This is a genomic window from Citrobacter telavivensis, assembly GCF_041807075.1.
Classification (GTDB): Bacteria; Pseudomonadota; Gammaproteobacteria; order Enterobacterales; family Enterobacteriaceae; genus Citrobacter_A; species Citrobacter_A telavivensis.
Window position 1 is genome coordinate 402,600 of record NZ_JBGUBF010000003.1, and the last position, 57,671, is coordinate 460,270.

A 57,671-nucleotide genomic window follows, 5' to 3' on the forward strand; every position below is an offset into this window, starting at 1 on the left:
CCGGCACCGTTGATGCCTCCCCCTATCACAATCAGATCTTTGGTTTCCATGCTGCCCTCGTGCACTTTCGTTATAGCTCATAAATGTTCGTTATCGAGCATAATAGCAAAGAAACGCGCCATTGGTAACATCGAATAAACAATTTACAGTGATACATATAACATTATGGCGTTTCACTCCCGTGGGGACGTAAACTAGGGGGCAACATGCCGAAAACGTCTCACCTGCACTATCACCTGCACTATAAAGAAGAGAATGTATGGAACAGTTTGAATGTATTAATGTTGAAGAAGCGCACCAGAAGCTGCATCGGGGCGCGGCGGTACTGGTGGATATCCGCGATCCGCAAAGTTTTGCAATGGGCCATACTCCCCAGGCATTTCATCTGACGAACGACACGCTGGGCTCGTTTATGCGCGATCATGATTTCGATACGGTGGTCATGGTTATGTGCTACCACGGCAACAGCAGCAAAGGCGCGGCGCAATATTTGCTCCAGCAGGGCTATGACGCGGTCTACAGCATAGATGGCGGATTTGACGCCTGGCATCGTCATTTTCCCGCAGAGGTGGCATACGGCTCGTAAGCCTTTATACTGTCCTCTTTTGTACGGATTAAGCGACAGCAACAATGTTGATGATTACCTCTTTTGCTAACCCCCGCGTGGCGCAGGCCTTTGTTGATTACATGGCGACGCAGGGCGTTATCCTGACCATTCAACAACATCATCAAAGCGATGTCTGGCTGGCGGATGAAACGCAGGCCGAACGTGTGCATGCGGAGCTGGCGCGTTTTCTGGAGAATCCCGGCGATCCGCGTTATCTCGCGGCCAGCTGGCAGTCCGGTCATACCGGCAGTGGACTGCATTACCGCCGTTTCCCGTTTTTAGCCACACTGCGTGAGCGTGCGGGTCCGGTCACCTGGCTGATAATGGCGGCCTGCATTCTGGTGTTTATCGTCATGAATATCGTTGGCGATCAAACCGTGATGATGTGGCTGGCCTGGCCGTTCGACCCGTCATTACAGTTTGATGTCTGGCGCTACTTCACCCACGCCTTCATGCACTTTTCACTGATGCACATTCTCTTCAACCTGCTGTGGTGGTGGTATCTTGGCGGTGCGGTTGAAAAACGTTTAGGCAGCGGCAAACTGATTGTGATTACAGTCATCAGCGCCTTGCTGAGCGGATATGTACAGCACAAGTTTAGCGGCCCGTGGTTCGGCGGGCTTTCCGGTGTCGTCTACGCGCTGATGGGCTACGTCTGGCTGCGCGGTGAGCGCGATCCGCAAAGCGGGATCTATCTGCAACGCGGGTTGATTATTTTCGCGCTGATTTGGATCGTCGCCGGATGGTTTGATTTGTTTGGGATGTCGATGGCCAATGGCGCACATATCGCCGGGCTGGCAGTTGGGTTGGCAATGGCGTTCGCGGATACTTTAAATGCGCGAAAACGAACATAGTTCCAGGGAATAACAATGAAACAAACACAACGACATGATGCAATCATTGAGCTGGTAAAAAAACAGGGATACGTCAGTACGGAAGAGTTGGTGGAGCATTTCTCCGTCAGCCCACAAACTATTCGCCGGGATCTCAACGACCTGGCCGATCAAAACATGATTCTGCGCCACCACGGCGGCGCGGCGCTGCCGTCCAGTTCAGTCAACACGCCGTGGCACGATCGTAAAGCTACGCAGACGGCGGAAAAAGAACGCATTGCGCGCAAAGTCGCTACGCAGATCCCCAACGGTTCAACGCTGTTTATTGATATCGGGACAACGCCGGAGGCCGTGGCGCACGCGCTGCTCAACCACAGCAATTTGCGTATCGTGACCAACAACCTCAACGTCGCGAACACGCTGATGGTAAAAGAGGACTTTCGCATTATTCTCGCGGGCGGCGAGCTTCGCAGCCGTGACGGCGGCATTATTGGCGAAGCGACGCTCGACTTTATTTCCCAGTTCCGCCTGGATTTTGGCATTCTGGGGATAAGCGGCATCGACAGCGACGGCTCGCTGCTGGAGTTCGACTATCATGAGGTGCGCACCAAGCGTGCGATTATCGAGAATTCCCGCCACGTCATGCTGGTGGTGGATCATTCGAAGTTTGGCCGTAATGCGATGGTGAACATGGGCAGCATCAACCTGGTGGATGCAGTGTATACCGACATTCTGCCGCCGGCGGGTGTGCTCCAGGTGATTACCGAGAACCATATTCAACTTGAACTGTGCTAGACGTGCTGGCTGAAACCGTCCCCGGCGTGCCGGGGACGTGCGGATGACGCGCTTACAGACGCTCAACAATCACGGCGATCCCCTGACCCCCGCCGATGCACAGCGTTGCCAGCCCGGTGGATTTATTGCGCTGCTGCAGCGCGTGAACCAGCGTCACCAGAATCCGTGCGCCGCTTGCGCCAATAGGATGTCCCAGCGCGATCGCGCCGCCGTTGACGTTCACTTTCTCTTCCGGGAAGTCGAGTTCGCGGGCAACCGCCAGATACTGTGCGGCAAAGGCTTCGTTGGCTTCGATTAAATCCAGATCGCTGACCGTCATTTTGGCTTTTTCCAGCGCCCGTTTTGTCGCTGGTATTGGGCCGAGTCCCATCATACTGGCGTCAACCCCGGCCGAAGCCCAACTCTTCAGGCGCGCTAACGGTGTAATCCCACGCGCACGCGCAGCGCGTTCGGACATCAGGACCAGCGTCGCCGCCGCGTCATTGATACCGGAGGCATTGCCTGCGGTGACGGTTCCCGTACTTTCAAAGGCCGGACGCAGTTTCGCCAGCGAACCGGCATCGGTTTCCGGGCGTGGAAACTCATCGGTATCAAACAGACAGACCTCTTTTTTACGCTTCAGGGTTACCGGCACGATCTCCTGCCTGAAATAGCCGGCGTTGATCGCGGCTATCGCTTTTTGCTGCGATGCCAGCGCTACCTGGTCCTGCTCTTCGCGGCTTAAGTGATAGCGTTTGGCAATATTTTCCGCCGTGATCCCCATGTGGTAATCATTGAAGGCGCACCAGAGCCCGTCGTGGATCATCACGTCTGTCAGTTCTCCGTTGCCCATACGATACCCCTGGCGCGCGCGGGCCAACAGGTAAGGGGCGGCGCTCATGTTTTCCATCCCGCCGACAATACAGGTCTGATTATCGCCACTCAAAATGGACTGCGCGCCCAGCACGACGGTTTTCAGGCCAGAGCCGCAGACTTTATTGACCGTGAATGACGGCACGCTCTCCGCTAAGCCCGCATGATGCGTCACCTGGTGGGCCGGGTTTTGCCCTAATCCGGCCTGTAACACGTTGCCGAGGATCACCTCGTCAATGTTGATATCTGACGGAAGGTCCAGCAGGTTCGCCCGCATGCTGGTCGCGCCCAGCATCACCGCCGGGACGTCTGCCAGGCTGCCGGCAAATTTACCGATAGGGGTGCGTTTCGCACTCACAATAACAATGGAGTCGTTCATGCCAGAGCCTCCACGGGCTGCAGTGTTTTCAGGTGTGCACAAACACGGAAGTGTGCTTCCGTACGCGCACGAAGTTCATCAAGCGTGAGGGTGTCGCTGATTTCGTCGAGGATCATTTCGCCGTTCACAAAGCTGAATACGGCGAGTTCGGTGATGACTTTGCTGACTTTGCCAACCGCCGTTAAGGGGTAACTGCAGCGGTGTAGCAGCTTTGGCTCGCCATTTTTAGCGCAGTGCTCCATCGCAATGATGACTTTTTTTGCACCAGCCACGAGGTCCATTGCCCCACCCATGCCTGGCACCATTTTTCCGGGCACCATCCAGTTGGCGAGATTTCCGCGTTCATCAACCTGCAAACCGCCGAGCACGCAGACATCAACATGTCCCCCGCGAATAAGAGCGAAAGAGAAGCAACTGTCGAACATTGCCGCGCCTGGGATCATGCCGCACGGCTGACCGCCTGCATTGACGAGACAGGCATTCACTTCGTCCAGAGGGCCGAGGCCAAGAAAACCATTTTCCGACTGCAACGTGACCTGAATATCCTCGGCCAGGTAGTTCGCGACCTGCGTCGGCAGGCCAATGCCCAGATTAACGACGTCGCCGTCGTGTAACTCTTGCGCCACGCGGCGGGCAATACGTTCTTTTGCGTTCATTACTGAGCCTCCATGAACAGATGATCCACCAGCGCACCGGGGGTGATGACGTGCACAGGAGGAATACTTCCCAACGCGCCGATGTCGCGGGTTTCGGCCACGACCACATCGGCGGCCAGGGCCATCACCGGGTTGAAGTTGCGGGCGGTCAGGTCATAGGTGAGATTGCCGGCCTCATCGGCATGACTGGCAAGAAGAATGGCGAGATCGGCGCGCAGAGGTTGCTCCAGCAGCCATTTCTCACCATTGACCAGCAGCGTTTGTTTATTTTCTTCCACCACCGTGCCCAGTCCGGTTTGCGTGAGGAATCCCCCCAGTCCGGCGCCGCCCGCGCGGATCTGTTCGGCGAGCGTTCCTTGCGGCACTAACTGAACATCGAGTTCACCGGAAATCATTTTTTTCCCGGTTTCCGGGTTGGTGCCAATATGTGAGGCGATCACTTTTTTGACCTGACCGTTAGAAATCAGGGGGCCAATGCCTTTATCGACAAATGCGGTGTCATTGCCGATAAGCGTTAATTCTTTCACCCCGGAACGCATAATTTCTGCCACCAGATATTCCGGCGTCCCGACGCCCATGAAGCCGCCAAACATAATGCTCATGCCGTCGTGTAATAATTCGCGGAATTTATCCGCCGTTATTCTTTTGTTTTGCATAATGGTGTACTTGCTGTTTTGAGGACAGGGATCCTCTGGCGGGATAATGAAATCCCGCCGAAGCGTGAGGATGTTGGTGTCCGAAAAAATTAAATGGGCATATCCAGTAACGCAGAGCTTAGCCCTTTGCCGTGCATATCGAGCGCCAGTGAGCGAGTGACGCCACCTCCCAGCGCTTTATGCATCACGAAATTTAACGCGCCGAGTTCCGGTAATTCATAACGAATCACTTCGCCCTGTACGATATCGCCAAACCAGGCTTTGACTTTTTCGGCGGTGACCTGTTCTGCCAGCGTGGCATAATCTTCCGGGCGCCAGGCAATTAATGAAATATTGGAAATATTTCCTTTATCTCCGGTACGGGAATGAGCGATTTCACGTAATTTCATTATTTATTCTCCAGTACGGTAACGTGGTGTTGAACGCATTGACGCGGAATAAGAGTGGAATCCATCGCCAGGATTTCTTTTACGGATTTCATGACGCCGCCGCCGCCCGCAGGGCCGTTGGTATAGAGCGTTTCCACTTCGTTACCGACGGTAACCGCCTGCGCGCGGGTGGTGCAGCGGGCAGCAACGCGGGCGCGCACTTCATAAGGATCGCTGTACTGACCGCGCGTTTCACCATGCAGCGCATTGACGCCAATGAGGTCATAACGCGTTTCTTCGGCATTGACGTGGCAAATGGCAAAGCGCTCACGCACGATATCGAGAGCGAGACGGCCGCGATTTACCGCGCCCGGACCGGCGTAGGAAATTTCACCTTCACCGATAAAGCCATCCTGATAACCGACGGAAACCTTCAGCGTTTCGGTGCGTGGCGCACCCGTCGCGCCGGTAACCCGCACGGCATCCGGACCGCACTGGCTGAAACGCACATGGCTAAAGTCAGCGACCACGTCAGGGGTGAGATAACGATCCGGCCGGTGGATTTCGTACAGCAGTTGCTCTTTGCAGGTGTCTTCGGTGACCAGTCCGCCGGAACCGGCCACTTTGGTAATGGTGGCGTTGCCATCTTCACTGACTTCAGCCAGCGGGAAACCGAGATGTGCCAGACGAGGGACATCCTTCACTCCCGGATCGGCATAATATCCGCCGGTGATTTGTCCGGCGCATTCCAGAAGATGACCGATACAGGTCCCCATGCCCAGATGCTGCCAGTCATCAGCGGCCCAGTTGAACTCATGCATCATCGGCGCAAGGAAAAGAGAAGGGTCCGCGACGCGTCCGGCAATCACTACATCCGCATCGGAATCAAGCGCTTCCAGTAACCCCGCCGCACCTAAATACGCGTTCGCGGAAAGTAAGGTTTTTTCAAAGCGAGAGACGGGGACGCCGGCTTCATCCAGCGTCAGGTCCATCGACTGAATGAGTGACAATACTTCATCGCCAGTGACTACCGCGACTTTAAGGCCATGCAGACCCAGCTCCTGGGCTATCTTCAGCACTGCTTTTCCGGCGGCGACCGGGTTGGCGGAACCCATGTTAGAGATGATCCGCACGCTTTTAGCGTGACAGGTCGGTAACACCGCGCGCATCCGCGCGTCGAGCAGTTCGTTATAGCCTTTATTCGGATCCTGTTGCTTCTGTTTTTGTCCAATGGCGATGGTGCGCTCTGCCAGACATTCAAACACCAGATAATCCAGTTCCCCTTTTTCGGCCAGTTCAACCGCAGGTTCAATGCGATCGCCTGCGTAGCCTGCTCCGGAACCAATTCGAATTGTTTTCATTCTATTTCCTTAATTCGTCACAAGAAATGTGCTGTTAAATCGGGAAGACGCCGGTGAGGGCGGCGGCAAAGGTCATAATGACGCTGGCTGCCCACAGGACCGGGATGGAGAATTTTTGGTGATCCGCGAGGTCGACACCGGCAAGGCTGACCAACAGGAAGGTCGCGGGGGTTAGCGGGCTGACCGGGAAGCCGGTGGTCATCTGGCCCAGCACCGATGCCTGAGCGACCTGGATGGCGGGGATACCCATGATGTCCACGGTATGCGCGACGACAGGCATAATGCCGAAGTAGTAAGAGTCGGGATCGAAAATCAGCGACAGCGGCATCGAGATAAGGCCGACGATGAACGGAATATGGGACGCCAGTGCCGCAGGCATAAACTCCACCGCCGCGTGAGACATGGCTTTAAGCATGCCCGCACCGCCCATGATCCCGGTAAATGCCCCTGCTGCGAACAGGATGCTGGCCATCATCAGCGCGGCTTTGGCGTGGGCGTTGATCCGTTCTTTTTGCATTTCAACATTCGGATAGTTGATCATCAGCGCCAGCGTCAGGGCGATCATGAAGGCGACGGTGGGGGAGATACGGGTGAAGACCATCGTGCCGATCACGGCAATGACCAGCGCGATGTTGACCCAGAAAAGATGCGGGCGACGCAGGACTTTTTCCTGCTCGGTCAGTTCCTTATGATGCGAGAAATCGCCTGCGGCAGCGGCAAAGTGGGCTGCGCCAAGACGTTTCTCTTCGCGCTTACCCCAATACCAGCCCATCACGACCATAAAACCCAGGCCCGCGAGCTGCGCCGGAATGAGCGGGATAAAGAGGTCATGGGTGGTGACGTTCAACGCGGCAGAGGCGCGAATCATTGGGCCGGTCCAGGGTAAAAAGTTGACCCCGGCGCTGAGCGCAACAATGCCAAGCAGGATCCGTTTGTCCATGCCGAGGCGATTGAACAGCGGCAGCATGGTGGGGACCGTAATTAAAAAGGTTACCGCGCCATTGCCGTCAAGGTGGGCGATAAGCGCCAGAAGACCCGTTCCGATGATGATTTTAACCGGGTTGGTCCCTACAAAGCGCAAAATGCCGCGCACGATAGGGTCAAACATCCCGGCATCCGTCACGACGCCAAAAAAAGCGATCGCAAAGACAAACATCGCCGCCATCGGGGCCAGTTTTGTGATGCCTTCGACCACATATTTTGCCGTATCCGTTCCGCAGCCTGCAGCCAGCGCGCCAATCACCGGAATGACGATCAGGGCAACCAGAGGTGACATCCTTTTAGACATGATAAAAAATAATAAGGTGGCTATGGTAAGCACACCTATTAGCGCCAGCATGTGTTTCTCCTTAATATTTTTATAAATTTATCTGCTTCGGAATGTATGAAAGTAAATACAATGTTAACTATGTGCAGAGGGTTATATGTTTTATCAGTGCATTAATTTTTATCACAGTGTGCCAGGTGGTACTAATTTGTAAATCCGATGGAGTCATTTGACGCAAGGCTTAATGCTATTATTTGAAATAAAAATAACGCTATAGCAATTTTGTTTGGATATAAAAATAACCTTATAAACAGAGGGTTATTTAGGACATTGAGTTTGTTATGCTTAAACGACTTTAGTGGGGGTGAACTCGTTTATCGAAATTAAAATGTGGTTAATGTGGGGTGGGTCATAAAAAGAAATTAACTGCCTTTTATTCATTTTAAAAACCGATAAAATAATTAATGATTCCGATGGCAGGAGTGTGAAATGAATCTTTCGATTAAGCAACTCAGGGCTTTTTTAATATTAAGTGAGGCTGATAGTTTTACTCAGGCGGCCCGGCGGTTTAACCTTTCTCAGCCCGCGTTTAGTACCCTGATTGCATCACTGGAAGAGGAAATTGGCTACCGGCTATTCGACAGAGATACGCGGCGAGTATTGTTGAATGCGGATGGCATTCATTTTCTCGATCTGGCGCGCAATATTGTTCAGAGCCACGACGATGCCGTGGGTGAAATCAAAGACCGGGTGGCGGGAAACAGCAACGATATCACCCTCGCGGTGTTGCCTTCGCTGGCGGTGGAGTGGCTACCTGAAATCCTGGTGAAATACAGTAAGAAGGTGCCACAAAGTAATGTGAAACTGATCGACACCCAGTGGGATCGCTGTCTGAAGGCATTGCTGGATGGTCAGGCGGACATGGCATTAACCGCCGGGCAACCCTCGCTGACCACGTTCGATTCGACGCTATTGTTCTCGGATAAATTTTATCTGCTCTGCCATCGCGAACATCCTCTGGCACAACAATCTTCGGTATCGCTCAGTCAGGTCTGCGATTATCCCTTTATTGCTTTCAGCGTTGGGACCAGTATTCGGCAGTACACCGATAAGCTCTGTGAAAATCTGGCCATGAGTTTTGATTATCAACTGGAAGTTCGACAGCTCACTACGATGATGGGCCTGATTGCTGCCAATTACGGGATCAGTATTACGACCGGCTTAACCCTGTTCCAGTTCAACCATAAAGATATCGTGATTTTGCCGTTTGAAGATCTGGCGCTGGAACGGGCAATTTATCTGGTGACCCCGAAGGGACGGCATCCTGCACCTGGCGTCACGGCGTTTGCGGAATTCATTACCTGCCAGGCGCATCAGTTCGCGTCAGAACATATGTGAGGTTAACGCCAGCGAAAAACCGGTGACGCTACACCCCATAACCCATCATTTTCAGCAGTCGCTGTGCGTGTTGTACCGCATCCTGACGGTGCGCCACGCCGAGTTTCTGATACAGATTACGGATATGCGTCTTGATAGTGGTTGCCGCCACCGCCAGTTCGCCAGCGATTTGCTCGTTGCTGTAGCCAGAATAAATCAGCCCCAGAACCTGCCATTCACGCTGCGTCAGCGGACTGGTGCGGATAAGCTCCGGCACTTCCGGATGATTCAGCAGGCGCTCCACAAAGCCTTCGTCAAAGTGGGCGTACTTGTGGCGGTGATGCTGGTTGATTTCACGCAGAATGCGCTGCGCGCGGTGCTGGTCCAGTTCCGGCAATGTATTCAGTTGAATAAGCTGGCGTAACTGTTGCGCCATCGACTCACCTTCAATCACGAAATGGCTGATGAATCCGGTGCGATTGGCTAATTGCAGGGCATCAAGCAGTACGCGCTGAGCGTCATTTTTGCGTCCGGCCTGCCAGTACAACTGGTTAAGCAGCAGCAGGTTACGGTTCAGGTCGCTCATCAGACGCAGGCTGCGCGCGTTTTCATTCAGCTCTTCCAGGACTATCTCGGCGGGTTCAAATTCGCCCAGCAAAATTTGCGCTCTGGCGATGTTGCGCCACTGGCCTTGCAGGAAGTGGTTGTTGGCAAACTCCGGTTTCGGTGTCTGGCGTAGCCAGTTGGCGGCCGACTTTTTATCGCCGGTCATTTGCCAGTAGATCACCCGAACCTTGTCGGCGTTTGAGATCCAGTCGCTATGGTAGTGACCGTTGCCAAGCAGATTCTCAAGACGGTTAAGATGGCTGCGGGCATTGTCCAGATCGCCACGGGCCAGCGAGCACTGCACCAGCAGCGCCAGGCACTGTAGCTGCTGCTGCGGCTGAAAGGCGGAGAGCACTTCGATGCCACTGCGCGCAGAGGCTTCCGATTCGTCCAGTCGCGCCCACGCCCACAGCAGTTGGGCACGAATGCGTACCAGGAACTCGTGCATGGGCAACTGTTCCAGATGCTGATCTTTAATCAACTGGAACGCTTTCTCCTGAGTTTCCCAGGCGGCCTGCAAAAATCCCTGGGCAAAGAGAATTTCACTTTGCTGGATCAAACTCCAGAGCGCGTAGTGCCAGACATCATGATGACGCGCCATCTGTTCGGTCTGCTGCATCAGCGTTAAAGAACGAGAGAGATCGCCCTTACAGTGCAGCACTTCGCCGTGTACCGAGGTCGCCACAATACGGCTGTAGTACAAGGCGATGGGCAGCTCATCCAGCGCCAGTTTTGCCAGATGCTCGGCCTCATCAGGATTACCGTCGTTGATCGCCACCTGAGCGCGGAGCGCGTTAAACTCGGCGTGCAGCGTACTGTCCATCACCCCCTGAATCTCTTGCTCCGCACGGGCCAGTAGGGTGTTCACTTCGCTGTAGCGGTGCTGGCTCTGCATCAGCCAGGCCTGTAGCAACACCAGACGCGGGTTTTCCAGCAGGCTTTCCCACGGCAGCGCTTTTAACGACTCTTCCAGCAGTGCCAGTTCGCTGTGGTTAAACAATCCCCACGCGTGGTTAAGCAAGATATCACGCAGCATATGCGCATCGCCCGCCGCCAGCGCGTGGTGGATGGCTTCACTGGGGAAACCCTGCGCCATCCAGCTCTCCGCGGCGGCGCGATGGATATCAGGTAGCTCTGTCGCCAGTTCCCACTGGCAGCGCTGACGCAGGAAACTGCCAAACAGCGGGTGGTAGCTGAACCATTCACCGGAGTCATCCATCCGTTGCAGGAAAAGTCCCTGGCGCTCGATTTCTTCCAGCCGCATCTGACCGTTCTCTTCACCGGTCACGCGAACGATCAGCGCGTCGTTCATTGAGCGTAACACCGCGCTTTTCAACAGGAAGTGACGGGTGCTGACATCAACGCTGTCCAGCACTTCATCGACCAGATAATCCGAGAGATGGCTGGCGTTAATGCCTGCCAGACGGCGTGCCGACTGGTGCGCAGAGTGGTTGTTCTGCCGCGCAGAGAGGGCGATGAGCTGTAATGCCGTCGCCCAGCCCGCCACATCGTCACACATCCGACTGCTTTCGGCGGCTTCGATGGGAGAGGATAAACGGCGGTCAAAAAACTGTTTTGCTTCCTGGTGATTAAAGGCCAGTTGTTGACTGCCTATCTCCAGAAGCTGATCGCGCACGCGCAGGTTGGCAATCCCCAACTGCGGCAAGTTACGCGACAGCACCACCAGCGTGAGATTTTCAGGCTGGTGGCGCAGGAAGAAGCGCATGGATTCATGAATTACCGGGTTAGTGATCAGGTGGTAATCGTCGATGACCAGATACAGCGGGCGATGCCACTCCGCCAGCTCAATAAAGAGCTGCGCGAAAAGCGAGGTCAGACTGACATACTGACGTTTTTGCACCATCACTTCGCTGGTGGTGCAATGACCGTTGGTGGCCTGCTGTACCGCGGCAATCAGATAGCTGGCAAAACGCTCCTGCTGGTTGTCTCCCTCATCCAGCGAGTACCAGCCGAGCTCACTTTTCCCGGCAGCCCATTGTGAAATGAGCGTGGTCTTCCCATAACCTGCAGGACTTGTTACCAGAGCCAGCCTGAAATTGTTCGCGCCGGAAAGTTTAGCCAACAGGCGCTCACGAACCACCGTATGGTCGAGTCGAACCGGACGACTGAGTTTAGACGGAATCAACATAGTTAGCACTTCACTGTGGAAAATGGGGGACTGCGATTTTTTTTGCGCTTCGTAATTAATAGATATAAGGTCGGCCAGAAAACACCTTATTGCAAGTTAAGAGGTCTTTTTGTGTTTCTGAATTTGCACTCTGTCACAAATCTTTATAACTCTGACAGAAACCGCTTTCAATCGCGCGCAAGGCGCAAACAGTCTGGGTTGGAGGGGAGATTCTACGGTGTGAAATAGGGTCATTTTATCCCTACGCTCTTTGCCTTTTTTAGCGAAAGTGGCCCTATAACGCGACAGGAATTTAATATCAGTACGATTATTCCGACAGCCTTTTGATATTTCAGGTTAGAAACTATTTCTCCATTAACATATACCTGATGAGTGCTTTCTGAAATTTGCCGTCGCCCGGCGTTAACCTTATCTTTAGTGCGGCGAAATCGTCACCAATCCTCATTCCGTACGCTACCTTTAAGTGGCGGCGATCACACTTTTTCGCTCATCCCCACTACTCCTCCCTGCCTAATCAAGAGTGGGATGAGGAAGGTCAACATTGAGCCTGGCAAACTAGCGATAACGTTGTTTTTTACCAAAGGACCCGGAATTCCTATGTCACAGCCTACCTTCAATCAAGAGCAATTTCAGGCAGCCCTGACGCGTCAGTGGCAGCATTTCGGTTTACTGTCAGCTCACGAGATGACGACCCGTCAATGGTGGCACGCCGTCAGTGGTGCACTGGCGGAACTCCTCAGTGCGCAACCTGTGGCGAAACCGGCGAAAAACCAGCGCCATGTGAACTACATCTCTATGGAGTTCCTGATTGGTCGTCTGACGGGGAATAACCTGCTTAATTTGGGTTGGTATCAGGCGGTGAGCGACGCGCTGAAAGCGCACGACATCAACCTGACCGATCTGCTGGAAGAGGAGACTGACCCGGCGTTGGGCAACGGGGGATTGGGTCGTCTCGCCGCCTGCTTCCTGGACTCGATGGCGACGGTGGGTCAATCTGCCACCGGTTACGGTCTGAACTATCAGTACGGCCTGTTCCGTCAGTCGTTTGCTGACGGTCAGCAAATGGAAGCGCCGGATGACTGGCATCGCGGCAGCTATCCGTGGTTCCGTCATAACGAGCAGCTTGATGTGCAGGTCGGCATTGGCGGCAAGGTGACAAAAGACGGTCGCTGGGAACCCGGCTTTGTGATTACCGGGCAGGCGTGGGATCTGCCGGTATTGGGCTACCGTAACGGCGTGGCGCAACCGCTGCGTCTGTGGCAGGCCACTCATGCGCATCCGTTTAACCTGACTAAATTTAATGACGGCGATTTCCTGCGTGCGGAACAGCAGGGGATCGATGCCGATAAACTGACTAAAGTGCTTTACCCGAACGACAACCACACGGCGGGTAAGAAGCTGCGTCTGATGCAGCAATACTTCCAGTGCGCCTGTTCGGTGGCCGATATTCTGCGTCGCCATCATCTGGCGGGCCGCAAGCTGCATGAACTGGCGGATTACGAAGTCATTCAACTGAACGATACTCACCCGACGATTGCAATTCCGGAACTGCTGCGTGTGCTGCTTGACGAACACCAGATGCGCTGGGATGACGCCTGGGCAATCACCAGCAAAACCTTCGCCTATACCAACCACACCCTGATGCCAGAAGCGCTGGAGTGCTGGGATGAGAAACTGGTGAAAGCGCTGCTGCCGCGCCACATGCAGATCATCAAAGAGATTAACGATCGCTTTAAGAAGCGGGTCGATAAAACCTGGCCTGGCGACAAACAGGTTTGGGCGAAGCTGGCGGTGGTCCACGACAAACAGGTGCGCATGGCGAACATGTGCGTGGTCAGCGGCTTTGCGGTCAATGGCGTTGCTGCGCTGCACTCCGATCTGGTGGTGAAGGATCTGTTCCCGGAATATCACAAGCTGTGGCCGAACAAGTTCCATAACGTGACCAACGGCATCACGCCGCGTCGCTGGATCAAGCAGTGCAACCCGGAACTGGCCGCATTGTTTGATAAAACGCTGAAGAAAGAGTGGGCGAACGATCTCGACCAGTTGATCAACCTGGAGAAATACGCCGACGATGCCAAGTTCCGCAAGACCTGGCGTGATATCAAGCAGGCGAATAAGGTGCGTCTGGCTGAGTTTGTGAAGGTCCGCACCGGGATTGAGATTAACCCGCAGGCGATTTTCGACATTCAGATTAAACGTCTGCACGAGTACAAGCGTCAGCACCTGAACCTGCTGCATATCCTGGCGCTGTATAAAGAGATCCGCGAAAACCCGCAGGCAGACCGCGTGCCGCGCGTCTTCCTGTTTGGCGCGAAGGCGGCACCGGGTTACTACCTGGCGAAAAACATCATTTTTGCCATTAACAAGGTGGCAGAAACCATCAACAACGACCCGAAAGTCGGCGACAAGCTGAAAGTGGTGTTCCTGCCGGATTACTGCGTGTCGGCGGCAGAAATGCTGATTCCGGCGGCGGATATCTCCGAGCAGATCTCCACGGCGGGGAAAGAGGCTTCCGGTACCGGAAACATGAAGCTGGCGCTCAACGGCGCGCTAACGGTCGGTACGCTGGACGGCGCGAACGTGGAAATCGCCGAGAAAGTGGGTGACGAGAATATCTTTATCTTTGGTCATACCGTGGAACAGGTGAAGGCGCTGAAAGCCAAAGGTTACGATCCGCTGAAATGGCGCAAGAAGGATAAAGTGCTCGATGCCGTGCTGAAAGAACTGGAAAGCGGGAAATTCAGCGGCGGTGATAAGCACGCCTTTGACCAGATGCTGCACAGTATGGGTAAACAGGGTGGCGATCCGTATCTGGTGATGGCGGACTTTGCGGCCTATGTCGAGGCGCAGAAACAGGTGGATGTGTTGTATCGTGACCAGGAGGCCTGGACGCGTGCGGCGATCCTGAACTCCGCGCGCTGCGGTATGTTCAGCTCGGATCGCTCCATTCGCGATTATCAGACCCGAATCTGGCAGGCGAAACGCTAAGGAAGCGCGATGGATAACAAACGTCTGGATAATGCCGCGCTGGCGGCCGGGATCAGTCCCAATTATATCAATGCCCACGGCAAACCGCAGTCAATTGGTGCCGAAACCAAGCGACGTTTGTTGGATGCTATGCACCGTACCGCCGCCACAAAAGTGGCGGTGACGCCGGTGCCGAATGTGATGGTCTACACCGCAGGCAAAAAGATGCCGCTGGCGGTGGAAGGACACGGTGAATTCAACTGGCTGTTGACCACCGAAGAGGGGGAGCAGTTTAAGGGGCATGCCACTGGCGGTAAATCCTTTACTCTGCCGACAAAGCTGCCGCTGGGCTATCACACGCTGACCCTGACACAGGATGAGCAGCGACACCATTGCCGCGTCATCGTGGCGCCAAAACGTTGCTACGAGCCGCAGGCGCTGCTGAACGGCCAGAAACTCTGGGGGGCCTGTGTTCAGCTGTATACGCTGCGTTCGGAGCGCAACTGGGGGATTGGTGACTTCGGCGATCTGAAGTCGATGCTGGTAGATGTGGCAAAGCGTGGTGGGGCGTTTATCGGCCTCAACCCGATCCATGCGCTCTATCCGGCAAACCCGGAGAGCGCCAGTCCGTACAGCCCGTCCTCGCGCCGCTGGCTGAACGTCATTTACATCGACGTGAATGCTGTAGACGATTTTTGCCTGAGCAAAGAGGCGCAGGCCTGGTGGCAGAAACCCGCCACGCAGCAAGCGTTGCAACAGGCGCGGGACGCTGAATGGGTTGATTATTCCACCGTCACCGCGCTGAAAATGACGGCGCTGCGCATGGCGTGGAAAGGATTTGCCGCGCGCGACGATGAGCAGATGGCGGCGTTCCGGGCGTTCGTGGCTCAGGAAGGCGATAGCCTGTACTGGCAGGCGGCGTTTGATGCGCTGCATGCTCATCAGGTGAAAGAGGACGAACTGCGCTGGGGCTGGCCGGTCTGGCCGAAGGCTTATCAGTCGATTGATTCGCCGGAGGTGAAAAAATTCTGTCACGCGCATCGTGATGAGGTGGATTTCTGGCTCTGGCTGCAGTGGTTGGCTTACACTCAGTTTGCCGCCTGCTGGGAGACCAGTCAGGGCTTTAAGATGCCGATTGGCCTGTATCGCGATCTGGCGGTGGGCGTGGCGGAAGGTGGCTCGGAAACCTGGTGCGATCGTGAGCTGTATTGCCTGAAAGCCTCCGTTGGCGCGCCGCCGGATATCCTCGGCCCGCTTGGTCAGAACTGGGGGCTGCCGCCGATGGATCCGCATATCATCACGGCGCGCGCCTATGAGCCGTTTATCGAACTCCTGCGGGCGAATATGCAAAACTGCGGCGCGCTGCGTATCGACCACGTCATGTCGATGCTGCGCCTGTGGTGGATCCCCTACGGTGAAACCGCCGACCACGGTGCCTATGTTCACTATCCGGTTGACGACCTGCTGTCGATTCTGGCGCTGGAAAGTCAGCGTCATCACTGCATGGTGATTGGTGAAGATCTGGGTACCGTTCCGGTGGAGATTGTTGGCAAGCTGCGAACCTGCGGCGTGTACTCTTACAAAGTGCTCTATTTCGAGAACGACCATGAGAAGAACTACCGTGCGCCGAAAGCGTATCCGGAACAATCAATGGCTGTCGCGACGACGCATGATCTTCCTACGCTCAAAGGTTATTGGGACAGCGGCGACCTGACGCTCGGCAAAGCGCTGGGACTCTACCCTGATGACGTGGTGCTGCGCGGACTGTATCAGGACCGTGAGCGGGCGAAGCAGGGGCTATTAGATGCGCTGCATAAGTACGGCTGTCTGCCAAAACGGGTCGGACATAAGGCCTCGCTGATGGCGATGACGCCGACGCTCAATCGGGGTATGCAGCGTTATATTGCCGACAGTAACAGCGCGTTATTAGGGTTGCAGCCGGAAGACTGGCTGGATATGGCGGAGCCGGTCAACATTCCGGGGACCAGTTCGCAGTACAAAAACTGGCGTCGTAAGCTTTCCGCCACGCTTGAAGCGATGTTTGCCGATGAACGGGTGAACAAGCTGATTAAGGATCTGGATAAGCGGCGAAAAGCGGCTGCGAAGAAGAAATGAAAAAGCCGGGGATTTCCCCGGCTTTTTTATGGTGACAACATGTAGGCCTGATAAGTGCAGCGTCATCAGGCCATTCTGGTGAATATTGCCGGATGGCGGCTTTGCCTTATCCGGCCTACAAGGCGTTTCGGTTAAACCACCGTTCCCAGTAGCAGACACCCAATCAGGCCGCAGACAGAGATAATGGTTTCCAGCATCGACCAGGATTTGATGGTCTCGCCGATCGTCAGGTTAAAGTACTCTTTGAACAGCCAGAAGCCTGGATCGTTCACGTGAGAGAAGATGACGCTACCGGAACCAACGGCGATAACCATCAGCTCAGGGCTGACGCCGGTAGTGGCGATCAGCGGTGCGACAATCCCACCCGCGGTAATGGCGGCAACGGTAGCCGAACCCAGTGCGATACGCAGAACGGCAGCGATAGACCACGCCATCAGCAGCGGGGAGATATTGGTTTCGTTCATCATGGACGCAATGTATTTATCCACGCCGCTGTCGACCAGTACCTGCTTGAACGCGCCGCCACCGCCGATGATCAACAGCATCATCGCGATAATTTTGATGGAAGAGATCAGCGTATCGTTAATCTGATCCATCGAACGACCGCGGTTCAGACCGAAGGTGAACATCGCGATCAGCACCGCAATCAGGGTTGCCATCACCGGGTCACCGAAGAACTCGGCAACGGGCAGGAAGGCGTGGCCTTTCGGCAGGATCATCTCTGCAATGGCGCGCATCGCCATCAGCACAACGGGAACCAGTGAAGTCCAGACGCTGACGCCAAAGCTCGGCATCTCTTCTTCAGTGAAGGTTTTCGCGCTGTACAGACCTTCCGGAATAGGTTTATCAATGCCTTTCAGGCAGCGGGCAAAGACCGGACCCGCCAGAATTACGGTCGGGATCGCCAGAATCGTACCGAACAGCAGGGTTTTACCCATATCCGCATGGAAAATGGTGGCGATAGCGGTTGGACCCGGGTGCGGCGGCAGAAAACCGTGCGTCACGGAGAGCGCTGCGGCCATCGGTACACCGACATACAGCAGCGGAATGTTAGCGGCGGCCGCAATGGTAAAGACCAGCGGCAGCATCAACACGAAGCCCACTTCATAGAACAGTGCAAAACCGACGGTGAACCCCGTTAATACTACGGCCCACTGAATGTGTTTCTTACCAAATTTTGCAATCAGCGTGGTGGCGATACGTTGCGCACCCCCGCAGTCTGCCAGCATTTTGCCCAGCATGGCGCCAAAACCCATAATCAGGGCAAGACTCCCCAGGGTGCCGCCAACGCCAGCTTTGATGGAGCCAATGACTTTATCCAGCGGCATTCCTTGCATCAATCCAACAGCAAGCGCCACCAGGACGAGAGCGATGAAACCGTTCATTTTGAAGCGGATCATCAGGAGTAATAACAAGATTACACCGATAGCAACGATGACTAATGGCATGATTTACCTGGCCTTTCAATTTGTTATGGGTAACGTCAATGTTTTGACGACAAACTACGTTTGTCCCAACCGGGAACAGCGACGTAACAGCACCTCGACGGATTACCCTTAAAACTGTCTAGTTTAGTCGGATGTTAAGTGTGTGTTTGGTGCCCATATGAATGATACGGGTAACATATGGTGATTGAGAATCACCTCGACAGGCAAAATTTAAATTATGCGAGGCAGGTCAAATTATCGGAGAGGATGTTGCAGAATATGTCGAGAGGGCGGCGCGAGATTGCATATTGCCCGATGGCGCTTGCGCTGATCGGGCAATACACGAGCAGAGAACTTAGTAGTAAGAGTGTTCGCCGCGCTGGTGTTCGGTCAGGTCGCGAACGCCTTTCAGCTCCGGGAACTCGTTCAGCAACTGCTTCTCGATCCCTTCTTTCAGGGTCACGTCGACCATGGAACAGCCATTACAGCCGCCGCCAAACTGCAGAATCGCATAGCCTTCGTCGGTTATCTCCATCAGAGAAACACGACCGCCGTGACCGGCAAGCTGCGGGTTAATCTGCGATTGCAGCATATATTCCACGCGTTCCATCAGCGGCGCATCGTCAGCCACTTTACGCATTTTCGCGTTCGGCGCTTTCAGCGTCAGTTGAGAACCCAACTGATCGGTCACAAAATCGATCTCAGCGTCTTCCAGATAGGGCGCACTCAGTTCATCAACATAAGCGGTCAGCAGGTCAAATTTCAGGGCGGTGTCGGTTGCTTCCACGGCGTCCGGCGGACAATAAGAAACACCACATTCAGCGTTAGGCGTACCGGGATTAATCACAAATACACGGATTTGTGTCCCTTCTTCCTGATTTGCCAGCAGTTTGGCAAAGTGCGCTTGTGCAGCATCGGAAATACGGATCATAGTAATGGCCTAATAGTTGACTATTTTAGTTGGTTATAATACGCCCATCATCGAGGCTCTACAAGGTTCGACACAGGCACCATACCTGGACTGTCGCCGCGCCGTTGCGTAAAAGCAGCTGCGCGATCTCCGCGACGGTACTCCCGGTCGTGATGACATCATCCACAACGACCATATGGAGTCCCTTCACCGGCAATTCAAGGCGAAAGGCATTTTTCAGGTTACGCTTGCGCAATCTGGCGCTGAGATGGTGCTGAGTGGCGGTGGGGCGAATGCGCGTGACGCTCCGACTGTCCCAGGGACAGCTTAACCAACGAGACAGCGACTGACACAACAGATCGCTTTGATTAAATCCTCTGCGCCAGTGGCGGCGTTGCCAGAGGGGGACGCTGATCAGCCTGTCCGGCAGGGGCAGCCTGGTCATACGGCGCGCCTGTAACACCTCCAGCAACAGAACGCGTGACAACGCGGGGGCAATGTCGTTGCGTCGGGAGAACTTAAGCTGATGGATAAGTGTACTGAGCGGCGGGGTGTAGTCGCTGACGGTAATCAGTCGCTGCCAGGGCGGTGGTTTTTGCAGACAGCGTCCGCAGGGAAGCGTGGAATGCACGGAGGGGAGTCCACATCGTGGGCAGAGCGGTTCATGCCGACGCACCGCGCGTTCACAGACGGAACAGATCCCCCAACGACTGAGCGCCAGCGGCATTCGGCATAGCCAGCATAATCCCGGTACTGTTAGCATAGGTTCATCCTTGTTGGCGAAAAGAGAACAGTAACTGATGAATGACATCTGGTGGCAGACCCGTGGTGAGGGAAATTGTCATCTTGTGCTGCTGCACGGATGGGGACTTAACGCCGAAGTGTGGCATTGCATTAGCGAGGAACTGAGCTCGCATTTCACGCTTCATCTGGTCGATTTACCAGGTTTTGGCCGCAGCCAGGGGTTTGGGGCCATGACGCTTGGAGAGATGGCAGAGCGTGTGTTGGATCAGGCACCAGAGAAAGCTATCTGGCTTGGCTGGAGTCTTGGTGGATTGGTGGCAAGCCAGGTGGCATTAACCCATCCCGAGCGCGTTCAGGCACTGGTGACCGTAGCGTCCTCACCCTGTTTCAGCGCACGTGACGCGTGGCCGGGGATCAAACCCGATGTCCTAGCGGGATTCCAGCAACAGCTCAGCGAAGACTTTCAGCGGACGGTGGAGCGTTTTCTGGCATTACAAACGATGGGGACGGAAACGGCGCGTCAGGATGCCCGCGCGCTGAAGAAAACCGTACTGGCGCTGCCAATGCCGCCGGTGACTGTACTGAACGGGGGGCTGGAGATCCTCAAGACGGTTGATCTGCGCGAGTCGATGACATCGCTGACAGTACCGTTCCTGCGATTATACGGCTATCTGGACGGACTTGTTCCCCGCAAGGTCGTACCACTGCTTGATGCGCTGTGGCCAGAGAGCGAGTCGCTGATTTTTGCAAAGGCGGCGCATGCCCCGTTTATTTCGCATCCTGATGCGTTTTGTCAGGCGCTGGTGGCGCTGAAACAAAAGTTATAACGCAATGAAAAACGCCCGGAAAGTGAACCCCTTGCCGGGCGTGCGATTAATGGTTCTGTGTGATCAAGTCATCGGCGGTAAGCCCGGTGATTCTGAGAATGGTCTGGCGGTCGATGCCATCAGTCAGCATGGTGGTAGCGATGCGCAGTGCTTCCTCGCGTTTACCCTGCTGCAAGCCCTTTTCCAGGCCTTCTTGTAATCCATTGATATGACCCTCCTGAAGACCATTACAATGTCCTTCCTGGCGTAATCTCTCGGCGATAGTCATCAAGCTCTCCTTGTGTTCGGGTAATCGTTCGGCCATGCCATGTATAAAATCGCGAAAGCGATCGGTGTCACCCGCCTGCAGCAGATAATTAAACAGGGCTTTCAGTTGGTTGTCATTAGCGTGCCCCGTAATAAGCAGCGTCGCCAGTTTTTCCACTAATCCCATTAAATCCCGCTTACGGATATGCTTTTGCACCAGTTCCAGTAGTGCCACACGACGATGTTGCATAATCTCGTCATCAGGAACGACGGTAATATCCACCAGTGGTAACGCTGCGCCATACAGTCGTCGTGCGGCTTCCGGGTCATCAAATTCGTCCAGCCAGCAGAGTGAAAAGGGGTAGGGGCTGACCGTACCGTGATAAAACAGCATAGGTATCACCAGGGGGAGCGTCTGGTGACCGGCATCCAGATGTCGTTGCATCGCCGCAATGGCGTAGCGCATGAGACGGAATGCCATATGCGGATCGGCGGTGCTCTGATGTTCAATGACGACGTAGATATACCCCTCTCCTTCGCGGGTTTTTAGTGACCACAGCACATCGCAATAGTACGCGCGCAACTCTTCCTCAATAAAACTCGTCGGTTCCAGTTTCAGCGTCTGCAGGTCGCAAAGCGCACGCAAGGAGGCAGGAAGGTGGAGTTGAAGAAAATCCTGCGCGGTCGCCGGGTGGCTCAAAAATGTTTTGAATATCGCATCGTGCGGTGTCGCGCTGGAGGCCGTATTCATGGCGATCCCTCACCGGAATAAAAGATGGCGTGACTCTATCTGGCAGGAGAGGAGAAAGCATCTCCCAGTTGTTAACGATGCGAACAAGGCAGGAGGAAATCGTTGTCTTGCTGAAAGTGATTTAGTGTTGTGGAACCCGGCACGCAAAATGCCGGATGGCGACGTTCACCGCGCCATCCGGCATAAACTTAACGCAGCGCCCACCATTCGCGCAGGCAGGCTTTGCCTTCCGGGCAACTTTTGCAGCTTCCGGAGAGACAGCCGTCAGGCTCTTCCTGAATCCGCATCGCTTTACCCATCGTCTCCAGTTGCTTGAGCATGGCGTCGATCATCGGCTGCGGCGTATGCAATGTATGGCTGATTTGCGCTGCCTCCATGCGTCCCCGTAAGGCCAGTAAATCGCGAACCTGAATTAGCGAAGCCATTGCGACACCCTAGTGGCAATCGCCGGTGGTCGCGCTGGCGCAGCAGTCGCTGGCATTTTTCCGCGTAGCCAACAGATTGACATTCACCCGGCTCCGCGCCCGACGCAGCAGACCCAGGACCACAACGTTAAACAGGACCACGGCCAGGATGCAGACCAGACTGTAGCGCGGGTGCTCGCTGTAGCTGGCAACCTGATAGAACACGGTTGACAGCGAGTAGGCGATGTTCAGGCCCCACAGAATGGAGAAACCCATCCAGCCACGGCTGGATTCACGGGCTATTGCCCCCATTACCGAGATGCACGGAACGTACAGCAGGACGAAAATCAGGTAGCTATAGGCCGCTGCCGCGCTGCCAAATTTCGCATCCATTACGCCCATTGCGCCGGTCGCCATTTCGCCGTCGCCTTTGCTGGCTTCGATAGGGTTCGCCAGCACGCTCAGGCTAAAGGTATCTTTCAGACTCTGCCAGGTTTCATCCAGCGCGCTCAGCAGTTCATTACCCAGATTAAATTCAGCCGGATTAAACTCCTCATCCTGAATATTTTCTGCGGTATAGAGCGTATTGAGCGTACCGACCACCACTTCTTTTGCCATCGCGCCCGTGAACAGCCCGACCGTTGCCTGCCAGTTGTCTTCGTGAACGCCAATCGGCTTGAAGATGGGCGTGATGACGCGGCTAACGGAGGCCAGCGCTGAATCGTTGATGTTATCGACAATCTTGCCGCTCAGCGAGAAGCTGTTAAACGCGCTCAGGAAGATGCTGACGATGACGATCACTTTACCCGCGCGCAGCACAAATCCTTTCAGGCGCTGCCAGGTCTGGATAATCAGACTCTTGATATGCGGGACGTGATAAACCGGAAGCTCCATGACAAACGGAGAGGCTTCGCCACGCATGATGGTGTGTTTGAGCATCAGACCGGTGAGTACCGCCATCACAATGCCCAGCACGTACAGCGAGAATACCGCCAGCGCGCCATTTTGCCCGAAGAAAGCCGCAGCAAACACGGCGAAAATCGCCAGTCGCGCACCACAGGACATAAACGGTGCCATCATGATTGTCATCAGACGCTCGCGTGGCGCATCCAGGGTGCGGGCTCCCATCACCGACGGTACGTTGCAGCCAAAGCCGACAATCAGCGGGACGAACGATTTACCCGGCAGCCCCAACGCCTGCATCAGACGGTCCATCACAAACGCCGCCCGCGCCATGTAGCCGGAGTCTTCGAGGAACGAGAGGAACAGGTACATCATGCCGATCTGCGGGACCAGCGGCAGAACGGTATTAATCCCGCCGCCAAGCCCTTGTGCGAGGAAGATGGTCAGCCAGTCCGGGAAGTGAAGGGTATAGCCGATCCACTGAATGCCGTGAATAAAGATCGCCACAGAGCCGGCATCAAAAATCGGGGCTAACGCGCCGCCAATGTTAATGGCGAGCAGGAACATCAGGTACATCACAAACAGGAAGATCGGCAGACCCAGAAAACGGTTGAGGATGATTTTGTCCACTGCCGTCGTAAAGCGGCTGGGCTCTGCCGTCAGGGTGTTGCTCACCACGTCGCAGATCGCCGCAATGCATTGGTAACGCGCATCGGCGATGTGCAGCGCCGGGTCGTCCATCTCATCGCTCAGATGCGCCAGAGAAATCTCCAGTTGCGCCGCAGCGTCACCGGCGTATGCCCGGCTGTAGATATCCCCTTCCAGCATTTGCAGACCGAGCCAGCGACGCTGTTGTGCTGGCATCTCTTTTGCCATTGCGTTCGCCAGTTTATCGGCCTCACGCAACAGCGGTCGGGCGTAATGTACCAGTTCGACGTTTTCATTTTCACTGTGGCGGTCAATCGCCAGCTTCAGCGCTTCGATACCGCGTCCGCGAGTGGAAACCAGCGGGACGACCGGGCAGCCAAGACGGGCTGAAAGGGCGTCGATATCAATCCGGATTTGTTGTTTTTCCGCGATGTCGAGCATGTTGAGTGCGACAATGCAGGGAATGCCCAACTCAAGCAGTTGCAGCGTCAGATAAAGGTTACGCTCAAGGTTTGAGGCATCCACCACGTTAATTAACAGGTCAGCGTCGCCGCTCAGAATGTAGTGGCAGGCAATCTGTTCATCCAGAGAGGTTTGCGAAGAGATGGTGGTGAGCGAATACGTGCCGGGCAGATCGACCAGCGTGACCTGATGATCCGTGGTTGAGAATTGTCCCTCTTTACGTTCCACGGTGACCCCGGCCCAGTTGCCTACGCGTTGTCGGGCGCCGGTCAGTTGGTTAAACAGAGTCGTCTTACCGGAATTTGGATTACCAATTAAACCAATGGTTAATTTTTTCATCGTTATAGACTCACTGTATTAACAGGAAACCGCTTCCACTTCTAATAATGCCAGGTCTTTTTTACGCAATACCAGGCTGACGCGACGCGTTTCAATATGAATGGGATCGCCTAAGGGGGCGACGCGGACCACGTTAAATGAGGAACCCGGAAGCATGCCGAGGGAAAGCAGTTTCTGACGGTATGCAGGACTTATTTCACGGGCAAAGCCGGTAATTTTCCACGCAGTATCTGGAGTAAATTGCATAAGAACCTACTTGTTTCTTGCTAACTGGATGTTTACCTCATGGGGCAAAGTGGTGCGGCATGAGACCAGATGATTAGCCAACGAAGGAAAGACTCAATATTCTACAATACAATGATAATGAGAATGGTTTTTATCTTCAACCGATTAAATGTGACGGAATGTTGGTTTGAATAATAATCTGCGCCATTTTTGATATGGCTCAAAAATAATAACCGCCAGGTGAAATGATTTGAATTCTTAATAAATTAACGTTGTTAATGTTTAATTAAGGTTTCATCTGTTAATGAGGTGAAAAATAGAGTGAGGTGGTGAGAGGGAACCGTGTAAATATGCCGGATACGGTGTTGCCACCGCCATCCGGCGCACAATTCAGACTTAACGTTTCTTACCCATTGCTGCCGCCAGCGCATCCATCATCGCGCTGTTGCCTGCGGGTTGCGCTTCACGACCACGCGGTTTTGCCGCTTTCGCTGCCGGACGGTCGTTTCCGCCGCCGCCGCGACGGGCATTGGTTTCACCCGGCTGTTCGTCCAGGCGCATCGTCAGGGCAATACGCTTGCGCTGCAGGTCAACTTCCAGCACTTTCACCTTCACAATATCGCCTGCTTTCACCACGGTGTGCGGATCGTCGACGAACTTGTTCGACAGCGATGAGATGTGGACCAGACCATCCTGGTGAACGCCGATATCCACAAACGCGCCAAAGTTGGTGACGTTGGTGACTGCGCCTTCGAGAATCATCCCCGGCTGCAGATCGTTCATGGTTTCCACTCCATCGGCAAACTGCGCGGTTTTGAACTCCGGACGCGGATCGCGCCCTGGTTTCTCCAGCTCTTTGATGATGTCGCTGACGGTCGGGACGCCAAACTTGTCGTCAGTAAAATCGACGGCTTTCAGATTGCGCAGTTCGCTGCTGTTGCCCATCAGGTCTTTCAGGGCCTGTTGAGTTGCCGCCAGAATACGCTCCACGACCGGATACGCTTCCGGGTGAACCGTGGAAGCATCCAGCGGATTATCACCGTGGTTAATGCGCAAGAAGCCCGCACACTGTTCGAAGGCTTTCGGCCCCAGACGGCTGACTTTCAGCAGTTGCTGACGATTCTGGAACTGACCGTTCTCATCGCGCCAGGCCACAATATTCTGTGCCATCATGCGGGTCAGACCGGCCACGCGGGTTAACAGCGGAACCGATGCCGTGTTCAGGTCGACGCCGACGGCGTTTACACAGTCTTCCACCACCGCATCCAGCTTACGGGCTAGCTGCGTCTGGCTGACATCATGCTGATACTGACCAACCCCGATCGATTTCGGATCGATTTTCACCAGCTCGGCGAGTGGATCCTGCAGGCGACGCGCAATGGAAACCGCGCCGCGCAGCGAGACGTCGAGGTCCGGGAACTCCAGGGCTGCCAGTTCAGACGCGGAATAGACTGACGCCCCGGCTTCGCTGACGATCACTTTCTGCGCTGTCACTTTCGGGAACTGTTTCTGTACGTCGAGGAAGAAGCGTTCGGTTTCGCGCGAGGCGGTGCCGTTACCAATCGCCACCAGTTCCACGTTGTACTTTTCGCATAGCGCCGCTACCACCACGGCCGCTTTCGCCGCCTGACCGGTGTGGGGATAGATGGTATCGGTGGCGACCAGCTTACCGGTGCCATCCACCACTGCGACCTTCACGCCGGTTCGCAGACCCGGATCGAGGCCCATGGTGGCGCGCAGACCCGCCGGTGCCGCCATCAGCAGGTCGTGCAGATTACGGGCGAATACGTTGATCGCTTCGTCTTCCGCGCGTTCGCGGACGGTTCCCATCAGCTCAGTTTCGAGGTGCATTAACACCTTGATGCGCCACGTCCAGCTCACCACGCCTTTACGCCAGCTGTCTGCCGGCGCGTTGTTCAGACGCAGGCCGAGGTGATCCATAATGATCTGTTCGCAGTGGCTCTCTTTCGGCGGCTCATCAAACTGCGGATCGGCATTCAGCGAAAGCTGCAACACGCCTTCATTACGACCCCGGAACATCGCCAGCGCGCGGTGAGAAGGCACGGATGCGATCGGCTCGTGATGATCGAAGTAGTCGCGGAATTTCGCGCCTTCTTCTTCCTTGCCGCCGATCACGCTGGCAACCAGATGGGCATTTTTCCACAGATAGTCACGTACCTTCGCCAGCAACGCGGCGTCTTCGGCAAAGCGCTCCATCAGGATATAGCGCGCGCCATCGAGCGCGGCTTTCCTGTCAGCGACACCTTTTCCGGCATCGATATACTTCGCCGCTTCGGTTTCCGGATCGTGTGAGGGGGCGTTCCACAGCAGGTCGGCCAGCGGTTCCAGACCGGCTTCAATCGCTATCTGCCCACGGGTACGGCGTTTGGGTTTATACGGGAGATAAAGGTCTTCGAGTTCGGTCTTACTTAACGTGCCGTTGATGGCGTTGGCCAGCTCATCGGTCAGTTTGCCTTGCTCGGAAATGGACTTGAGAATAGCCTGACGGCGTTCTTCCAGTTCACGCAAATAGCCCAGTCGGGTCTCCAGATTACGCAGTTGCGTATCGTCCAGGCCGCCGGTGATTTCCTTACGGTAACGTGCGATAAACGGCACGGTGTTCCCTTCGTCAAGCAGGCGAACGGCTGCGGTGACCTGGTCGGCCCGGGCCTGAATTTCACCCGCAATAATGCGGCAGAAAGAATCATTCATCATGGATTGGCTTCATCTACTGAGTAAAAAATCAGGGAACAGTTATACGGATTGACGGGCAAAAACGCCAGTCATAGAGCGGGGCTTCGGATTGTTCCTGCTCATTTTACGTATTCGATCGCATTCACATACCAGCTCGCTTCCCCACCAGGCGTGTTGACCACCGCGAGATCGCCGACCTCTTTTTTCAGTAGCGCGCGCGCCATAGGTGAATCGATGGAGATATAATCTTTGCGACCGAAAATTTCATCGTAGCCGACAATCCGAAAGCGGCGGATGTCGCCATCGTCATTTTCGATCTCGACCCATGCGCCGAAAAACACTTTGCCTTCCTGCTGCGGGGAGTAATCGACAATCTTCAAATTCTCCATGCATTTGGTCAGATAGCGGACGCGCCTGTCGATCTCACGTAGCCGCTTTTTATTATACTGGTAGTCAGCATTCTCGCTGCGGTCACCCAGACTTGCCGCCCAGGTCACCTTCTTAGTGACTTCCGGGCGTTCTTCACGCCAGAGGTAATTGAGCTCGCTTTTGAGTTTTTCGTACCCTTCCCGGGTGATCAGAGGCGTTTTCATCTTATTGATTACCTTTAAGTCTGTGACGATGCGCACAATTCGTATTACGTCACCCTGCTAACAGAATAAATAATGTGCCGCGCGTTTCATTGTATACTTAAGCTGCTGTTAAATATGCTTTGTAACAATTTAGCCTGGAATTCATACCAGAATTTGCTGGTGGCGAACGTAAGCTTTTTTAAGAATACATACCTTCAATTGTTGCGAACCTTTGGGAGTACAAACAATGCAAGAGAACTATAAAATTCTGGTGGTCGATGACGACATGCGCCTGCGCGCGCTGCTGGAGCGTTATCTGACCGAGCAGGGCTTCCAGGTTCGAAGCGTCGCTAACGCCGAGCAAATGGATCGTCTGCTAACCCGTGAATCTTTCCACCTTATGGTACTGGATCTGATGCTGCCGGGTGAAGATGGGCTGTCTATTTGCCGCCGTCTGCGCAGCCAGAGTAACCCGATGCCGATCATCATGGTCACGGCGAAAGGGGAAGAAGTTGACCGCATTGTCGGCCTGGAAATCGGCGCTGATGACTATATCCCGAAACCGTTTAACCCACGCGAACTGCTGGCGCGTATTCGCGCGGTGCTGCGTCGTCAGGCGAACGAGCTGCCTGGCGCACCTTCTCAGGAAGAGGCCGTCATTGCTTTTGGTAAGTTCAAACTGAACCTGGGTACTCGCGAAATGTTCCGCGAAGACGAGCCGATGCCGCTCACCAGCGGTGAGTTTGCCGTGCTGAAAGCGTTGGTAAGCCACCCACGTGAGCCGCTGTCCCGTGACAAGCTGATGAACCTGGCGCGTGGCCGCGAGTATTCCGCGATGGAACGTTCCATCGACGTACAGATTTCCCGTCTGCGCCGTATGGTCGAAGAAGATCCCGCGCATCCGCGTTACATTCAGACCGTATGGGGTCTGGGCTACGTCTTCGTACCGGACGGTTCTAAAGCATGAGGCGAATGCGCTTCTCGCCACGAAGTTCATTTGCCCGCACGCTGTTGCTCATCGTCACTTTGCTGTTTGTCAGCCTGGTGACGACCTATCTGGTGGTGCTGAACTTTGCGATTCTGCCGAGTCTCCAGCAGTTTAATAAGGTCCTGGCCTACGAAGTGCGTATGCTGATGACCGATAAACTGCAACTGGAGGACGGCACGCAACTGGTGGTGCCTCCCGCTTTTCGTCGGGAAATTTACCGTGAACTGGGGATTTCTCTCTATTCCAACGAAGCCGCTGAAGAGGCAGGACTGCGTTGGGCGCAACACTATGAATTCTTAAGCCATCAGATGGCGCAGCAGTTGGGCGGCCCGACGGAAGTGCGCGTAGAGGTCAACAAAAGCTCGCCGGTTGTCTGGCTGAAAACCTGGCTGTCACCCAATATTTGGGTACGCGTTCCGTTAACGGAAATTCATCAGGGCGACTTCTCCCCGCTGTTCCGCTATACGCTGGCTATCATGCTTCTGGCGATAGGGGGGGCGTGGCTGTTTATTCGTATACAAAACCGACCCCTTGTGGATCTTGAGCATGCTGCCCTACAGGTAGGGAAAGGCATTATTCCGCCGCCGCTGCGTGAGTATGGCGCGTCTGAGGTGCGCTCGGTGACCCGTGCCTTCAACCATATGGCGGCCGGAGTGAAGCAGCTAGCGGATGACCGAACGCTGCTGATGGCGGGGGTCAGTCACGATCTCCGCACGCCGCTGACGCGTATTCGTCTGGCGACGGAGATGATGGGCGAACAGGATGGTTATCTGGCGGAGTCCATCAACAAAGATATTGAAGAGTGCAACGCGATCATTGAGCAGTTCATCGACTATCTGCGTACCGGACAGGAGATGCCGATGGAGATGGCCGATCTCAACGCTGTGCTGGGTGAAGTGGTGGCGGCAGAAAGCGGCTATGAACGTGAAATTGATACGGCGCTACAGCCGGGCAGCATTCAGGTGAAAATGCACCCGCTGTCCATCAAGCGTGCGGTAGCCAACATGGTGGTTAACGCGGCGCGTTATGGCAACGGATGGATCAAAGTCAGCAGCGGGACAGAACCTCATCGGGCCTGGTTCCAGGTGGAAGATGACGGCCCCGGCATTAAGCCTGAGCAGCGTAAACACCTGTTCCAGCCGTTTGTGCGCGGCGACAGCGCGCGCAGCACCAGCGGTACCGGTTTAGGGCTGGCGATTGTGCAGCGTATCATTGATAACCATAACGGCATGCTGGAAATTGGTACCAGTGAGCGGGGCGGGCTCTCCATTCGCGCCTGGCTACCCGTTCCTGTGATCCGCGTCCAGGGGACGACTAAAGAGGCGTAAAAAAGGGAGGCGAAATGCCTCCCTTTGTTTTTCTGAATCGCCTGATGGCGCTGCGCTTATCAGGCCTACGTTTGTGTTGTGCCAGGCCTTATGCCGCCATCCGGCTCATTCGACTTACAGCTTCGGTCCGGCGCTTACCAGCGCTTCACCTGCTGGCGTATCCGTGTATTTCTCGAAGTTCTCGATGAACAGTTTCGCCAGGGCGGTGGCTTTTTCCTGCCACTGTTCAGGAGAGCCGTAGGTGTTACGCGGGTCGAGGATATGGGTATCCACACCCGGCAACTCGGTCGGGATCGCCAGATCAAACATCGGCAGGTTGAAGGTTTCCGCATCGTCCAGAGAACCGTTCAGGATGGCATCGATAATGGCGCGGGTATCTTTGATGGAGATACGTTTGCCCGTACCGTTCCAGCCGGTGTTGACCAGATAAGCCTGTGCGCCTGCGGCCTGCATGCGTTTCACCAGGACTTCAGCATACTGCGTTGGGTGCAGCGACAGGAATGCCGCGCCAAAGCAGGCGGAGAAGGTTGGCGTCGGCTCGGTGACACCGCGCTCAGTACCGGCCAGTTTGGCCGTGAAGCCAGACAGGAAGTGGTACTGCGTCTGGTTGGCTGTCAGGCGAGAAACCGGCGGCAGCACGCCAAAGGCATCAGCGGTCAGGAAGATCACCTTCGTGGCATGACCGGCTTTGGAAATCGGCTTAACGATGTTTTCGATGTGGTAGATCGGATAGGAAACGCGGGTATTCTCGGTTTTCGAACCGTCGTCAAAATCGATAGTCCCATCGTCGCGAACGGTGACGTTTTCTAACAGCGCATCACGGCGGATAGCGTTGTAGATTTCCGGTTCCGCTTCTTTCGACAACTTGATCGTTTTAGCGTAGCAGCCGCCTTCAAAGTTGAACACGCCGTCATCGTCCCAACCGTGCTCGTCATCGCCGATCAGACGACGTTTCGGGTCGGTGGAGAGGGTGGTTTTTCCGGTGCCGGAAAGACCGAAGAACACGGCAACGTCGCCTTTCTCACCCACGTTGGCGGAACAGTGCATCGATGCAATGCCCTTCAACGGCAGCAGATAGTTCATCACCGAGAACATGCCTTTCTTCATTTCGCCGCCGTACCAGGTACCACCAATCAACTGGATACGTTCGGTCAGGTTGAAGGCGACAAAGTTCTCAGAGTTCAGACCCTGCTCTTTCCACTGTGGGTTTGTGCATTTCGCGCCGTTCATCACGATAAAGTCAGGTTCAAAACCTTCCAGTTCGTCATCGCTCGGGCGAATAAACATGTTCTTCACGAAATGAGCCTGCCACGCCACTTCAGTAATGAAGCGGACAGAAAGGCGGGTGTCGGCGTTTGCGCCACAGAAAGCATCAACGATAAACAGACGTTTACCGGAAAGTTGTTTGGTCACTAGCCCTTTCAGGTGCTGCCAGGTTTCCTGGGACAGCGGTTTGTTGTCGTTCTTGCCTTTTCCTTTGTCGGACCACCACAGCGTGTCACGCGTGGTGTCATCACGAACAATGTACTTATCCTTCGGCGAACGTCCGGTGAAAATACCGGTATCAACTGCAACGGCGCCCAGGTTCGTCAACACACCGCGCTCGTAACCTTCCAGGCTTGGGTCTAGCTCTTCCTGGTAAAGGGTTTCATAGCTTGGGTTGTAAACGATATCCTGAACGTCGCTGATACCATAAGCCTTGAGATCTTGCGGGGTTAATCGTTTCACGCGCATATCACTGCTCCTTAGCCAATATGTATTACCTGAAATAATAAGGTTTTTGTTGGGGTGTTAACCGCGACAAGGCTCATAGATTTACTTATCTGGACAAAATCACGATTGACTGAAAACGCTGTGACTCCAGTCACGAAGCGGGGCTTATTATGGCAGGAATGACTTTTTAGTTGTGTAAAATGTTCTTAAAAGGTTAAAAATTAGTATTTTTCACGGAGATGTTGTGAGTGTAATCGCATTCATGTGGAAAATTAACAAAACGCTTACATGTAGAATATCGATTCACCACGAAAGAAAATTTTAGCAAAAAGTGCGGAATATAGTGCGGACGGTCGGAGACGCATCGCGTCGTCCGACCGGTTCAGGATATCGATCAGTGGACCTGCGGATCGGCAGGGGAGGCGTTATTGCGGATCTCGGCAATATCCATGGCGTTGAACAGGTAGTGGCTCCCGCAGTAGTCGCAATGCATATCGATTTCGCCTTCTTCCGCCAGAATGCTGTCTACCTCTTCGTCCGGCAGCGTTTTTAGCGCGCCGGCACAGCGCTCGCGTGAGCAGGTGCATTTGAACGCAACGTTCTGCGGATCGTAAAGGGTGACCTCTTCTTCGTGATACAGACGCCACAGCACCTCGTTGGCCGGCAGGGTCAGCAACTCTTCAGACTTGATGGTTTCGGTCAGCGTAGCCAGATGAGTAAAGTCATCCGCCTGCGTATCCTGCGCCGGCATTACCTGCAGCAGCATCCCGCCCGCAGCGGCTTTCCCGTCGACTTCGCCAGTGCGAATAAACAGACGGGTCGGCAACTGCTCAGAGCGCATGAAGTAATCTTCCAGACATGCCGCCAGCGTATCGCTTTCCAGTCCGACAACGCCCTGATAACGTTCGCCCTCTTCCGGCGTAATGGTAATCACCAGATAACCATTGCCGACCAGGGTTTTCAGGTCTGCATCTTCCGGGATATCGCCCTGGACGCGCGCTACGCCGCGCATCTGCTGATTGTTGTTGCCGTTGATCACCGCAAGGCTCAACGGACCATCGCCCTGGAGCTGAACGGTAATGTCACCGGCGAACTTCAGCGTTGCCGTGAGCAGGCTGGTGGCGACCAGCAACTCAGCCAGCACAGTTTTCACTGGCTGCGGATACGTATGGTTTTCGAGGATCTGTTGCAGGGTTTCCGATACGGTTACCAGTTCGCCACGCACGGCAAAGTTTTCAAACAGATAGCGGTGTAATTGGTCATCTTGCGGCATAATCATCTCTCTTGCGGGTGACAGTTACTCACTGTCGCCGTGTTTAAATCGTAACAGGTCGCGGCGTTCTTTTTTGTCCGGTCGCCTGTCCGGGTGCGGCATGGTCAGGGCGTTAAGCTTACGTGCCAGCGCCATTTTTTCGCGTTTTGCTACGCTTTCCGTCGTCTCTTCATACAAAGTGACGGCTTCGCTGGCCGGGCGACGCTGCTCGGCGATCGCTTTGATCACCACCGTTCGCTCGTCATTGCCCTGACGCAGCGTTAGCGTGGCGTTCAGTTCGACTATCTTGCTCGGCTTACTGCGCTGTCCGTTGTAGTGAACTTTCCCGCCGTCCACCATTTCGCGGGCCAGCGCGCGGGTTTTATAAAACCGCGCAGCCCACAGCCATTTATCCAGTCTGACCTCAACAGAGGGCTTTTCTTTCATGGCGTCTCCTTCACATCAGTGAGGGGATCAGTCGACGGTAGTCATTCAGTGACGGATGGCGCGCATACTGTTTTTCCGCAACGCCAGAGTCGGGGTTAGTCACGCCGAGGCAATAACGAATACCAAACTTCGCGGCAGCGTCGAGAATGGGTTCGCTATCGTCAATAAACAGCGTTTTTTCTGCACTCATTCCCGTCTCTTCCGCCACGGCGCGCCATAACTGCTGATCCTCTTTGGGATATCCAAATGTGTGGGTAGAAAGTAATAAATCAAGGTGTGAACCCAGACCGGTATGCTCCAGCTTCACGGCCAGATTATGCGGATGCGCGTTAGTCAACAAAATCCGCCGTTTACCGCAGGCTTTCAGCGCATCTAAAAAGGGGACTGTATCATCACGCAACACGGCACGCGGCCCCATTGCGGTGGTCATCGCGCAGATATCCAGGCCCAGACGGTCGCTCCAGTAATCAAGACAGTACCAGTTTAGCGTATGCTGCACGGCATGATATTCCTGACGGATGCGTTCCTGCGCTTCCTGTGGCGAGATCCCGTTCTGTGCCCCATAGGTTTCAGGCACCAGTTTTTGCCAGAAGTAGTTATCAAACGCCAGGTCGAGCAGCGTGCCGTCCATGTCTAACAGAACGGTATCCACGTTCTGCCAGGCAATATCAATATGCATGGGAACTCTCCAGAATAAAACGCGATGCGGCACAGGGTAGCACACCCGGTGCCGCAGACATGTTATCAGATGAGGCTTTCCGGAGAGCTGATGAGCTTCGGATTCAGGCAGCTTTCATAGTACTGCTGAATCTCCATCAGGCGGGTGCGATGGCGCTGATAGCGGCGGAATGCCTGTACGCCATTATAGAGTGCGCAGGCCAGCATCGTCAGCATCAGCAGCGTGGTGCCGAGGTAACGCCACAAACCGGAACGATCGGGAATGCGATGCAGGCCGATATGCTGCGTGCCATTGGCGTCAGTATAAATATTGGTGACAATCCCTTCGGCGCTAAACGGCGTGTTCATCAGCATTTGCGCCAGTCGCTGGAAGGCACTCCACTGCTCCTGCGCCGGGTAGTCATACAGCGATACGGTCGGCCAGGGTTGATCGACCAGATCGCTACCTTCATCGCTGACGATCAGGAATCCGCCAGGGGCGGGGCTGTTCAACGACTGGGCGGCGCGGGCCGTTTCGCGGGTAATAAAGGGCGCGGTCGAGGTGGTGACCAGGTTGTCGAGCGATTCTGCGCTGACAGGACGCAACAGAACGTTAACGCCGTCCAGTTTGCCTGCGTTGGCTCGTTTCACCAGCGCGCTCCAGTCTTTGCTGTTTCCCAGGTTGACCAGCGCATTTTTGAGGCGCACGCATTCATCTTCTGCCGCGCACAAATCAGCGGTTTTCAGGACGATATCGCCAAAGTCATCTAACAACACCATGCCTGACTTCTGAATGGCTGAACGCAAGGCCGCACTGACGCGGGAGTCATCTTCCGGCTTTGGATGCAACTGACGGTTAACGGCCTGCGAGAGCGCGGTGGCTTTATTCACCAGATCGGATTCCGGCAACGGCAGCGCGGGGGCGTCATTCCAGATGATTTGCGAGCAGTCAAACGGCATAAACGGTGAGTTGGTTTGTGCGCTCCAGGTGCCCTGCGCATGAATATTACACATGCCAGTACCGCGAAGGTTCAGGGTGTCGCCGACGCGCACACCTGATTGTTCGAGCTGTTTTACGCTGGTCGCTTCGATAGTCTGCGCACCCTTCATCCATGACAGCGTGAACTTAATCGGCATATCGAGCGGGATCCAGAACAGCAGCATGACAAGCACCAGCAGTGAACCACCGGCGATAATGGTGCTGCGCACCCAGTGTTGCAGCGGGAAGTTTCTCACCTCGTCATGCAGGGATAAAAACCGCCCCTGCCGCACGACGTGGCGATCGAGATAAATATCAATATCCGTTTGCTGACCGAGATCCTGCGCAATGTAAGGCTGCCAGTGAGTTGGATAAACCAGGTCGATAATCCCCAGCGAGATATTGTTTATCTGCTCCTGGTCATTTTCGCCAAACAGTCCCCAGCGGCGCGGCGTTCCACGCAGACAGTGAATTTCGCGCAGCGCCGTTTTCGACGGCGGAGCGAATAGGCCCCACAATCCTGCCGCCAGCAACAGTACGGCTCCGCCCACCATCCATGGCACAAAGACGTCCGGCGTGACCAGACAGAAAAAGAACAACAGGAAGGCGGCGACTATCAGCAGCGCTTCGCGAAAACCGGCCGGGCGGCTGAGTGCGTACTCTTCATGCGTCTCCTGACGAATATTCAGCAGTTCAATCTGCTCGCTTTCTTCACCGCGAATCGACGCCTGTGTGGACGTGGTGGGCTGCAGCGCATAACCGCGCGCTTCCTGCATATACTCTTGCAGGGAGTGACCATTCAGCGAGATAACCAGCGGCAGCGTGTCGGTGTGGATCAGTTCAACGTTGTTTTCATCGTTAATGTACTGTTCCCAGAAAGGCGGCAGGTGAACCTCAACGGAATCGAGGTAGTAGCGCCATTTATTGGGATCGTCCGTAGTGATGCCGTAGCGGGTGATCGAGTGGGTCAGAATGATGACGCTATTGCTTTCAGCATTCAGCGTCAGGGAAACAGGCGCTGCGCTGGCACCCGTTGGACCGGGTACCCGCTGGATTTGGCTCAGGCTATCAAGATAATTTTCAACGGCACTGCGTTCTTCAGGCGTGAGCTTGCGCGTCGCCGCCTCTGAGAAGGCGTTCGTCCACGGCAGTTTTCGCCGCCTGGCCCGGACGTTAAGTCGCCACCAGGCCAGCAATGCGCAGGCCAGCAACGCCGCTAAAAAAATCAGAATGGTGCTCATGCTTTCCCCATCTTACTTAATCTGTCAGGCGTGGTCAGTCGCACCCTGTCACAATAAACGTGATTCCGTGGTTGGCTATCGGCAAGCATGGAGTTGAACTTGAGCATTTTTCAGCGCATCCCAGTGAGTGCTGATGATAGCAAAATCTGCAAAAACGGAATATCAGCAAATTCCTGGACCTATTTCAACCTATTGACTTTTAATTTGAAACAGGAATTATATTTTTATTAGGTTACATAAATGTAAATAACTGGCAATTCACATTGCCGAAACCGTGTTGCGTACCGCACAATAACAACAGATTTCACGGCATAGATTCTCACGATGAGCAAATCATTACAAAAACCCACCATTCTGAACGTCGAAACGGTTGCGCAGTCGCGGCTATTTAGCGTTGAAAGCGTGGACCTCGAATTCAGCAACGGTGTGCGTCGCGTTTATGAACGAATGCGTCCTTCTACCCGTGAAGCAGTAATGATTGTCCCGATTGTAGACGATCATATGATCCTGATTCGTGAATACGCAGTGGGGACGGAGTCCTATGAGCTGGGCTTTTCCAAAGGGTTGATTGACCCCGGTGAAAGCGTGTTTGAAGCGGCGAACCGGGAACTGAAAGAAGAGGTCGGTTTTGGGGCAAACGATCTGACCTTTTTGAAAAAACTCAGCATGGCGCCATCTTACTTCTCCAGCAAGATGAACATCGTGGTGGCGGAAGACCTTTATCCCGAGTCGCTGGAAGGCGATGAGCCAGAGCCGCTGCCACAGGTGCGCTGGCCGCTGGCGCATCTGATGGATCTGTTGGAAGACCCCGATTTCACCGAAGCGCGAAACGTGAGCGCATTGTTCCTCGTGCGCGAATGGTTGAAAGGGCAGGGGCGGTTGTAGGGCAAATAGCGGTGTAGGCAGGATAAGGCGTAGCCGCCATCCGGCGATAATACCAGCAGTAAAAAAGGCGCCTTAGCGCCTTTTTTATTTAGAACAACTCGTGTGTCTCACCACCGTCAGTGATGGTCGTCCCCACCTCATGCACCGCCTGCTGTGTCGGCTGCGTGCCTTCGATGAAATATTCTGCACGGCTGTTACCGCCGTTCGCCAGTTGCCCGGTACTGCGATCGATATTGACCGTGACGATACCTGGTGGTGGCGTCAGCGGCTCTTCAGGAACCCCTTCCAGCACCGCTTTCATGTAGGCATCCCATGCGGGTTGTGCACTCTTCGCGCCACCTTCGTAACCGGAGATCTGATCTTTGATCGCGCCAGAGGCGGTGGTGCGTCCCAGGTCACGGCGGTGGTCGTCAAATCCAATCCACACGGAGGTGACCACCCCCGGGCCGTAGCCGGAGAACCAGGCGTCTTTCGAGCTGTTGGTCGTCCCGGTTTTACCGCCGATATCGTGGCGATTCAGATCGCGGCCCGCACGCCAACCGGTGCCCATCCAGCCAGGTTCGCCGAAGATGTTGGTGTTCAACGCACTCTTAATCAGGAAGGCCAGCGGCGTGTTGATCACATGCGGTGCATACTCTTGTGCCCCGGTCTGCGCCACTAACGCCTGATTTGCCTGCTCCAGCTTGGGCATTGGCACGGCGGCGTTTTGCTGTTCACCAGAGATAGCGACATCTTCCACATTGCTGTTTTCCAGCACGTTGGATTTCTGCGTATCACCGTAAATCACCGGAATATCGCATTCCGGACAAGCAATTTTCGGCTTCGCTTCGAAAATCACACCGTTCTGGTCCGTTTCAATCTTGCTGATGAAATACGGGTCGACCAGGAAGCCGCCGTTCGACATCACCGCATAACCGCGCGCCACCTGCAGCGGGGTAAAGGATGCAGAGCCCAGCGCCAGGGATTCGGTATGTACAATGTTTTGTGCCGGGAAGCCAAACCGTTGCAGATATTCCGCCGCGTAGTCCACGCCCATTGCGCGCATGGCGCGTACCATCACCACGTTTTTCGATTCACCCAGCCCCTGACGTAAACGAATCGGGCCTGCGTACTGCGGTGGTGAGTTCTTCGGACGCCAGTCGGAACCGGCACCGGCATCCCAGCGGGAGATAGGCACGTCGTTCAACATACTCGCCAGCGTCAGACCTTTATCCATCGCGGCGGTGTAGAGGAACGGCTTAATGTTAGAACCGACCTGACGCAGTGCCTGGGTGGCACGGTTGAACTTGCTCTGGTTAAAGTCAAAGCCACCGACCAGCGCCAGCACGGCCCCGTTTTTCGGATTGATAGAGACCAGCGCGGAGTTCACATCCGGAACCTGCGCCAGCCACCAGGCTTCGCCCATCTTGCGCACCCAGATCTGCTGACCAGTCTGCACCGCGTCGGTTACTTTACGTGGCGTCGGCCCCTGCTGGGTATCTGAGCGATAAGGACGCGCCCAACGAATGCCATCCATCCGCAGAGAGACCGAGGTGCCATCTGCCAGCGTCGCCGTCGCTTCCTGCGGGTTTGCACTGGTGATCACCGCAGGCAGCAGCGGCCCGTAGGTTGGCAGCGCTTTCAGCGTGTCGGTGATTTTCTTACTGTCCCACGCGGTTTCACCTACTTTCCACAGTACGTTGGCCGGGCCGCGATAGCCGTGGCGCATGTCGTAGTCCAGTACGTTATTGCGTACCGCCTGTTGCGCGGCCTGCTGCACCTTGCGGGTAATGGTGGTGTAAATGCGATAACCATCTTCATAGGCGTTTTCGCCGTAACGGCTGTACATCTCCTGGCGCACCATTTCTGACAGATACGGGGCGGAGAAGGCGATTTCTGGCGCATGATAGTTGGCGTCGATCGGCTCATTACGTGCCTGATCGTACTGCGCCTGGGTGATGTACCCTTCGCTCAGCATACGCGATAGCACCACGTTGCGGCGCGCGGTCGCGCGGTCCATCGAATAGAGCGGGTTAAAGGTGGAAGGCGCTTTCGGCAAACCGGCAATCACGGCGATTTCACCCAGATCAAGCTGGTCGACGGATTTACCGAAATAGACCTGCGCCGCCGCACCGACGCCATAGGCGCGGTAACCGAGATAGATCTTGTTCAGATAGAGTTCGAGGATCTCATCTTTGCTCAGCAGTTGCTCAATGCGGATCGCCAGGAACACTTCCTTAATCTTACGCATCAGCGTGCGTTCGGGGCTAAGGAAGAAGTTTCTCGCAAGCTGCTGGGTGATGGTACTCGCCCCCTGAGAGGCGTGGCCGGAGAACAGCGCGACGCTGGCCGCACGGAAAATCCCCACCGGGTCAACGCCGTGGTGCTCATAGAAGCGACTGTCTTCTGTGGCGATAAAGGCTTTGACCATTTCCGGCGGGATCTGACTGAGCGTCACCGGAATACGACGTTTCTCACCATATTGCGCGATGAGCTCGCCATCTGCGCTGTAAACCTGCATCGGGATCTGCAAACGCACATCTTTAAGCGTCGCGACGTCAGGTAACTGTGGCTCAATATAGCGATAGAGGCCATAAATCGAGCCTGCTCCCAGCAGGATGCAACATACTGCAAGGATCAATAAATACTTTACGAACTTCACCGGAGATTTCCCATTTAGTTTCATTTGGGCAGTTTATAAACAACCGCGCGGTAGTATAAAGGCAAGCCAGACGCATTGATATACCCGCGAGAGCGACGGGTGATAAGGAGATCATCAGCAATGGCTTTCAGATTCTGGCAAGTCGGCCTGCACATTCAGCCACATGAAGCCCTGGCGGTTGCCGTCGTTCGCGGCGCGTCGGGCTGGTATCTACAGCGCTGGTGGCGTCTGCCGCTGGCGCAACACACGATCAACGACGGACATTTTCACGACGCCGAACAGCTTGTGGCGGTGTTACAACCGTGGAGTCGCGAACTGCCGCAGCGCCATCATATTCACCTCTCTTTTCCCGCAGGTCGGACGCGGCAAAAGCGTTTTCCCCGTCCGTCAATGTCACTTCGCGAGCGCGAACAAACCGCCTGGCTGACAGGGTCGATGGCGCGTGAACTGGATATGGAATCGGCTGCACTGCGATTTGATTATAGTGAGGATGCGCTCGTCCCGGCCTATACGGTCACCGCCGCTCAGGACAAAGAGATTTCAGGCTTGTTGACGCTGGCGAAAACGCTCGGCGTGAATGTCACCGCGATCACGCCGGATGCTTGCGCATTGCAGCGTCTGCTGCCTTTTCTTTCCCCGGAACAGTCCTGCCTGGCATGGCGTGATGACACGCAGTGGTTGTGGGCGACGCGCGACGCCTGGGGACGAAAATCGCTGACAGAAATAACCCATATTTGCGACCTGGCCGCTGCGCTTTCCCTCCAGCCCGAAGAGGTGGCGCTCTGCGCAAAAGAGGGATTTGACCCCTGGCAGGCGGTTTCAATCCGTCAACCTCCCGTGCCCGTGGAAGGTCATGCTTTCGCCGTCGCGCTGGGGCTGGCGTTAGGGGGAATGCGCTGATGCCATCCCCTGTCAATTTTTTGCCCTGGCGACAACAGCGGCGTAGTGCCTGTCTGCGTTTGTGGTGTGGGCTGTTCAGTGCATCAGCAGCGATTGTGCTGGCGTTAATGCTGAGCGGATACGCCGTTCGCAGCATGAGTGGGCGAGTGAATGTGGTCTTACTGCGGGCGGAGCAGCAGCTTGCAGCGGCTCTGGCGACAGTGAAACCCCGACTGGAGGCGCGTCAACGTCAGGCACAGCAGGCCATTCAACGAGACAGATTGCGGGAGCAGACCCGTCGCTGGCAGTCGGCGCTGGAAAACCTTGCGTTGAGCATACCCGCGCAGGCCTGGCTGACCAACATGGACTACCAGCAAAGCACGCTGACGCTCAGCGGAAAAGCACTGACCTTTTCTGCGCTCAGCGCGCTGGAAACCGCTCTGCGCGACTCGCCGTTGTTTGAGATAAACCACACCGGCGCCACCCAGCGTGATGCGCAGGGATACTGGCAGTTTCAGTACCGGCTGAAATGGAGAGAAGCGCATGATCGTCCTCTTTGACGTCTGGTGTGCCTTTTCTCCTCGCATCCGCGTTGTCTGCTGGGCAAGTTGGGTGGCTGTGCTAAGTGCGCTCGCGACGTTTTTTCTGCTCTTCCCGGGAAGGGGGGACGATGATGCGCTTAACCTGCAACGGGCGGCGAACCACCAGATAAAGCCAACGTTGTACCACCTCTCCGGCGCACTGACAGAGTCGCAGGTTTCATCGACATTGCAAACGTCGCCATTTTCACCCCTCTCGCTTCAGGTGCCGAATGTGCAGTTGCTGCACTGGCAGCCGTCGGCGCAAGGGGGGGAACTTGCGGTGAAGGCTCCGTGGGAGGCGGTGGTGTCATTATTTGGTTATCTGGCGACGCGAGGGATCTCCGTGAGTGGATTCTCGCTGAAGGCAGAAAACGACGAACGGGTGCTGACGCTCACTCTGGAGTCTTTTCATGAAGGGTAGAGACGGGCTGCTGGTGGCCTTTTCATTGCTAATGCTGACCGGCATGCGCGATCCGTTCCGCCAACCAGACGATCGTTGTCATGGGGCAGAGCTGGCCCAATGGCGGTATCAGGGGATGGTGAGCCGGGGTGAGCGTAACATTGGCCTGCTGCAGGACGGGCTGCACCGCTGGCGGCGTGTCGAACCCCATGAAGTTCTGGATAACGGCTGGACAATCGTGCAACTCACCGCTCTGACGCTAACCGTGAGTACTGGTAAAGAGTGTGACCCGCCACAGTGGCAGTGGCAAAGACAAGGAGAGGTTAATGAAGCAATGGATACTGGTGCTATTGGTAGCCGCCATGCAGCCGGTTCTGGCCGGAAAAACTCAGAACGTGACGCTGGTGGTGGATGACGTTCCCGTCACGCAGGTACTTCAGGCGCTGGCTGAACAGGAACGGAAAAATCTTGTGGTATCGCCGGATGTCAGCGGCGTGGTGTCGCTGCATCTGACGGACGTCCCGTGGAAACTGGCGCTCCAGACGGTGGTGAAGAGCGCCGGACTGGTGTTACGTCAGGAAGGACCAATTTTGCATGTGCATTCTGAAAGCTGGCAGAGCGAAGAAGCGGTGCGGCAGGAGGCGGAGATGGCGAGACGCCAGGCGAGTTTACCGCTGGAGAATCGGCACATCGCCCTGCATTACGCCGATGCCACTGAACTGGCGAAAGCGGGAGGAAAACTGCTGAGTGCCAAAGGCAGTCTCACGGTGGATACGCGCACCAACCGACTGCTGGTCAGGGACAACCCGCCGACGCTGGCACTGGTGGAACAGTGGGTGGCGCAAATGGATCTGCCAATAGAACAGGTCGAGCTGGCGGCGCATATCGTGACCATTAATGAAAAAAGCCTGCGTGAGCTGGGGGTGAAATGGACGCTGGCAGAAGCCACGAAGGCTGGAGCCGTGGGACAAGTGACGACGATAGCCAGCGATCTCTCTGTCGCAAATGCTACCACTCGCATCGGATTTAATATTGGTCGTATTAATGGTCGGCTGCTGGATCTGGAACTGTCCGCGCTGGAGCAACAGCAGCAGCTCGATATTATCGCCAGTCCGCGTCTGTTGGCTTCCCATCTACAGCCTGCCAGCATCAAACAGGGGAGTGAGATCCCCTATCAGGTTTCCAGCGGCGAAAGCGGCGCAACGTCGGTTGAATTTAAAGAGGCCGTTCTCGGGATGGAAGTCACCCCTACGGTCTTACCGAAGGGGCGGATCCGCCTGAAGTTGCGCATCAGCCAGAATATGCCGGGGCAGGTGCTGCAACAGGCTGACGGTGAAGTGCTGGCTATCGATAAGCAGGAAATTGAAACGCAGGTCGAGGTGAAAAGCGGAGAGACGCTGGCGCTGGGCGGCATTTTTTCAAACAAGAATAAAACCGGTAAAGACAGTATTCCGTTGCTGGGTGACATTCCCTGGTTTGGACAACTCTTTCGTCATGACGGGAAAGAAAATGAACGTCGCGAGCTGGTGGTATTTATTACGCCCAGATTGGTCTCGACAGAATGATTTATGCATGAAACACCGTTGTTTTTGCACTTAACTCGTTTCAGGGATTTGACGTACGCAGCTATTTAGCATACAAGGAGTACCGATTTGAGAGTCGGTACTTCTCATCGCCGTCCGGCAATGCCGACTCGGATTGCCTACAATCTGGTTTGATGATTTATTCAGTTGCCAAACCTGCTTGAGTATTGAGATAATTTTCAGTCTGACTCTCGCAATATCTTATGAGGTTTCAGTTCATGTCCTGCTGCGCTCAGTGTCTGCGACGCGGGTTTATCATTAACGAATAGTCTTAGTAGTACCGAAAAAATGGCAGAGAAACGCAATATCTTTCTGGTTGGGCCTATGGGTGCCGGAAAAAGCACTATTGGGCGCCAGTTAGCTCAACAACTCAATATGGAATTTTACGATTCTGATCAAGAGATTGAGAAACGAACCGGAGCTGATGTGGGCTGGGTCTTCGACGTAGAAGGTGAAGACGGCTTCCGCGATCGTGAAGAGAAAGTCATCAACGAATTGACGGAAAAACAGGGTATTGTGCTGGCTACCGGCGGTGGCTCTGTAAAATCGCGTGAAACCCGTAATCGTCTTTCCGCACGTGGCGTCGTGGTTTATCTCGAAACGACCATCGAAAAACAACTTGCGCGTACGCAGCGCGATAAAAAACGTCCGCTGTTGCAGGTTGAAGCGCCGCCTCGTGAAGTTCTGGAAGCGTTGGCCGACGAACGCAATCCGCTGTATGAAGAGATTGCCGACGTAACCATTCGTACCGATGATCAGAGCGCCAAAGTCGTTGCAAACCAGATTATTCATATGCTGGAAAGCAACTGATTCTGGCTTAATACACACTCGGTAAGCGGGTATAAGTCATTAAGGTGGATGTCGCGTCATGGAGAGGATTACCGTCACTCTCGGGGAACGTAGTTACCCTATCACCATCGCGGCTGGTTTGTTTAACGAACCAGCTTCATTCTTACCGCTGAAATCGGGCGATCAGGTTATGTTGGTCACCAACGAAACCCTGGCTCCCCTTTATCTTGATAAGATTCGCAGCGTACTTGAACAAGCGGGGGTGAACGTTGATAGCGTCATCCTGCCTGACGGCGAGCAGTACAAGAGCCTGACGGTGCTGGATACGGTATTCACCGCCTTACTGCAAAAACCGCACGGTCGTGATACGACGCTGGTCGCACTTGGCGGCGGTGTCATTGGCGACCTGACCGGTTTTGCCGCGGCCAGCTATCAGCGCGGTGTTCGCTTCATCCAGGTCCCGACGACGCTTCTGTCGCAGGTCGACTCCTCCGTTGGCGGTAAAACCGCTGTAAACCATCCCCTCGGCAAAAACATGATTGGCGCGTTTTATCAGCCGGCCTCCGTGGTGGTGGATCTCGACTGTCTGAAAACGCTGCCTGCTCGCGAACTGGCGTCCGGTCTGGCGGAAGTGATCAAGTACGGCATTATTCTTGATGGCGAATTCTTTAGCTGGCTGGAAGAGAATCTGGATGCGCTATTGCGTCTGGACGGACCGGCAATGGCCTGGTGTATTCGTCGTTGTTGTGAGCTGAAAGCCGAAGTTGTCGCCGCAGACGAGCGCGAAACCGGCTTACGTGCTTTACTGAATCTTGGGCATACATACGGTCATGCCATTGAAGCTGAAATGGGTTATGGCAATTGGTTACATGGTGAGGCGGTCGCAGCAGGTATGGTAATGGCTGCGCGCACGTCGGAACGTCTGGGGCAGTTTGCGCCAGAAGATACGCAGCGCATCATCACGTTACTCAACCGTGCCGGTTTGCCGGTTCACGGACCACGCGAGATGTCCGCGCAGGCTTATCTGCCGCATATGTTGCGTGATAAAAAAGTGTTAGCGGGAGAAATGCGCTTAGTCCTTCCGCTGGCAATAGGGAAAAGTGAAGTACGCGGCGGTGTGTCGCACGAAGTCGTTCTTAACGCTATTGCTGATTGCCAGCAGGCGTAACAACAAGAAAGGTCGGACTGATACGGCTCACGTATCGGCCATTTAGATTCAGGTTAGTTGCAACGTCGTAAGCATTAGCCTTTGAGTGGGGTGTTAAATGGATGAATTCAAACCAGAAGACGAGCTGAAACCCGATCCCAGCGATCGTCGTACTGGTCGTTCTCGTCAATCTTCAGAACGCGGTGAACCGCAGATCAACTTTGATGATGTTGATCTGGATGCTGACGATCGCCGTCCTGCACGCGGGCGTAAAGAACGCCTTGATGAGCAAGAGAGGGAAGAAGATTACGATTCCGATGATGAAGCGTTCGTGGATGAAGAGCGCGTAGAGCGTCGTCCACGTAAGCGTAAAAAAGCCGCCGGTAAACCTGCTTCCCGTCAGTACATGATGATGGGCGTGGGCGTGCTGGTTCTGCTGCTGTTGATCATCGGTATTGGCTCCGCGCTGAAAGCGCCTTCCACCCCGTCTTCAAACGCACAAACGGCGTCTGGCGAGAAGAGTATCGATCTCTCCGGCAATGCCGCTGACCAGGCAAACGGTGCCCAACCGGCTCCGGGAAGTACCTCCGCTGAACAGACTGCGGGCAATACGCCGCAGGATGTTTCTCTGCCGCCAATTTCCTCCACGCCGACGCAGGGACAAGCGCCTGCGACCGCAGAAGGCCAGCAGCGTGTAGAAGTGCAGGGCGATCTGAATAATGCGCTGACGCAACCGCAGGGTCAGGAACAGGTGAATAATGTGGTGGTGAACTCCACACTGCCTACTGAACCGGCGACCGTTGCGCCAGTGCGTAATGGTAATGCGTCGAGCCAGACGGCTGCGGCACCTGGCAGCGAGCGCCCGGCCACCACGCGTCCGGAACGTAAGCAGGTTGTGATTGAGCCGAAGAAACCGCAGACAACCGCGAAAGCGACGCCAGCGGAATCGAAGCCGACGACCCAGCCTAAACGAGCGGAACCCGTAGCGCCTGCTGCCACCGCAGCACCGAAAGCGACGGCCAACGCCGCACCGGCACAGACGGCAGCGCCTGTACAGACCGCGCCAGCGGCAACAAGTAGCGCGGCGGGAGGCAAAAGCGCCGGTAACGTCGGATCGCTGAAGTCAGCACCGTCCAGCCATTACACCCTACAGCTCAGCAGCTCTTCTAACTACGACAACCTGAACGGTTGGGCGAAGAAAGAGAATCTGAAAAACTATGTGGTGTATCAGACGACGCGTAACGGTCAACCGTGGTATGTTCTGGTGTCTGGCGTGTACGCCTCGAAAGAAGATGCCAAACGCGCGGTTTCCACGCTGCCAGCCGATGTGCAGGCAAAAAATCCGTGGGCCAAACCGTTGCATCAGGTACAGGCCGATCTGAAATAATGTTAAAGCGCAGGATGCTGTCGGAGCTTTCTCCACAGCCGGAGAAGGTGTAATTAGTTAGTCAGCATGAAAAAAAATCGCGCTTTTCTGAAGTGGGCAGGGGGGAAATACCCTCTGCTTGATGACATCAAACGGCATTTACCTCAGGGTGAATGCCTGGTCGAACCCTTTGTGGGTGCAGGGTCGGTGTTTCTTAACACCGACTTTTCTCGTTATATTCTTGCCGACATCAACAGTGACCTCATCAGTCTCTATAAGATCGTGAAGACCCGTACCGACGAGTACGTGCAGGCTTCCCGTGAGCTGTTTAGCCCAGAGACCAATCAGGCTGAGGTTTACTACCAGTTCCGTGAAGAGTTCAACGCCAGTCAGGATCTTTTCCGTCGTGCGGTCTTGTTCCTGTATTTGAACCGATATGGATACAACGGTCTGTGTCGGTATAATCTGCGCGGCGAGTTTAACGTGCCGTTTGGACGTTACAAAAAGCCTTACTTCCCGGAAGCTGAGTTGTATCACTTTGCGGAAAAAGCGCAGAATGCGGAGTTCCATTGCCTCTCATATGATGAGTGTATGGATCGTGCGGATTCAAACTCGGTTGTCTATTGCGATCCGCCCTACGCCCCGCTGTCAGCGACGGCGAATTTCACCGCGTATCATACCAACAGCTTCAGCCCGAAAGAGCAGGCCCATTTGGCGAAGATGGCCGAAAAGCTGGTCAGTAAGCGGATCCCAGTGTTAATTTCGAACCATGACACCCCGGATACGCGCGAGTGGTACAAAGCGGCGGAACATTTTCAGGTCAAAGTGCGGCGCAGTATAAGCAGCAACGGCGGCACACGTAAAAAGGTGGACGAACTGCTGGCTCTGTACAAACCAGGAGTCGTTTCACCCGCGAATAAATAATTCTCAAGGAGAAGCGGATGAAACAGTATTTGATTGCCCCCTCAATCCTGTCGGCTGATTTTGCTCGCCTGGGTGAGGACACCGCGAAAGCACTGGCTGCCGGTGGCGACGTCGTGCATTTTGACGTCATGGACAACCACTATGTACCGAATCTGACCATGGGGCCGATGGTCCTGAAATCCCTGCGTAAATACGGTATTACGGCGCCCATCGATGTGCATCTGATGGTGAAACCGGTCGATCGAATCATCCCGGATTTCGCCGCCGCAGGCGCCAGCATCATCACCTTTCACCCGGAAGCCTCCGAACACGTTGACCGCTCGCTGCAACTGATTAAAGAGCACGGCTGTAAAGCCGGGCTGGTTTTTAATCCGGCGACGCCGTTGAGCTATCTGGACTACGTGATGGACAAGCTGGATGTGATCCTGTTGATGTCCGTCAACCCGGGCTTTGGCGGTCAGTCCTTCATTGCGCAAACGCTGGACAAACTGCGCGAGGTCCGTCGTCGCATTGACGCGTCGGGTCACGACATTCGCCTCGAAGTGGATGGCGGCGTGAAAGCGAGCAACATCGGTGAAATCGCCGCAGCCGGGGCTGACATGTTTGTCGCCGGTTCCGCTGTCTTCGATCAGCCAGACTACAAAAAAGTCATTGATGACATGCGCAGCGAACTGGCAAAGGTAAGTCATGGATAAATTGCAGGATATTCGGGGCGTCGCCTTCGACCTCGACGGTACGCTGGTGGATAGCGCGCCGGGATTGAGCGCCGCAGTGGACATGGCGCTGTATGCGCTTGAGCTGCCGGTTGCCGGTGAAGAGCGCGTCATTACCTGGATTGGTAACGGTGCTGATGTATTGATGGAGCGTGCGTTAACCTGGTCTCGTCAGGAACGCGCGACATTGCGTAAGACGATGGGCAAACCGCCGGTCGATGATGATATTCCCGCCGAGGAGCAGGTCCGTATTCTGCGTAAGCTGTTTGACCGCTACTACGGGGATGTTGCTGAAGAGGGGACGTTCCTGTTCCCTGATGTCGCCGATACGCTGGGTGCGCTGCATGCCAAAGGGCTGCCGCTCGGTCTGGTGACTAACAAGCCGACGCCGTTTGTTGCACCATTGCTCGATGCGCTGGATATTGGCAAATATTTCAGCGTGGTCATCGGCGGTGACGACGTCCAGAACAAAAAACCTCATCCGGATCCACTGCTGTTGGTGGCAAGTAAGCTCGGCATTGCGCCAGAGCAATTGCTCTTCGTTGGGGATTCGCGTAATGATATTCAGGCGGCAAAAGCCGCTGGCTGCCCGTCCGTAGGCCTCACCTATGGCTACAACTACGGCGAACCGATCGCGCTGAGCCAGCCAGACATCATGTACGACCGCATTAGTGAATTACTGCCCGCTCTCGGGCTTCCGCATAGCGAAAATCAGGAATCGAAAAATGACTAAGCCCATCGTTTTTAGTGGCGCACAGCCCTCAGGTGAATTGACCATTGGCAACTACATGGGTGCACTGCGTCAGTGGGTGAACATGCAGGATGACTACCATTGCATCTATTGCATCGTTGACCAGCATGCCATCACCGTTCGTCAGGATGCCCAGCAACTGCGTAAAGCGACGCTGGATACGCTGGCGCTCTATCTTGCGTGCGGTATCGATCCTGAAAAAAGCACCATTTTCGTTCAGTCCCACGTGCCTGAACATGCGCAACTGAGCTGGGCGCTGAACTGCTACACCTACTTTGGCGAACTGAGCCGTATGACCCAGTTCAAAGATAAGTCAGCGCGTTATGCCGAGAACATCAACGCCGGTCTGTTTGACTATCCGGTACTGATGGCGGCAGATATCCTGCTGTATCAGACCAACCTGGTGCCGGTGGGTGAAGACCAGAAACAGCATCTGGAACTGAGCCGCGATATCGCCCAGCGTTTCAACGCGCTGTATGGTGAGATCTTCAAAGTTCCTGAACCGTTTATTCCTAAGTCAGGTGCCCGCGTGATGTCTCTGCTGGAGCCGACGAAAAAGATGTCCAAGTCGGACGATAACCGCAACAACGTGATTGGCCTGCTGGAAGATCCGAAATCGGTGGTTAAAAAACTTAAACGCGCCATGACTGACTCGGAAGAGCCGCCGGTTGTGCGTTATGACGTTAAAGAGAAACCCGGCGTGTCTAACCTGCTGGATATTCTCTCTGCCGTGACCGGCAAGAGCATTCCTGAGCTGGAACAGAGCTTCGAAGGCAAAATGTACGGTCATCTGAAAGGCGAAGTCGCCGATGCGGTTTCCGGCATGCTGACCGAGCTGCAGGAGCGTTATCATCGTTTCCGCAACGACGAAGCCTTCCTGCAGCAGGTGATGAAAGACGGCGCGGAAAAAGCCAGCGCGCGCGCATCAGCTACGCTGAAAGCGGTCTACGAAGCGATTGGTTTTGTCGCTAAGCCGTAACGGCTGCGAAAAATAAAAAAGCCGGGAAAATTTTTCCCGGCTTTTTTGTCCGTCATATCGGTTGCTGATTAATGGTTTGAATACCAGTTCAGCTTATCGCGCAGCCCGACCACCCGGCCAACAATGATCAGCGCCGGACTTGCCACCTTCGTTGCCAGTTCACCCAGTTGCGACAGTTCGCCGTTCACAACCCGCTGTTTCACCGAGGTGCCGTTCTCAACCAGTGCAACCGGCATATCGGCCTGCATACCAAATTCGATCAGTTTTTGCTGGATAGTGGCGGCCTGATTCAGCCCCATGTAGAACACCAGCGTCTGTTTCTCTGCCGCCAGGTTTTCCCAGTCCAGTTCGCCGCCGGTTTTCAGGTGTCCGGTAACCAGACGAACGCTCTGGGCGTAGTCCCGGTGGGTCAGCGGAATACCGGAGTAGGCGGAACAACCGGAAGCTGCCGTAATCCCCGGTACCACGGAGAATGGAATACCAGCGTGACACAGCGTTTCCAGCTCTTCACCACCACGACCAAAGATAAAGGGATCACCGCCTTTCAGACGAACGACGCGTTTGCCCTGTTGTGCTTCCCGCAGCAGAATTTGGTTAATTTCTTCCTGTGGAACACAGTGATAGCCCGCGCGTTTACCCACAAATACGCGGTCGGCGTCGCGACGCACAAGGTTCATGATATCGTCAGAAACCAGGCGGTCATAGACCACCACATCGGCCTGCTGGATCTGCTGCAGCCCTTTCAGCGTCAGAAGACCGGCATCACCAGGACCCGCGCCCACCAGCACGACTTCACCGCGATGATCCAACGGCTCGCGGAGCATCTGCTCAGTGGTTTCTTCCACCGCTTTGTGGTCGGCATTCGCCAGCGACTGCGCCAGTCTGTCGTTAACAAACAGCTTTTCCCAGAAGCGGCGACGTTCGCCCATCGTGGCAAACTGTTTTTTCACCCGGGAACGAAGTTGCCCGGCGAACTGCGCGACCTGGCCCAAATGTTGAGGTAATACGGATTCCAGCTTTTCACGCAGCAGACGGGCCAACACCGGTGAGGTGCCGCCGGAGGAGACCGCTACCATCAGCGGCGAGCGGTCGATAATCGATGGCATGATGAAACTGGCAGCCTTTGGCGCATCCACGACGTTACAGAAGATGCGACGGGATTGTGCGGCATCGCTGACGCGCTGATTCACCGCGTCATCATCGGTCGCGGCAATCGCCAGCCAGCACGGGTCGAGAAGGGTTTCATCAAACGGCCCTTCCACCAGCGTTAACATGTTTTCATTTGCCCATACGGTGAACTGCGGAATAAATGTCAGCGCATTAACCGTTAAACGAGCGCCCGCTTCCAGCAGTAACCGTGCTTTGCGTTCTGCGACATCACCACCGCCGACAATAAGACAGTCACGGTCACGTAGTTGACAAAATATAGGCAAATGATCCACGACATTACCCCTTAATTATTGGCAGCAGCCTCAGTTTGGTTGATTTTTGCCGGAGCAGGTCGCTCCGATTTCGGCGTAGCATACCAATAACCTAATCCCATGAACACGACACCGGACAAAGTATTGCCGAGTGTTACCCACAACAGATTATGACCAATCCCCGCCAGGGTATAGGCTTCGCTGTGGTGACCGAACCAGGAGAGGGCAAACAGCGTCATGTTGGCAACCGAGTGTTCATAGCCGGACGCGATAAACGCCAGCAGACACCACCAGATAGCGATAAATTTCGCGGCGCCTTCGGTACGGATTGCCATCCAGATTGCCAGACAAACCAGCCAGTTACACAGTGCGCCTTTGAAGAAAAGTACGGTTGCCGGTGCCGCGGTTTTCGCCAGCGCGACCGAATGTACGATGCTGGTATCGACCGGCAGCAGGCTGCCGCCGCCCCAACTGTACAGCAGCGCGACGAACACGGAGCCGACCAGGTTACCCAACCAGGTCTGCGGCAAAATTGCCCACATTTGCCCCTGGCTGATGGTGCCCGCTTTGACGCCAAGCGTCAGGAACATCGTGTGACCGGTAAACAGTTCGGAACCGGCAATAATCACCAGCGTTAAGGCGATCCCAAAAGTTGCGCCCATCACCAGCGGACGCACGGACGGGTCGAGTAAATTTCCAAGGGTGAAAATCAGGATGATACCCAGGCCAACGTAAGCGCCAGCCATCGCTGAGCTGACCCAAAAGCCGAGCGGATTATTTGCCGACAGGCGTGCGATGCGCGCAGCGTTAGCCGCACATTTGTTAATCGTATCTGTGAACATGATTATCCTTGAAATGAAAAAATAAAAACGTAACCGTAGGCCGGATAAGGCATTTATGCCGCCATCCGGCAATGCGCTTTTGCAATTTGCCGGATGGCGCTACGCTTATCAGTCCTGTGAAAAAAAGGTCTACCCATTACGTCAAAAAAGGGAGGCGTTGCGCCTCCCTATAATTCATTCGCTGCGCAACTGCACAATGCCGTCTTTCACCCGCGCCTCGTAGCACGCCACGGAATGACTTTCATCCTCCATGCACAGGCCGTCGCTCAGGCGGAAGCGCTGTTTTTTCAACGGGCTGGCGACCCACAATTCACCCTGATGTTCCGCAATCAGCCCACGGGACAGTACGCTGGACTCAAAGAACGGGTCGATGTTGCTGATCGCAAACACCTGGTCGCTGTGATACGGACGAAAGATGGCGACCTGTTCCTCACCTAACAACGCGCAGACGCCGGTTGCTGGCAGGATGTCATCAATGTGGCAGATGTTTGTCCACTGGCTCATGCGTTTTCCTCCACCAGAGTAACCGGAATGCGTTCGTACGGTGTGGCCGGACGATGCTGTTCACGTTCAGGTACCACCTGGACGTTCGGATCGCGTTTATCACTGTTGATGAAGTGTCTGAAACGCGTCTGGGCAGACGGCGTGTTGACGGTTTCCGTCCACTCACAGACCACGGCTTCGCGCAGACGGGCCATCTCTTCTTCCAGATGGGCGTTCAGACCCAGCTTGTCGTCGATGATGACGGATCTCAGATACTCGATACCACCTTCCAGATTGTCTAACCACGGCGCGGTACGGGTCAGTTTGTCCGCCGTACGGATGTAGAACATCATGAAACGGTCGAGATATTTGAGCAGGGTTTCACTGTCGATATCCGCCGCCAGCAGATCGGCATGACGAGGTTTCATCCCGCCGTTACCGCAGACGTACAGGTTCCAGCCTTTTTCGGTCGCGATAATCCCCACGTCTTTCCCCTGCGCTTCCGCACATTCACGGGTACAGCCGGAGACGCCGAACTTCATTTTGTGTGGGGTACGAATACCTTTGTAGCGGTTTTCCAGCTCAACGCCGAAGCCCACGCTGTCGCCTACGCCGTAACGGCACCAGGTGCTGCCCACGCAGGTTTTTGCCATTCGCAGCGCTTTGGCATAGGCATGACCGGTTTCAAAACCCGCTTCAATCAGTTGACGCCAGATTTCCGGCAGATCGTCTTTCTGCGCGCCGAACAGGCCGATACGTTGAGAACCGGTGATTTTGGTGTACAGGTTAAATTCACGGGCGATACGACCCACGGCGACCAGGCCTTCCGGGGTGATTTCACCACCGGCAGAGCGCGGGATGACGGAGTAGGTCCCGTCTTTCTGGATATTTGCCAGGAAGTTGTCGTTGGTATCCTGTAGCGGCGTGTGCTGCGGTTTCAGGATGTACTCATTCCAGCAGGAGGCCAGCAGAGAACCTACGGTCGGTTTACACACTTCGCAGCCGTAACCTTTACCGTGTTTCGCCAGCAGTTCCTCGAAGGTTTTGATGCCTTCCACGCGAATCAGGTGAAACAGTTCCTGACGTGAGTACGCAAAGTGCTCACACAGGTTGTTATTCACTTCAATACCCTGTTTCGCCAGTTCGGCGTTCAGCACCTGGGTGACCAGCGGGATACAGCCGCCGCAGCCGGTACCGGCTTTGGTTTCGGCCTTCAGCGCGGCAACGGTGTGGCAACCTTTGTTGATGGCGGCGACCAGCATGCCCTTGGTGACGTCGAAACAGGAGCAAATCTGCGCGCTGTCCGGTAGTTTATCCACGCCGATGGACGGTTTACCGCTGCCGGCATGGGCGGGCAGGATCAGCGAGTCCGGGTTTTCCGGCAGTTCGATGGCGTTCAGCACCAGTTGCAGTAGGTTGCCGTAATCGCTGGTATCCCCTACCAGTACAGCGCCAAGCAGCGTTTTGTTATCAGAGCTTACGATAAGGCGTTTGTAGACCTCTTTGCTTTCGTCGAGGTAAACGTAGCTACGGGCACCCGGCGTGCGGCCATGCGCGTCGCCAATACCGCCGACATCAACGCCCAGCAGTTTCAGCTTAGCGCTCAGATCCGCGCCTTCGAAGGCGTTTTCGTTTTCGAGGATATGGTCAACGGCGACCTGCGCCATTTTGTAGCCCGGTGCGACCAGACCGTACACCCGATTATTCCAGCTGGCACATTCACCGATAGCGTAGATATCCGGGTCGGACGTCTGGCAGGCATCGTTGATCACGATCCCGCCGCGTGGTGCGACCTCAAGACCACACTGCGTCGCCAGCTTGTCGCGTGGGCGAATGCCGGTGGAGAAGACGATGAAATCCACTTCCAGCTCGCTACCGTCGGCAAAACGCATGGTTTTACGCGCTTCGGTGCCTTCCTGAACGATCTCCTGGGTGTTTTTGCTGGTGTGCACACGCACGCCCATGCTTTCAATCTTGCGACGCAGCTGTTCGCCGCCCATATGGTCAAGCTGTTCAGCCATCAACATCGGGGCGAATTCAATCACGTGCGTTTCCACACCGAGGTTTTTCAGCGCGCCTGCCGCTTCCAGACCTAACAGACCACCGCCGACGACTGCACCGCGACGGCTTCGACGGGCACAAGATTCAATCGCGTTGAGGTCTTCAATGGTGCGATAAACAAAGCAGTCCTGGGTTTCGGAACCTTTAATCGGCGGGATCCACGGATAGGAACCGGTCGCCATGACGAGCTTGTCGTAGTAAACCGTACGACCTGCGCTGGAGTGAATAACCTTTTCCTGGCGATTGATGGTAATTGCGCGTTCGCCGACCAGCACGTTAACGCCGTGCTTCTCGTAAAATCCTTCGCGGACCAGAGACAGTTCTTCGGCGGTGTGATGTGAGAAGTAGGATGAAAGGTGCACACGGTCGTATGCCTTGCGGGGTTCTTCGCAGAAAACAGTAATATCGAACAGGCTGGCATCGGATTTATCAAGAAGGTCCTCAATAAAGCGATGGCCGACCATACCATTACCGATAATAGCGAGTCTGACTTTGCTCATTTTTGCCTCGATTTCTTTTCTATTACTGCTTACCTTAACGATTCAGCAACCCCACTTATTGATGCAAATCAAATTCACCTTTATATACTCCTTAAGGGGTATATTGCTGATTTGTCAGCATTTTCTTAAGTTGTGGAAATATCAGACTTTTCGCGATTGTATGAATAGCATACAAATTGAGGGGTTTTTAGCGTGGGAGGACTACCACTAGAGATTGGGTGGCCTACGCCGTTCGGGGAAGGGGAGACAAACGATAAAATGCCGGATGGCGGCTGCGCCTAATCCGGCCGGCAAAAACGATCGCCCTGCGTAGGCCGGATAAGACGCAACGCGTTGTTATCCGGCTAATCACATTACTGTGCTGCTGGTGTCCCATGCTGGCGATGACGAGTGACAAAGCCGAGGATGAAGCACATAACGAAGACAATGGCGTACAGGCCATTCGCGGTAAGCAGGGCAGCCTGAGGGCCGCTGTGCGCCACGATAGGACCGGTGACGACAAACGTCAGCATGGTGCCGATGGTGCCGCAGGTCAGTACGAAGTTAACCAGTTTTGGCGAAGCCACTTTGGTCTGCTGCGAACCCAGGGTGATGATGGTGGTATAGATGGCGCTCGAGAAGAAGCCCAGTGCCAGAATACACCACGGCATATGCTCAGGCGTACCGGTGATGAACAGGTACATCAGCACGGTAGCCAGGGCGGCCAGCACCGTCAGAATGCGCTGCAAATCGAAAAAACGCAGAATGAAGCTGAAGGCCCACATCCCGAACATGTACGACATCCAGAAATTGCTGACCAGTGTGCCGGCGTCGTTCAGACTCATTCCCAGCCCTTTTGCGTACTCAGGTACCCAGGAGATGAAGCCCAACTGGCCCAGGATGTAACACAGCGCCGCAATGGACAGGAACAGGACGCCGATGCCCCATTTTTCTTTCACTGCCGGCGTGTCGCTCTGTGGCGCGTGTTTGCCCAGCGGCGGGAATTCGCAGCCAAAGGTCAGAAGGAAAATAACGACATAGACCAGTCCGATACAGGCGTACACCCAATACCATTCGATGCTGCGCGCCAGCAGGAACGCGGCAACCATTGGGAAGATCATCCCAGCCATGCTGAAAAAGGAGTCGGTAAACAGCAGACGAGAGCCGCGCTGACGGCCTTCATACATCTGTGTAATCAGGAACGTACCAATCGACATCGTGATCCCGCTGACCAGCCCCAGTACAAACATCGCGGCGGAGAACAGGGCCAGGCTATGGCTGAACATCAGTCCTGCTACGGCCAGCACCATCAGGATGAAGCCGAAACGCAGCTGCGTTTTCAACGGGATGATTTCCATCAGCCAGGCATTGAGGAAAATGGAGATCAAAATACCGGCGTTCAGGAAGGTGAAAGTGTTACTCATACTGGAAACCGGCAGATGGAAATACTCTGCGATGTTTCCCATCACCATCCCGGTGACAATCACCAACGCACCGGTGAGGGCGTAGGAGAGAAAGCTAATCCATGTGAGCTTGATACGATTGCTGTTAGTCATGACTGGCCTGTAAATGGAAGTAAAGCGCGTTGACAGCGCTGTGGGCGGGCAGATTTTAGGCGTTTTAGTGATGTATTTAAATGTTTATTGGCAACTTCTGGCTGTGTTGCAATTTTTAGTGTGACGAATATCACAATTCTTGACCGACCCATCAAAGTTACAGATGTTTCTGGTACGTAAAATTAGGTAAAGGGATGGCCTTGTCCCTGAAGGCTCTTTAGAATCGAACCACTGGCTTTTGTTACCGCTCTCCTAAAGGAAATCTCATGCTCAAATCGACCCTGGCGGCTGTTGCAGCTGTTTTCGCCCTTTCTGCTCTCTCTCCCGCGGCGTTGGCAGCAAAAGGGGATCCGCACGTTTTGCTGACAACCTCTGCAGGTAATATTGAACTGGAACTGAATAGCCAAAAAGCGCCTGTTTCAGTGCAAAACTTTGTCGATTAT

Annotated in this window: 51 protein-coding genes (2 of these 51 cut by a window edge); 23 read left to right on the plus strand and 28 right to left on the minus strand. The window is 54.9% G+C overall.

The genetic code is table 11. The annotated features are described in order from the left end of the window. Window positions 1-50, minus strand: partial view of a glycerol-3-phosphate dehydrogenase gene (glpD, locus tag ACERJC_RS16560; protein WP_373672090.1) — the start only. It extends 1,459 nt beyond the left edge of the window; only the first 50 of its 1,509 coding nucleotides appear in the window; it begins with the start codon at window positions 48-50; the stop codon falls past the left edge of the window. Window positions 51-259: 209 nt separating this feature from the next. Between glpD and glpE the strand changes: the two genes are divergently transcribed. Genes glpE through ACERJC_RS16575 form a run of 3 tightly spaced genes read left to right on the plus strand, consistent with a single transcriptional unit; the run spans window position 260 to window position 2,235 of the window. Continuing rightward, window positions 260-586 (plus strand): thiosulfate sulfurtransferase GlpE, encoded by a 327-nt coding sequence (glpE, locus tag ACERJC_RS16565; protein WP_152400327.1) that lies wholly within the window; start codon window positions 260-262, stop codon window positions 584-586. Between the two features lie 44 nt (window positions 587-630). Next, window positions 631-1,461 carry a rhomboid family intramembrane serine protease GlpG gene (gene glpG / locus ACERJC_RS16570; protein ID WP_152400325.1) on the plus strand — a complete coding sequence of 277 codons (831 nt, stop codon included), beginning with the start codon at window positions 631-633 and terminating at the stop codon, window positions 1,459-1,461. Between the two features lie 15 nt (window positions 1,462-1,476). Further along, on the plus strand, window positions 1,477-2,235 hold the full coding sequence (locus ACERJC_RS16575; protein WP_042322936.1) for a DeoR/GlpR family transcriptional regulator: 759 nt from the start codon (window positions 1,477-1,479) through the stop codon (window positions 2,233-2,235). A 52-nt stretch (window positions 2,236-2,287) separates the two neighbouring features. Here ACERJC_RS16575 and ACERJC_RS16580 read toward each other — a convergent pair whose 3' ends face one another. From ACERJC_RS16580 to ACERJC_RS16605, 6 genes are all read right to left on the minus strand, one after another. Then, entirely contained in the window at window positions 2,288-3,466 is a 1,179-nt protein-coding gene (locus tag ACERJC_RS16580; protein ID WP_373672091.1) for an acetyl-CoA C-acetyltransferase, read from the minus strand. Beyond that, window positions 3,463-4,122 carry a 3-oxoacid CoA-transferase subunit B gene (locus tag ACERJC_RS16585; protein WP_373672092.1) on the minus strand — a complete coding sequence of 220 codons (660 nt, stop codon included), beginning with the start codon at window positions 4,120-4,122 and terminating at the stop codon, window positions 3,463-3,465. The genes ACERJC_RS16580 and ACERJC_RS16585 overlap by 4 nt, the downstream gene beginning before the upstream one ends. Further along, entirely contained in the window at window positions 4,122-4,778 is a 657-nt protein-coding gene (atoD, locus tag ACERJC_RS16590) for an acetate CoA-transferase subunit alpha (protein ID WP_152400318.1), read from the minus strand. The genes ACERJC_RS16585 and atoD overlap by 1 nt, the downstream gene beginning before the upstream one ends. An 89-nt stretch (window positions 4,779-4,867) precedes the next feature. Then, complete coding sequence (locus ACERJC_RS16595; protein WP_046491532.1) at window positions 4,868-5,167, minus strand: AtuA-related protein; 300 nt, start codon at window positions 5,165-5,167, stop codon at window positions 4,868-4,870. Further along, entirely contained in the window at window positions 5,167-6,507 is a 1,341-nt protein-coding gene (locus ACERJC_RS16600; RefSeq protein ID WP_373672093.1) for an acyclic terpene utilization AtuA family protein, read from the minus strand. Before ACERJC_RS16600 ends, ACERJC_RS16595 begins: the two co-directional genes overlap by 1 nt. 34 nt (window positions 6,508-6,541) lie before the next feature. Beyond that, entirely contained in the window at window positions 6,542-7,846 is a 1,305-nt protein-coding gene (locus ACERJC_RS16605; RefSeq protein WP_286631825.1) for a CitMHS family transporter, read from the minus strand. Between the two features lie 417 nt (window positions 7,847-8,263). On the opposite strand from ACERJC_RS16605, the gene ACERJC_RS16610 reads away from it, so the two are divergent. Then, on the plus strand, window positions 8,264-9,172 hold the full coding sequence (locus ACERJC_RS16610) for a LysR family transcriptional regulator (RefSeq protein WP_152400312.1): 909 nt from the start codon (window positions 8,264-8,266) through the stop codon (window positions 9,170-9,172). Between the two features lie 28 nt (window positions 9,173-9,200). Here the strand turns inward: ACERJC_RS16610 and malT are convergent, their stop codons facing one another. Then, on the minus strand, window positions 9,201-11,906 hold the full coding sequence (gene malT / locus ACERJC_RS16615) for an HTH-type transcriptional regulator MalT (RefSeq protein ID WP_373672094.1): 2,706 nt from the start codon (window positions 11,904-11,906) through the stop codon (window positions 9,201-9,203). A 597-nt stretch (window positions 11,907-12,503) separates the two neighbouring features. On the opposite strand from malT, the gene malP reads away from it, so the two are divergent. Both malP and malQ read left to right on the plus strand, forming a co-directional pair. Further along, the gene (malP, locus tag ACERJC_RS16620) at window positions 12,504-14,897 is read left to right on the plus strand and encodes a maltodextrin phosphorylase (protein ID WP_373672095.1); all 2,394 of its coding nucleotides are present in this window, start codon (window positions 12,504-12,506) and stop codon (window positions 14,895-14,897) included. Between the two features lie 9 nt (window positions 14,898-14,906). Continuing rightward, the gene (gene malQ, locus ACERJC_RS16625; protein WP_373672096.1) at window positions 14,907-16,991 is read left to right on the plus strand and encodes a 4-alpha-glucanotransferase; all 2,085 of its coding nucleotides are present in this window, start codon (window positions 14,907-14,909) and stop codon (window positions 16,989-16,991) included. 131 nt (window positions 16,992-17,122) lie between these two features. On the opposite strand, the gene gntT is transcribed toward malQ, so the two are convergent. From gntT to gntX, 3 genes are all read right to left on the minus strand, one after another. Beyond that, window positions 17,123-18,439 carry a gluconate transporter gene (gene gntT, locus ACERJC_RS16630; RefSeq protein ID WP_152400304.1) on the minus strand — a complete coding sequence of 439 codons (1,317 nt, stop codon included), beginning with the start codon at window positions 18,437-18,439 and terminating at the stop codon, window positions 17,123-17,125. A gap of 334 nt (window positions 18,440-18,773) precedes the next feature. Next, entirely contained in the window at window positions 18,774-19,349 is a 576-nt protein-coding gene (gene nfuA, locus ACERJC_RS16635; RefSeq protein ID WP_042998432.1) for a Fe-S biogenesis protein NfuA, read from the minus strand. A gap of 58 nt (window positions 19,350-19,407) precedes the next feature. Further along, window positions 19,408-20,091, minus strand: a complete 684-nt coding sequence (gntX, locus tag ACERJC_RS16640; protein ID WP_373672097.1) for a DNA utilization protein GntX — start codon at window positions 20,089-20,091, stop codon at window positions 19,408-19,410. Between the two features lie 37 nt (window positions 20,092-20,128). On the opposite strand from gntX, the gene bioH reads away from it, so the two are divergent. Further along, a complete protein-coding gene (gene bioH, locus ACERJC_RS16645; protein WP_178825580.1) occupies window positions 20,129-20,899 on the plus strand; it encodes a pimeloyl-ACP methyl ester esterase BioH in 771 nt (256 codons plus the stop codon). Between the two features lie 46 nt (window positions 20,900-20,945). On the opposite strand, the gene ACERJC_RS16650 is transcribed toward bioH, so the two are convergent. From ACERJC_RS16650 to greB, 6 genes are all read right to left on the minus strand, one after another. Next, window positions 20,946-21,896, minus strand: coding sequence for an Rpn family recombination-promoting nuclease/putative transposase (locus ACERJC_RS16650; RefSeq protein WP_152400297.1), 951 nt, complete (start codon window positions 21,894-21,896; stop codon window positions 20,946-20,948). A 188-nt stretch (window positions 21,897-22,084) separates the two neighbouring features. Beyond that, entirely contained in the window at window positions 22,085-22,321 is a 237-nt protein-coding gene (feoC, locus tag ACERJC_RS16655) for a [Fe-S]-dependent transcriptional repressor FeoC (protein ID WP_286631817.1), read from the minus strand. A gap of 9 nt (window positions 22,322-22,330) precedes the next feature. After that, window positions 22,331-24,652, minus strand: coding sequence for a Fe(2+) transporter permease subunit FeoB (feoB, locus tag ACERJC_RS16660; protein WP_371896273.1), 2,322 nt, complete (start codon window positions 24,650-24,652; stop codon window positions 22,331-22,333). Between the two features lie 18 nt (window positions 24,653-24,670). Continuing rightward, entirely contained in the window at window positions 24,671-24,898 is a 228-nt protein-coding gene (feoA, locus tag ACERJC_RS16665; protein WP_162380549.1) for a ferrous iron transporter A, read from the minus strand. 375 nt (window positions 24,899-25,273) lie between these two features. Further along, the gene (locus ACERJC_RS16670; protein ID WP_373672098.1) at window positions 25,274-27,592 is read right to left on the minus strand and encodes a Tex family protein; all 2,319 of its coding nucleotides are present in this window, start codon (window positions 27,590-27,592) and stop codon (window positions 25,274-25,276) included. Window positions 27,593-27,690: 98 nt separating this feature from the next. Continuing rightward, window positions 27,691-28,164, minus strand: a complete 474-nt coding sequence (greB, locus tag ACERJC_RS16675) for a transcription elongation factor GreB (RefSeq protein ID WP_152400289.1) — start codon at window positions 28,162-28,164, stop codon at window positions 27,691-27,693. Between the two features lie 226 nt (window positions 28,165-28,390). On the opposite strand from greB, the gene ompR reads away from it, so the two are divergent. Further along, a complete protein-coding gene (ompR, locus tag ACERJC_RS16680; RefSeq protein WP_001157751.1) occupies window positions 28,391-29,110 on the plus strand; it encodes an osmolarity response regulator transcription factor OmpR in 720 nt (239 codons plus the stop codon). Further along, the gene (gene envZ / locus ACERJC_RS16685; protein ID WP_152400287.1) at window positions 29,107-30,459 is read left to right on the plus strand and encodes a two-component system sensor histidine kinase EnvZ; all 1,353 of its coding nucleotides are present in this window, start codon (window positions 29,107-29,109) and stop codon (window positions 30,457-30,459) included. The genes ompR and envZ overlap by 4 nt, the downstream gene beginning before the upstream one ends. Before the next feature lie 114 nt (window positions 30,460-30,573). Here the strand turns inward: envZ and pckA are convergent, their stop codons facing one another. From pckA to igaA, 5 genes are all read right to left on the minus strand, one after another. Then, on the minus strand, window positions 30,574-32,193 hold the full coding sequence (gene pckA, locus ACERJC_RS16690; RefSeq protein WP_152400285.1) for a phosphoenolpyruvate carboxykinase (ATP): 1,620 nt from the start codon (window positions 32,191-32,193) through the stop codon (window positions 30,574-30,576). 373 nt (window positions 32,194-32,566) lie between these two features. Further along, window positions 32,567-33,445 carry an Hsp33 family molecular chaperone HslO gene (gene hslO / locus ACERJC_RS16695; protein ID WP_373672099.1) on the minus strand — a complete coding sequence of 293 codons (879 nt, stop codon included), beginning with the start codon at window positions 33,443-33,445 and terminating at the stop codon, window positions 32,567-32,569. A gap of 24 nt (window positions 33,446-33,469) precedes the next feature. Beyond that, window positions 33,470-33,871, minus strand: a complete 402-nt coding sequence (gene hslR / locus ACERJC_RS16700) for a ribosome-associated heat shock protein Hsp15 (protein ID WP_373672100.1) — start codon at window positions 33,869-33,871, stop codon at window positions 33,470-33,472. Window positions 33,872-33,881: 10 nt separating this feature from the next. Then, window positions 33,882-34,550, minus strand: a complete 669-nt coding sequence (yrfG, locus tag ACERJC_RS16705; RefSeq protein WP_373672101.1) for a GMP/IMP nucleotidase — start codon at window positions 34,548-34,550, stop codon at window positions 33,882-33,884. 65 nt (window positions 34,551-34,615) lie between these two features. Beyond that, window positions 34,616-36,748 (minus strand): intracellular growth attenuator protein IgaA, encoded by a 2,133-nt coding sequence (gene igaA, locus ACERJC_RS16710; protein WP_152400277.1) that lies wholly within the window; start codon window positions 36,746-36,748, stop codon window positions 34,616-34,618. A 324-nt stretch (window positions 36,749-37,072) separates the two neighbouring features. Here igaA and nudE point away from each other — a divergent pair, with 324 nt between their 5' ends. Continuing rightward, complete coding sequence (nudE, locus tag ACERJC_RS16715) at window positions 37,073-37,633, plus strand: ADP compounds hydrolase NudE (protein WP_152400275.1); 561 nt, start codon at window positions 37,073-37,075, stop codon at window positions 37,631-37,633. Between the two features lie 88 nt (window positions 37,634-37,721). On the opposite strand, the gene mrcA is transcribed toward nudE, so the two are convergent. Next, entirely contained in the window at window positions 37,722-40,274 is a 2,553-nt protein-coding gene (gene mrcA, locus ACERJC_RS16720) for a peptidoglycan glycosyltransferase/peptidoglycan DD-transpeptidase MrcA (RefSeq protein ID WP_286631810.1), read from the minus strand. 120 nt (window positions 40,275-40,394) lie between these two features. Between mrcA and ACERJC_RS16725 the strand changes: the two genes are divergently transcribed. The 12 genes from ACERJC_RS16725 to trpS all read left to right on the plus strand — a co-directional run bounded on the left by ACERJC_RS16725 (window position 40,395) and on the right by trpS (window position 50,386). After that, entirely contained in the window at window positions 40,395-41,174 is a 780-nt protein-coding gene (locus ACERJC_RS16725; RefSeq protein ID WP_371896269.1) for a DNA utilization protein HofM, read from the plus strand. Beyond that, complete coding sequence (locus ACERJC_RS16730) at window positions 41,174-41,713, plus strand: PilN domain-containing protein (RefSeq protein ID WP_373672102.1); 540 nt, start codon at window positions 41,174-41,176, stop codon at window positions 41,711-41,713. The genes ACERJC_RS16725 and ACERJC_RS16730 overlap by 1 nt, the downstream gene beginning before the upstream one ends. Beyond that, a complete protein-coding gene (locus tag ACERJC_RS16735; protein ID WP_373672103.1) occupies window positions 41,697-42,155 on the plus strand; it encodes a HofO family protein in 459 nt (152 codons plus the stop codon). The genes ACERJC_RS16730 and ACERJC_RS16735 overlap by 17 nt, the downstream gene beginning before the upstream one ends. Continuing rightward, a complete protein-coding gene (locus ACERJC_RS16740; protein WP_373672104.1) occupies window positions 42,145-42,549 on the plus strand; it encodes a HofP DNA utilization family protein in 405 nt (134 codons plus the stop codon). The genes ACERJC_RS16735 and ACERJC_RS16740 overlap by 11 nt, the downstream gene beginning before the upstream one ends. After that, window positions 42,461-43,699 carry a DNA uptake porin HofQ gene (hofQ, locus tag ACERJC_RS16745; RefSeq protein WP_373672105.1) on the plus strand — a complete coding sequence of 413 codons (1,239 nt, stop codon included), beginning with the start codon at window positions 42,461-42,463 and terminating at the stop codon, window positions 43,697-43,699. Before ACERJC_RS16740 ends, hofQ begins: the two co-directional genes overlap by 89 nt. Window positions 43,700-44,005: 306 nt before the next feature. Next, complete coding sequence (gene aroK, locus ACERJC_RS16750; RefSeq protein ID WP_042322869.1) at window positions 44,006-44,527, plus strand: shikimate kinase AroK; 522 nt, start codon at window positions 44,006-44,008, stop codon at window positions 44,525-44,527. A gap of 58 nt (window positions 44,528-44,585) precedes the next feature. Further along, the gene (gene aroB / locus ACERJC_RS16755) at window positions 44,586-45,674 is read left to right on the plus strand and encodes a 3-dehydroquinate synthase (RefSeq protein ID WP_152400259.1); all 1,089 of its coding nucleotides are present in this window, start codon (window positions 44,586-44,588) and stop codon (window positions 45,672-45,674) included. 97 nt (window positions 45,675-45,771) lie between these two features. Then, entirely contained in the window at window positions 45,772-47,040 is a 1,269-nt protein-coding gene (gene damX, locus ACERJC_RS16760; protein WP_373672106.1) for a cell division protein DamX, read from the plus strand. Between the two features lie 66 nt (window positions 47,041-47,106). Continuing rightward, window positions 47,107-47,943, plus strand: a complete 837-nt coding sequence (gene dam / locus ACERJC_RS16765) for an adenine-specific DNA-methyltransferase (RefSeq protein WP_152400255.1) — start codon at window positions 47,107-47,109, stop codon at window positions 47,941-47,943. 17 nt (window positions 47,944-47,960) lie between these two features. Then, the gene (gene rpe / locus ACERJC_RS16770) at window positions 47,961-48,638 is read left to right on the plus strand and encodes a ribulose-phosphate 3-epimerase (RefSeq protein WP_373672107.1); all 678 of its coding nucleotides are present in this window, start codon (window positions 47,961-47,963) and stop codon (window positions 48,636-48,638) included. Then, window positions 48,631-49,389: a phosphoglycolate phosphatase gene (gph, locus tag ACERJC_RS16775; protein ID WP_152400251.1), complete on the plus strand. Its 759-nt coding sequence runs from the start codon at window positions 48,631-48,633 to the stop codon at window positions 49,387-49,389. The genes rpe and gph overlap by 8 nt, the downstream gene beginning before the upstream one ends. Next, on the plus strand, window positions 49,382-50,386 hold the full coding sequence (trpS, locus tag ACERJC_RS16780; RefSeq protein WP_042322857.1) for a tryptophan--tRNA ligase: 1,005 nt from the start codon (window positions 49,382-49,384) through the stop codon (window positions 50,384-50,386). Before gph ends, trpS begins: the two co-directional genes overlap by 8 nt. Window positions 50,387-50,454: 68 nt before the next feature. On the opposite strand, the gene cysG is transcribed toward trpS, so the two are convergent. From cysG to tsgA, 5 genes are all read right to left on the minus strand, one after another. Continuing rightward, entirely contained in the window at window positions 50,455-51,828 is a 1,374-nt protein-coding gene (cysG, locus tag ACERJC_RS16785) for a siroheme synthase CysG (RefSeq protein WP_152400249.1), read from the minus strand. Window positions 51,829-51,839: 11 nt separating this feature from the next. Further along, a complete protein-coding gene (nirC, locus tag ACERJC_RS16790; RefSeq protein WP_373672108.1) occupies window positions 51,840-52,649 on the minus strand; it encodes a nitrite transporter NirC in 810 nt (269 codons plus the stop codon). A 174-nt stretch (window positions 52,650-52,823) separates the two neighbouring features. Beyond that, window positions 52,824-53,153 carry a nitrite reductase small subunit NirD gene (nirD, locus tag ACERJC_RS16795; protein WP_152400245.1) on the minus strand — a complete coding sequence of 110 codons (330 nt, stop codon included), beginning with the start codon at window positions 53,151-53,153 and terminating at the stop codon, window positions 52,824-52,826. Beyond that, the gene (gene nirB / locus ACERJC_RS16800) at window positions 53,150-55,693 is read right to left on the minus strand and encodes an NADPH-nitrite reductase large subunit (protein WP_373672109.1); all 2,544 of its coding nucleotides are present in this window, start codon (window positions 55,691-55,693) and stop codon (window positions 53,150-53,152) included. The genes nirD and nirB overlap by 4 nt, the downstream gene beginning before the upstream one ends. Window positions 55,694-56,046: 353 nt before the next feature. Then, window positions 56,047-57,228, minus strand: coding sequence for an MFS transporter TsgA (gene tsgA / locus ACERJC_RS16805; RefSeq protein WP_178826625.1), 1,182 nt, complete (start codon window positions 57,226-57,228; stop codon window positions 56,047-56,049). A 266-nt stretch (window positions 57,229-57,494) separates the two neighbouring features. On the opposite strand from tsgA, the gene ppiA reads away from it, so the two are divergent. Further along, on the plus strand, window positions 57,495-57,671 hold the start of the coding sequence (gene ppiA / locus ACERJC_RS16810; protein ID WP_042322832.1) for a peptidylprolyl isomerase A. Its footprint extends 396 nt past the window's final position; 177 of the gene's 573 nt are visible here — the first part of the coding sequence; it begins with the start codon at window positions 57,495-57,497; its stop codon lies off the right edge, out of view.

Excerpts from the sequence above, each read along its gene's own strand:
- yrfG (WP_373672101.1), bottom strand. The coding sequence starts at position 34,550 with ATGCATATTGATATTGCCTGGCAGAACGTGGATACCGTTCTGTTAGAC.
- gntX (WP_373672097.1), bottom strand. The coding sequence starts at position 20,091 with ATGCTAACAGTACCGGGATTATGCTGGCTATGCCGAATGCCGCTGGCG.
- ACERJC_RS16605 (WP_286631825.1), bottom strand. The coding sequence starts at position 7,846 with ATGCTGGCGCTAATAGGTGTGCTTACCATAGCCACCTTATTATTTTTT.
- feoB (WP_371896273.1), bottom strand. The coding sequence starts at position 24,652 with ATGAAAAAATTAACCATTGGTTTAATTGGTAATCCAAATTCCGGTAAG.
- gph (WP_152400251.1), top strand. The coding sequence starts at position 48,631 with ATGGATAAATTGCAGGATATTCGGGGCGTCGCCTTCGACCTCGACGGT.
- aroB (WP_152400259.1), top strand. The coding sequence starts at position 44,586 with ATGGAGAGGATTACCGTCACTCTCGGGGAACGTAGTTACCCTATCACC.
- tsgA (WP_178826625.1), bottom strand. The coding sequence starts at position 57,228 with ATGACTAACAGCAATCGTATCAAGCTCACATGGATTAGCTTTCTCTCC.
- ACERJC_RS16580 (WP_373672091.1), bottom strand. The coding sequence starts at position 3,466 with ATGAACGACTCCATTGTTATTGTGAGTGCGAAACGCACCCCTATCGGT.
- dam (WP_152400255.1), top strand. The coding sequence starts at position 47,107 with ATGAAAAAAAATCGCGCTTTTCTGAAGTGGGCAGGGGGGAAATACCCT.
- nirC (WP_373672108.1), bottom strand. The coding sequence starts at position 52,649 with ATGTTCACAGATACGATTAACAAATGTGCGGCTAACGCTGCGCGCATC.
- gntT (WP_152400304.1), bottom strand. The coding sequence starts at position 18,439 with ATGCCATTAGTCATCGTTGCTATCGGTGTAATCTTGTTATTACTCCTG.
- damX (WP_373672106.1), top strand. The coding sequence starts at position 45,772 with ATGGATGAATTCAAACCAGAAGACGAGCTGAAACCCGATCCCAGCGAT.
- ACERJC_RS16730 (WP_373672102.1), top strand. The coding sequence starts at position 41,174 with ATGCCATCCCCTGTCAATTTTTTGCCCTGGCGACAACAGCGGCGTAGT.
- ACERJC_RS16600 (WP_373672093.1), bottom strand. The coding sequence starts at position 6,507 with ATGAAAACAATTCGAATTGGTTCCGGAGCAGGCTACGCAGGCGATCGC.
- malQ (WP_373672096.1), top strand. The coding sequence starts at position 14,907 with ATGGATAACAAACGTCTGGATAATGCCGCGCTGGCGGCCGGGATCAGT.
- pckA (WP_152400285.1), bottom strand. The coding sequence starts at position 32,193 with ATGCGCGTGAAACGATTAACCCCGCAAGATCTCAAGGCTTATGGTATC.
- malP (WP_373672095.1), top strand. The coding sequence starts at position 12,504 with ATGTCACAGCCTACCTTCAATCAAGAGCAATTTCAGGCAGCCCTGACG.
- ACERJC_RS16735 (WP_373672103.1), top strand. The coding sequence starts at position 41,697 with ATGATCGTCCTCTTTGACGTCTGGTGTGCCTTTTCTCCTCGCATCCGC.
- envZ (WP_152400287.1), top strand. The coding sequence starts at position 29,107 with ATGAGGCGAATGCGCTTCTCGCCACGAAGTTCATTTGCCCGCACGCTG.
- ompR (WP_001157751.1), top strand. The coding sequence starts at position 28,391 with ATGCAAGAGAACTATAAAATTCTGGTGGTCGATGACGACATGCGCCTG.
- hofQ (WP_373672105.1), top strand. The coding sequence starts at position 42,461 with ATGAAGCAATGGATACTGGTGCTATTGGTAGCCGCCATGCAGCCGGTT.
- malT (WP_373672094.1), bottom strand. The coding sequence starts at position 11,906 with ATGTTGATTCCGTCTAAACTCAGTCGTCCGGTTCGACTCGACCATACG.
- nirD (WP_152400245.1), bottom strand. The coding sequence starts at position 53,153 with ATGAGCCAGTGGACAAACATCTGCCACATTGATGACATCCTGCCAGCA.
- atoD (WP_152400318.1), bottom strand. The coding sequence starts at position 4,778 with ATGCAAAACAAAAGAATAACGGCGGATAAATTCCGCGAATTATTACAC.
- hslO (WP_373672099.1), bottom strand. The coding sequence starts at position 33,445 with ATGCCGCAAGATGACCAATTACACCGCTATCTGTTTGAAAACTTTGCC.
- rpe (WP_373672107.1), top strand. The coding sequence starts at position 47,961 with ATGAAACAGTATTTGATTGCCCCCTCAATCCTGTCGGCTGATTTTGCT.
- aroK (WP_042322869.1), top strand. The coding sequence starts at position 44,006 with ATGGCAGAGAAACGCAATATCTTTCTGGTTGGGCCTATGGGTGCCGGA.
- nirB (WP_373672109.1), bottom strand. The coding sequence starts at position 55,693 with ATGAGCAAAGTCAGACTCGCTATTATCGGTAATGGTATGGTCGGCCAT.
- nudE (WP_152400275.1), top strand. The coding sequence starts at position 37,073 with ATGAGCAAATCATTACAAAAACCCACCATTCTGAACGTCGAAACGGTT.
- ACERJC_RS16650 (WP_152400297.1), bottom strand. The coding sequence starts at position 21,896 with ATGAATACGGCCTCCAGCGCGACACCGCACGATGCGATATTCAAAACA.
- ACERJC_RS16585 (WP_373672092.1), bottom strand. The coding sequence starts at position 4,122 with ATGAACGCAAAAGAACGTATTGCCCGCCGCGTGGCGCAAGAGTTACAC.
- ACERJC_RS16575 (WP_042322936.1), top strand. The coding sequence starts at position 1,477 with ATGAAACAAACACAACGACATGATGCAATCATTGAGCTGGTAAAAAAA.
- glpG (WP_152400325.1), top strand. The coding sequence starts at position 631 with ATGTTGATGATTACCTCTTTTGCTAACCCCCGCGTGGCGCAGGCCTTT.
- bioH (WP_178825580.1), top strand. The coding sequence starts at position 20,129 with ATGAATGACATCTGGTGGCAGACCCGTGGTGAGGGAAATTGTCATCTT.
- trpS (WP_042322857.1), top strand. The coding sequence starts at position 49,382 with ATGACTAAGCCCATCGTTTTTAGTGGCGCACAGCCCTCAGGTGAATTG.
- greB (WP_152400289.1), bottom strand. The coding sequence starts at position 28,164 with ATGAAAACGCCTCTGATCACCCGGGAAGGGTACGAAAAACTCAAAAGC.
- igaA (WP_152400277.1), bottom strand. The coding sequence starts at position 36,748 with ATGAGCACCATTCTGATTTTTTTAGCGGCGTTGCTGGCCTGCGCATTG.
- feoC (WP_286631817.1), bottom strand. The coding sequence starts at position 22,321 with ATGGCTTCGCTAATTCAGGTTCGCGATTTACTGGCCTTACGGGGACGC.
- nfuA (WP_042998432.1), bottom strand. The coding sequence starts at position 19,349 with ATGATCCGTATTTCCGATGCTGCACAAGCGCACTTTGCCAAACTGCTG.
- ACERJC_RS16670 (WP_373672098.1), bottom strand. The coding sequence starts at position 27,592 with ATGATGAATGATTCTTTCTGCCGCATTATTGCGGGTGAAATTCAGGCC.
- glpE (WP_152400327.1), top strand. The coding sequence starts at position 260 with ATGGAACAGTTTGAATGTATTAATGTTGAAGAAGCGCACCAGAAGCTG.
- ACERJC_RS16740 (WP_373672104.1), top strand. The coding sequence starts at position 42,145 with ATGAAGGGTAGAGACGGGCTGCTGGTGGCCTTTTCATTGCTAATGCTG.
- ACERJC_RS16610 (WP_152400312.1), top strand. The coding sequence starts at position 8,264 with ATGAATCTTTCGATTAAGCAACTCAGGGCTTTTTTAATATTAAGTGAG.
- hslR (WP_373672100.1), bottom strand. The coding sequence starts at position 33,871 with ATGAAAGAAAAGCCCTCTGTTGAGGTCAGACTGGATAAATGGCTGTGG.
- feoA (WP_162380549.1), bottom strand. The coding sequence starts at position 24,898 with ATGCAATTTACTCCAGATACTGCGTGGAAAATTACCGGCTTTGCCCGT.
- ACERJC_RS16725 (WP_371896269.1), top strand. The coding sequence starts at position 40,395 with ATGGCTTTCAGATTCTGGCAAGTCGGCCTGCACATTCAGCCACATGAA.
- ACERJC_RS16595 (WP_046491532.1), bottom strand. The coding sequence starts at position 5,167 with ATGAAATTACGTGAAATCGCTCATTCCCGTACCGGAGATAAAGGAAAT.